40 protein-coding genes, 1 tRNA gene, 1 other RNA gene, 5 pseudogenes and 1 riboswitch (2 of these 48 running past the window's edge) are annotated in these 57,671 nt (G+C 45.6%); of the genes and pseudogenes, 23 read left to right on the top strand and 24 right to left on the bottom strand.

Features of this window, described 5'->3' with window-relative positions; translation table 11 throughout:
- Positions 1 to 681, bottom strand: part of the annotated coding region (locus ICN12_RS07215; RefSeq protein WP_216271825.1) for an AIDA repeat-containing protein (this coding region is incomplete at its 3' end). The annotated region extends 1,986 nt beyond the left edge of the window; 681 of its 2,667 annotated nt are in view.
- A 642-nt stretch (positions 682 to 1,323) separates the two neighbouring features.
- Between ICN12_RS07215 and ICN12_RS07210 the strand changes: the two genes are divergently transcribed.
- A complete protein-coding gene (locus tag ICN12_RS07210) occupies positions 1,324 to 1,479 on the top strand; it encodes a hypothetical protein (RefSeq protein WP_216271824.1) in 156 nt (51 codons plus the stop codon).
- A gap of 256 nt (positions 1,480 to 1,735) precedes the next feature.
- Positions 1,736 to 3,094, top strand: coding sequence for an autotransporter strand-loop-strand O-heptosyltransferase (locus ICN12_RS07205; protein ID WP_216271823.1), 1,359 nt, complete (start codon positions 1,736 to 1,738; stop codon positions 3,092 to 3,094).
- A 415-nt stretch (positions 3,095 to 3,509) separates the two neighbouring features.
- Here the strand turns inward: ICN12_RS07205 and ICN12_RS07200 are convergent.
- The 3 genes from ICN12_RS07200 to ICN12_RS07190 all read right to left on the bottom strand — a co-directional run bounded on the left by ICN12_RS07200 (position 3,510) and on the right by ICN12_RS07190 (position 18,866).
- A protein-coding gene (locus tag ICN12_RS07200; RefSeq protein WP_216271822.1) for an IS3 family transposase occupies positions 3,510 to 4,633 on the bottom strand; the annotation gives its coding sequence in 2 pieces (ribosomal slippage) (positions 3,510 to 4,372 and positions 4,372 to 4,633; 1,125 coding nt in all).
- Positions 4,634 to 4,770: 137 nt separating this feature from the next.
- On the bottom strand, positions 4,771 to 5,343 hold the full coding sequence (locus tag ICN12_RS07195; RefSeq protein WP_216271821.1) for a toxin-activating lysine-acyltransferase: 573 nt from the start codon (positions 5,341 to 5,343) through the stop codon (positions 4,771 to 4,773).
- A 23-nt stretch (positions 5,344 to 5,366) separates the two neighbouring features.
- A complete protein-coding gene (locus tag ICN12_RS07190) occupies positions 5,367 to 18,866 on the bottom strand; it encodes a hypothetical protein (RefSeq protein WP_216271820.1) in 13,500 nt (4,499 codons plus the stop codon).
- Positions 18,867 to 19,200: 334 nt separating this feature from the next.
- On the opposite strand from ICN12_RS07190, the gene ICN12_RS10910 reads away from it, so the two are divergent.
- Positions 19,201 to 19,332: a hypothetical protein gene (locus ICN12_RS10910; protein ID WP_255537736.1), complete on the top strand. Its 132-nt coding sequence runs from the start codon at positions 19,201 to 19,203 to the stop codon at positions 19,330 to 19,332.
- 79 nt (positions 19,333 to 19,411) lie between these two features.
- Here the strand turns inward: ICN12_RS10910 and ICN12_RS07185 are convergent, their stop codons facing one another.
- From ICN12_RS07185 to ICN12_RS07165, 5 genes are all read right to left on the bottom strand, one after another.
- The gene (locus tag ICN12_RS07185) at positions 19,412 to 20,914 is read right to left on the bottom strand and encodes a TolC family protein (RefSeq protein WP_370624976.1); all 1,503 of its coding nucleotides are present in this window, start codon (positions 20,912 to 20,914) and stop codon (positions 19,412 to 19,414) included.
- Positions 20,904 to 22,397 carry an HlyD family type I secretion periplasmic adaptor subunit gene (locus ICN12_RS07180; protein ID WP_216271818.1) on the bottom strand — a complete coding sequence of 498 codons (1,494 nt, stop codon included), beginning with the start codon at positions 22,395 to 22,397 and terminating at the stop codon, positions 20,904 to 20,906. Before ICN12_RS07180 ends, ICN12_RS07185 begins: the two co-directional genes overlap by 11 nt.
- Positions 22,397 to 24,616: a type I secretion system permease/ATPase gene (locus tag ICN12_RS07175; RefSeq protein ID WP_216271817.1), complete on the bottom strand. Its 2,220-nt coding sequence runs from the start codon at positions 24,614 to 24,616 to the stop codon at positions 22,397 to 22,399. The genes ICN12_RS07180 and ICN12_RS07175 overlap by 1 nt, the downstream gene beginning before the upstream one ends.
- A gap of 298 nt (positions 24,617 to 24,914) precedes the next feature.
- Positions 24,915 to 25,139 carry a hypothetical protein gene (locus tag ICN12_RS07170; protein WP_216271816.1) on the bottom strand — a complete coding sequence of 75 codons (225 nt, stop codon included), beginning with the start codon at positions 25,137 to 25,139 and terminating at the stop codon, positions 24,915 to 24,917.
- 2 nt (positions 25,140 to 25,141) lie between these two features.
- The gene (locus tag ICN12_RS07165; RefSeq protein WP_216271815.1) at positions 25,142 to 25,786 is read right to left on the bottom strand and encodes a class I SAM-dependent methyltransferase; all 645 of its coding nucleotides are present in this window, start codon (positions 25,784 to 25,786) and stop codon (positions 25,142 to 25,144) included.
- 115 nt (positions 25,787 to 25,901) lie between these two features.
- On the opposite strand from ICN12_RS07165, the pseudogene ICN12_RS07160 reads away from it, so the two are divergent.
- Both ICN12_RS07160 and ICN12_RS10990 read left to right on the top strand, forming a co-directional pair.
- Positions 25,902 to 26,572, top strand: a pseudogene (locus ICN12_RS07160) (IS30 family transposase); the annotation flags it as partial.
- Positions 26,573 to 26,786: 214 nt separating this feature from the next.
- A pseudogene (locus ICN12_RS10990) lies at positions 26,787 to 26,930 on the top strand (transposase family protein); the annotation flags it as partial.
- 23 nt (positions 26,931 to 26,953) lie between these two features.
- Here the strand turns inward: ICN12_RS10990 and ICN12_RS10900 are convergent.
- Positions 26,954 to 27,172 carry a hypothetical protein gene (locus tag ICN12_RS10900; protein WP_255537745.1) on the bottom strand — a complete coding sequence of 73 codons (219 nt, stop codon included), beginning with the start codon at positions 27,170 to 27,172 and terminating at the stop codon, positions 26,954 to 26,956.
- Between ICN12_RS10900 and ICN12_RS07140 the strand changes: the two are divergent.
- Positions 27,152 to 28,019, top strand: a pseudogene (locus ICN12_RS07140) (ISL3 family transposase). The gene ICN12_RS10900 and the pseudogene ICN12_RS07140 sit on opposite strands and share 21 nt — an antisense overlap.
- 298 nt (positions 28,020 to 28,317) lie before the next feature.
- Here ICN12_RS07140 and ICN12_RS07135 read toward each other — a convergent pair.
- The 6 genes from ICN12_RS07135 to ICN12_RS07110 form a co-directional block, all read right to left on the bottom strand.
- On the bottom strand, positions 28,318 to 29,250 hold the full coding sequence (locus ICN12_RS07135) for a methionyl-tRNA formyltransferase (RefSeq protein ID WP_216271809.1): 933 nt from the start codon (positions 29,248 to 29,250) through the stop codon (positions 28,318 to 28,320).
- A gap of 1 nt (position 29,251) precedes the next feature.
- Positions 29,252 to 30,499 (bottom strand): formyl-CoA transferase, encoded by a 1,248-nt coding sequence (gene frc, locus ICN12_RS07130; RefSeq protein WP_216271808.1) that lies wholly within the window; start codon positions 30,497 to 30,499, stop codon positions 29,252 to 29,254.
- A gap of 135 nt (positions 30,500 to 30,634) precedes the next feature.
- On the bottom strand, positions 30,635 to 31,057 hold the full coding sequence (locus ICN12_RS07125; RefSeq protein WP_216271807.1) for a PAS domain S-box protein: 423 nt from the start codon (positions 31,055 to 31,057) through the stop codon (positions 30,635 to 30,637).
- Positions 31,058 to 31,151: 94 nt separating this feature from the next.
- Positions 31,152 to 32,402, bottom strand: a complete 1,251-nt coding sequence (frc, locus tag ICN12_RS07120; protein ID WP_216271806.1) for a formyl-CoA transferase — start codon at positions 32,400 to 32,402, stop codon at positions 31,152 to 31,154.
- A gap of 76 nt (positions 32,403 to 32,478) precedes the next feature.
- Positions 32,479 to 34,185, bottom strand: a complete 1,707-nt coding sequence (oxc, locus tag ICN12_RS07115; RefSeq protein WP_216271805.1) for an oxalyl-CoA decarboxylase — start codon at positions 34,183 to 34,185, stop codon at positions 32,479 to 32,481.
- Positions 34,186 to 34,397: 212 nt separating this feature from the next.
- Positions 34,398 to 35,015 carry a Crp/Fnr family transcriptional regulator gene (locus ICN12_RS07110; protein ID WP_216271804.1) on the bottom strand — a complete coding sequence of 206 codons (618 nt, stop codon included), beginning with the start codon at positions 35,013 to 35,015 and terminating at the stop codon, positions 34,398 to 34,400.
- A 69-nt stretch (positions 35,016 to 35,084) separates the two neighbouring features.
- Positions 35,085 to 35,298, top strand: a riboswitch (cobalamin riboswitch).
- Positions 35,299 to 35,443: 145 nt separating this feature from the next.
- On the opposite strand from ICN12_RS07110, the gene ICN12_RS07105 reads away from it, so the two are divergent.
- The 8 genes and pseudogenes from ICN12_RS07105 (at position 35,444) to ICN12_RS07070 (ending at position 41,772) form a co-directional block, all read left to right on the top strand.
- The gene (locus tag ICN12_RS07105) at positions 35,444 to 37,441 is read left to right on the top strand and encodes a TonB-dependent receptor (protein ID WP_216271803.1); all 1,998 of its coding nucleotides are present in this window, start codon (positions 35,444 to 35,446) and stop codon (positions 37,439 to 37,441) included.
- Positions 37,442 to 37,465: 24 nt separating this feature from the next.
- Positions 37,466 to 38,359: an ABC transporter substrate-binding protein gene (locus tag ICN12_RS07100; RefSeq protein WP_216271802.1), complete on the top strand. Its 894-nt coding sequence runs from the start codon at positions 37,466 to 37,468 to the stop codon at positions 38,357 to 38,359.
- Positions 38,326 to 39,336 carry a FecCD family ABC transporter permease gene (locus ICN12_RS07095; RefSeq protein ID WP_255537735.1) on the top strand — a complete coding sequence of 337 codons (1,011 nt, stop codon included), beginning with the start codon at positions 38,326 to 38,328 and terminating at the stop codon, positions 39,334 to 39,336. Before ICN12_RS07100 ends, ICN12_RS07095 begins: the two co-directional genes overlap by 34 nt.
- The gene (locus tag ICN12_RS07090; protein ID WP_216271801.1) at positions 39,333 to 40,094 is read left to right on the top strand and encodes an ABC transporter ATP-binding protein; all 762 of its coding nucleotides are present in this window, start codon (positions 39,333 to 39,335) and stop codon (positions 40,092 to 40,094) included. Before ICN12_RS07095 ends, ICN12_RS07090 begins: the two co-directional genes overlap by 4 nt.
- Positions 40,095 to 40,145: 51 nt before the next feature.
- The gene (locus ICN12_RS07085; RefSeq protein ID WP_216271800.1) at positions 40,146 to 40,430 is read left to right on the top strand and encodes a hypothetical protein; all 285 of its coding nucleotides are present in this window, start codon (positions 40,146 to 40,148) and stop codon (positions 40,428 to 40,430) included.
- Positions 40,405 to 40,635 (top strand): annotated as a pseudogene (locus ICN12_RS10985) (cell division protein ZapA); the annotation flags it as partial. The gene ICN12_RS07085 and the pseudogene ICN12_RS10985, both read left to right, overlap by 26 nt.
- A gap of 99 nt (positions 40,636 to 40,734) precedes the next feature.
- A non-coding RNA gene (gene ssrS / locus ICN12_RS07075) (6S RNA) lies at positions 40,735 to 40,953 on the top strand.
- A complete protein-coding gene (locus ICN12_RS07070) occupies positions 40,954 to 41,772 on the top strand; it encodes a sulfite exporter TauE/SafE family protein (protein WP_216271799.1) in 819 nt (272 codons plus the stop codon).
- Positions 41,773 to 41,793: 21 nt separating this feature from the next.
- Here ICN12_RS07070 and ICN12_RS07065 read toward each other — a convergent pair whose 3' ends face one another.
- The 7 genes from ICN12_RS07065 to ICN12_RS07035 all read right to left on the bottom strand — a co-directional run bounded on the left by ICN12_RS07065 (position 41,794) and on the right by ICN12_RS07035 (position 49,755).
- Entirely contained in the window at positions 41,794 to 43,317 is a 1,524-nt protein-coding gene (locus ICN12_RS07065) for a malonate--CoA ligase (RefSeq protein WP_216271798.1), read from the bottom strand.
- A 39-nt stretch (positions 43,318 to 43,356) separates the two neighbouring features.
- On the bottom strand, positions 43,357 to 44,355 hold the full coding sequence (locus ICN12_RS07060; protein WP_216271797.1) for a Bug family tripartite tricarboxylate transporter substrate binding protein: 999 nt from the start codon (positions 44,353 to 44,355) through the stop codon (positions 43,357 to 43,359).
- A gap of 117 nt (positions 44,356 to 44,472) precedes the next feature.
- Positions 44,473 to 45,777, bottom strand: coding sequence for a malonyl-CoA decarboxylase (locus ICN12_RS07055; RefSeq protein ID WP_216271796.1), 1,305 nt, complete (start codon positions 45,775 to 45,777; stop codon positions 44,473 to 44,475).
- A 127-nt stretch (positions 45,778 to 45,904) separates the two neighbouring features.
- A complete protein-coding gene (locus ICN12_RS07050; RefSeq protein WP_216271795.1) occupies positions 45,905 to 46,819 on the bottom strand; it encodes a LysR substrate-binding domain-containing protein in 915 nt (304 codons plus the stop codon).
- 26 nt (positions 46,820 to 46,845) lie between these two features.
- Positions 46,846 to 47,634 carry a prolipoprotein diacylglyceryl transferase gene (gene lgt / locus ICN12_RS07045; protein ID WP_216271794.1) on the bottom strand — a complete coding sequence of 263 codons (789 nt, stop codon included), beginning with the start codon at positions 47,632 to 47,634 and terminating at the stop codon, positions 46,846 to 46,848.
- Positions 47,635 to 47,653: 19 nt separating this feature from the next.
- Positions 47,654 to 48,118, bottom strand: a complete 465-nt coding sequence (locus ICN12_RS07040) for a DNA polymerase III subunit chi (RefSeq protein ID WP_216271793.1) — start codon at positions 48,116 to 48,118, stop codon at positions 47,654 to 47,656.
- A 41-nt stretch (positions 48,119 to 48,159) separates the two neighbouring features.
- Positions 48,160 to 49,755, bottom strand: a complete 1,596-nt coding sequence (locus ICN12_RS07035) for a leucyl aminopeptidase (RefSeq protein ID WP_370624977.1) — start codon at positions 49,753 to 49,755, stop codon at positions 48,160 to 48,162.
- Positions 49,756 to 49,879: 124 nt separating this feature from the next.
- Here ICN12_RS07035 and lptF point away from each other — a divergent pair, with 124 nt between their 5' ends.
- From lptF to ICN12_RS07020, 3 genes are all read left to right on the top strand, one after another.
- Positions 49,880 to 50,995, top strand: a complete 1,116-nt coding sequence (gene lptF, locus ICN12_RS07030; protein WP_216271792.1) for an LPS export ABC transporter permease LptF — start codon at positions 49,880 to 49,882, stop codon at positions 50,993 to 50,995.
- A complete protein-coding gene (gene lptG, locus ICN12_RS07025) occupies positions 50,992 to 52,146 on the top strand; it encodes an LPS export ABC transporter permease LptG (RefSeq protein ID WP_216271791.1) in 1,155 nt (384 codons plus the stop codon). The genes lptF and lptG overlap by 4 nt, the downstream gene beginning before the upstream one ends.
- A 62-nt stretch (positions 52,147 to 52,208) precedes the next feature.
- Positions 52,209 to 53,150 (top strand): CysB family HTH-type transcriptional regulator, encoded by a 942-nt coding sequence (locus ICN12_RS07020; protein ID WP_216271790.1) that lies wholly within the window; start codon positions 52,209 to 52,211, stop codon positions 53,148 to 53,150.
- 42 nt (positions 53,151 to 53,192) lie between these two features.
- Here the strand turns inward: ICN12_RS07020 and ICN12_RS07015 are convergent.
- A tRNA-Leu gene (locus ICN12_RS07015) sits at positions 53,193 to 53,277 on the bottom strand.
- A gap of 141 nt (positions 53,278 to 53,418) precedes the next feature.
- Here ICN12_RS07015 and ICN12_RS07010 point away from each other — a divergent pair.
- The 6 genes and pseudogenes from ICN12_RS07010 to rlmH all read left to right on the top strand — a co-directional run.
- Entirely contained in the window at positions 53,419 to 54,138 is a 720-nt protein-coding gene (locus ICN12_RS07010; protein ID WP_216271789.1) for a YebC/PmpR family DNA-binding transcriptional regulator, read from the top strand.
- A gap of 48 nt (positions 54,139 to 54,186) precedes the next feature.
- The gene (purD, locus tag ICN12_RS07005) at positions 54,187 to 55,464 is read left to right on the top strand and encodes a phosphoribosylamine--glycine ligase (protein WP_216271788.1); all 1,278 of its coding nucleotides are present in this window, start codon (positions 54,187 to 54,189) and stop codon (positions 55,462 to 55,464) included.
- Positions 55,465 to 55,533: 69 nt separating this feature from the next.
- The gene (hemF, locus tag ICN12_RS07000; protein WP_216271832.1) at positions 55,534 to 56,445 is read left to right on the top strand and encodes an oxygen-dependent coproporphyrinogen oxidase; all 912 of its coding nucleotides are present in this window, start codon (positions 55,534 to 55,536) and stop codon (positions 56,443 to 56,445) included.
- Positions 56,408 to 57,151 carry a nicotinate-nucleotide adenylyltransferase gene (locus ICN12_RS06995; protein WP_255537733.1) on the top strand — a complete coding sequence of 248 codons (744 nt, stop codon included), beginning with the start codon at positions 56,408 to 56,410 and terminating at the stop codon, positions 57,149 to 57,151. Before hemF ends, ICN12_RS06995 begins: the two co-directional genes overlap by 38 nt.
- A gap of 55 nt (positions 57,152 to 57,206) precedes the next feature.
- Positions 57,207 to 57,593, top strand: a pseudogene (rsfS, locus tag ICN12_RS06990) (ribosome silencing factor); the annotation flags it as partial.
- A gap of 13 nt (positions 57,594 to 57,606) precedes the next feature.
- Positions 57,607 to 57,671 carry the 5' end (the start) of a 23S rRNA (pseudouridine(1915)-N(3))-methyltransferase RlmH gene (rlmH, locus tag ICN12_RS06985; protein WP_216271830.1) on the top strand. Its footprint extends 379 nt past the window's final position, so the window shows 65 of its 444 coding nt (coding positions 1-65); the start codon lies at positions 57,607 to 57,609; its stop codon lies off the right edge, out of view.

The raw sequence follows: 57,671 nt of genomic DNA, 5'->3' as shown, positions 1-57,671 counted from the left end.
GCGAGAATTGAGAATTACTCCACTGGCTGTTAAGCCGGCAATAGAGAAGTTGCCGTTTTCATTTCTACCGGTAACAAAGGATCCAGCAGGGCCAAGACCTACGATTGCCGACAGTGCGCCGCCAGCAGACTGAATGACTTCTAGAGCGCTAGCGCCAGCATTGACTCTTTCAGTTCCCCCGCTATTGATGGTGGTGCCGGTGGTAACACCGCCAGAAGAGACTGATTCAACTCCCCCGCTATTGATGGTGGTGCCGGTGGTAACGCCGCTAGTAAAGACAAGTTGAGATCCCCCGCTATTGATGGTGGTGCCAGTGGTAACACCGCCAGAAGAGACTCTTACAATGCCGCCACTATTGATAGTGGTAGCGCTGGCAATGCCGCCAGAAGCAATACTTTGCACGCCAGTTGCCATAATTGTGCCACTTATAGCAACCCCTAAATTCAAAATATTCTGCGTACCACCAGAAACAATCTGGCCCGTTACCGTCATTGAGCTTACATTTGATGTAAATTGAGCGCACACATTTTGCGCGCCCATCCCCAGAGCACACAACAACCCACAAACAATTGCCGATGCCGATTTACTACCTGATGCCTTGCCATCGGACTTTGCCAGCTCTGAAGCCACAACAAGCGCCCCATGCTTTTTGGAAAAAACCAGTCTGTATACGCGATTCATATAATCTCTACGTCTTTGTTTATGATGGCGTTGAGCATAAAGCCTAGCCCATTGTAAGGGTTGCCCAAATACCACCTTGGTAACTGAGGCCAGTCGATTGGGGCGTTTCGTAACCAGTGCATCTTGGAGAAATGGTTATCAGGGCTCCTACAGTTTTTGTTGTGCGGCCAATTTTTTGAATGGTCGCAAGTGTGTTTTTTTGCGGTTCATTTAAGACGATAAAGACGGTTCGTAGGCATGTTTGGATGCTCCGCGGCAAGCAATAAAGCCTGGCTAAGCTCTCGGGCGAGGTGCGAGAGGCAAAAGTCTGGAGCGGGGCAACAGGGTCTACACCAAAGTGACGGAGTCGGTCCGGGCTCATATCCTCATGACCCATATCGAGAACCATGCATACCCGAAAGGGCTCGACTTACTTTATCGATGCCTTTCAAGGCTATTAACAGTCGAAAAATTTTAGCAGACATCTGGTTTTTAACTTTCGCAGAAAGAATTTGTATATTTAGGCATGATTTTAACATCATGTCATGGGTTTAAGTCAATCCTGGGCCTTCTAGGGCAAGGTCTGACGTCCAAATCCTGTTCATAGGGCACCGAGTAAAAGGCTTTTATCGTATTGTTAAGTTAGGCTTCATTGAGGCTGGCATGAACGAAGAGGTTCTTAAGCGCTTGAAAATATTGGCTCATTCGCAAGAGTTTGGCCTGAAGTCTTCAATTCATGCCTTTGGAGTGGGCGCAGCACCTTATATGCTTGGCCGGTTGGTAATGCCATCCATTGATCGAGACGACGATATAGGATAATCTTGGGGGTGCGCACGAAATGGCGACGATTATTTTGAATGAGTGCATAGGCATTAATTCAACAGAAATAGTTTATTTTGTTTGAAATGGCGCCTTGCGAATAAACCGCCTAGCGATGGATTCGATGTTGAGGGATTCTCAAATTGAGCGGTGAAGCCTCGGCATGTCTTTGGCTTATTTGGTTCGGGGCTGACAAATACTTTTACACTTAAAATTTGATATTCAATTTATATAAACAACATTACTCTAATTACCCATGCCAACTACAACAGTACCCACCTCAACAGAACTCAATCAGTCAGATCTGAATTTAGCAAATCCATTTGCCGATGCTCAAGAGACTGATCAGGCTAAACCTGTCCCCGTGCAACCCAAAAATACATCATCTATATTTATTGATCCGACCTCAAGACCAACAATGGTTGGCCCTGATAAAATCCTTTACGACTTTAATTATGGCTGCCGGGTTGAGTTACCAACATTGGCCAAAGGCAAGAAATGGAAGGTGCGCTACACCGATATGGTGACTTCAAATATTATTTTTGAAGCAGAGTCAACTGGCGGCTCCTATCAGAGTACGAAGCTATATTTTGTACCGCTTAAGATTGAGGTCTGGAAGAATGATGAGAAGGTTTTTACGCATGAGCTATGCCTAAAGGATAGGCTTGTACAGGTTCAGATCCCTGTGGGGACTTTGGGCGATGTGATTGCATGGTTTCCTTATGTAGATTTATTTCAGAAAAAACATGGGTGCAAATTAGTATGCACTATCTCAGAGTTAGCAAGGCCACTATTTGAGGGGGTATATCCTAACATCGAGTTTGCCTCACAAGAAACAGCGCTGCCCATGCAAAAAGATTTTTATGCCAGCTATCGTTTGGGACTCTATTTTGATGATTGGAATTGCAGACATCAGCCAGTGGACTTTCGGTATGTTGGCTTGCATAAAACTGCCGCATATATTCTGGATGTGGAGCCGATTGAGCTCCCCCCCAAATTGGACATTGCAAATGCTGAAAGAGCGGTTAAAGAGCCTTACGTCTGCATTGCAGTTCAAAGCTCTACCCAATGCAAATATTGGAATAATCCCTACGGATGGCATGAGATTGTTAAATGGTTAAATGAGGCTGGCTACCGAGTATTGTGCATTGATAGAGAGCCCGTGTGGGGGCAGAGCTCGAGCTGGAATTACATCCCCAATGGCGCCGAGGATATGACTGGCGCCAAACCGCTTCTGGAACGGGCGGCACTGCTTAAGCACGCTGATTTTTTTATAGGCCTATCAAGCGGTTTGGCTTGGCTTGCTTGGGCGGCTGGCACACCAACAGTGATGATTAGTGGTTTTACACATCCCAATAATGAGTTTCAGACGCCCTATAGAGTTTTTAACCACCATACCTGCAATAGTTGCTGGAATGACCCAAAGCAGATATTTGATCACCTTGATTTTATGTGGTGTCCGCGTCACAAGGGGACTGATCGTCAATTCGAGTGCACTCGTTTAATCACGGTGGATCATGTGAAATCGCTGATTCGAAAAATTCCATCTTTTACAAAGAAGGTGTCAATTGAGAAGGATTCCATTATTAAGAACAGTCTCAAGCTCCAAGAGTAAACAGCTCTCTTGGCAGAATAACGCCTAGGGACTATCGAGCACAGACAGAAAACAGTACTTTAGGAATGTCGGCCTGACGGGGGATGCTACAGAAAAAAGCTCTAGCCCAACTGAACTGACCCACAAAAGTTGGACACCAAATCCAACTCAAAGGGGTCAGCTTCATGAGCAAATACAGCACGCAGTTCAAGCTAAAAGTAGTTACTGAGTATTTAAGGTCTGGGGGCTACCCCAGGGGGTAATACCCCCACCCCTTAACCTGACTTAAAAGTTGAATTTCTAAGTTGTTTGATTTAAAGGAAATTCTATGAAAACCTCCCGCTTCACCGATAGCCAAATCATGGCCATCCTCAAACAAGCCGAGGCTGGCATGCCAGCCCCAGAGTTATGCCGTTGACCTCCTCCCATAAATCAGTCAGCTCTGAGCTAGAAAATCGGGTGGTGTGGTTGAACTACAAAATGACTTTGCAAACATCGCTGGCGGGAGATCCCCTAGTGATGAATGCGGTCTAAAACAATTGTAATCTTGTCTCCAGTTTTCAAGCTTTTCTTGGGCATCCTCAAGGGACATAAACCAATGGATGTTCAAACATTCGTCCCTCAGGCTGCCATTGAATGATTCAATAAACGCATTGTCAGTAGGTTTACCTGGTCTTGAAAAATCTAAGACGACTTGGTTATCGTAAGCCCAGCGATCAAGTGCAATGGAAATAAATTCCGGCCCATTGTCCGCTTGAATCCGCAAAGGTTTGCCGCGCTGTGAAACGATATGCTCTAGCAAATGTGCTACATCATCACCTCTGATATTTTGCGCGGGATAGATCGCCAAGCACTCACGGGTGTGGTTATCCATCAAGGTTAAAGCTCGAAACTTATTGCCGTTAAATAAGGCGTCCGATACGAAGTCCATACTCCATGCTTGATTAGGCCCTGTCAGAATGGGCCTCTCCATACGACTGGCTGCTGCTTTGCGACGCCTAGGCCGCTTGCACCGAAGGTTCAAGCCTTCTTCACGATATAGGCGATACAGCCGTTTGTGATTGACCACCCAACCATCCCTACGAATCAGAATGTACATGCGCCGAAATCCATACCGAATACGAGTTCGAGCAATCTCCTGCAATCTTGCCTTCAGAGGAATGTCTAACGGTTTGCCTTTGGGCTTGTGATACCAGGTCGAGCGTGCTTGCTGGCATACGCCACAAGCACGCTGAACACTCACTCGGCATTGCTTAATGAGATGGTCGACTAGCAGCCTACGCTGCGCCGGCCTTAAAGCTTTTTTCGCAACACATCCTGCAGCATGGCCTTATCTAAACTCAGATCAGCGACCAACTGCTTGAGTTTGCGGTTCTCTTCTTCAAGCTGCTTGAGGCGTCTTAACTCAGAAACTCCTAAGCCGCTATATTTTTTCTTCCAGTTATAGAAAGTGGCTTGGCCGATACCGATCTTGCGACAGACCTCATCAACCGAAGTGCCGGTATCGACTTGATGCAATGCAAAAGCAATCTGCTCTTCTGTGAACTTTGACCTCGTCATGGCGCACCCCTCCTTAGGGATAATATCGCCGATTTTTTCTAATCTAGGGTGTCCAATTTATTGGGAGGAGGTCAATCTAGCTGACGAGCTAGGCTAGTGGCATTGAAATAGAGACATTGTTCAAACATATTGCGTCCCTATGGGTTAGTACGTGACCAGATAATTTTTTCTGCTTTAGAGGCCTCTTTTGCTGTTTCGTATAAGTACTGCAGCATTGCCTCTCTTTGGTGAGGGGTAACTTGCTTGCCCCAGTAAAAGGCTACTTTTGAAGTTTTTGAGCCTAGCTTTATCCGCAATGACCTAGCCACGACTTTTGAAAAAATGGTGCTTCGCAATCGCCGAATAATTTCATTTGTATATTTTTGGTCAAATGGTGACACTAAATCCATAAACCAGATTCTATTACCCCCATTCCACTCTTCTGCCCCTATGGAGTGGGGGTTTTCCAGGTACTTCACTTCAGCCTCAATGCTTAAGCAAGCCCAACTAATGTAAGCCAAGGGAATGCCATTGGAGCCTTCAAGAATTAAATATTGATTTAGTTCTAGTGCCGGCTGAACATATTGCCTGATTAAATGAACCGGCCAATCTTTATGTAAATTTGAGCACCCCCATAAATATGCAATTTTTCCTAAGTTAGAAAAAAATAATTTTCTTGAGTCATCAGAAGAATCTCCACAAGCCAATTCCATCAAGTCATTATCTAGCAAACTACATCTCCCATTTCTTTAAATTAATTATTTGCAGTCATGAAACTATGAACGTTAAAATTTTGTGCAACAGTAAAAATATTCATGCCTGAATCTGTGGCCTGGAAAGAAGCCTGGGCTGCCGCCAGTTGCGCCAAATTGGCGGCAGTTAAATAATTATTCAAAGGGGATGCCGTCAATGGATCAGCAATCCTAATCGACTTATACACATAAGTATCAGTGATGCTGGAATTGGTAATATCATAAAAGTTATCCAATTGCAATGTCCATCGAGAGTTCTCTGCAAAAGATTGGACAACCATATGACCAAATTGGTTAATTGCAGCATGTACTAAACCTTCAGTTAGACTGGCATTGATAGTATTTATTTCAACGCCTGCATCCATGCTCGCCCTCACAGGAGTATCGCTGATTATGTCAAGCGTAAGCGTTGTATTATAAATAGTATCATCCTTAGCAAGGGAATTTATCTTATTCCCAGAGTTATCATAATAATAAGCGCCAATATTGAAGGTATTGGTAGTTAAGCTATTTACTGCAATATCGACATTACCTTGAATATTATTGTAAACTGTGTCAACATTAGGCCCAAAAAATTGGGATATATTCTGAAAGGTGTCCGTTCCTACGATTTTTTCTGCATTCAAATATTTCTGCTTTTTAATTACCGCGCCGGCCCTGCCCCCCTCTGTAAAGTTAATGATGGCACTTTGATTCTCTACATCATTTCCGCAATAACTTAAATCAAATATAGGATTTGCATCAAAAGAGCCGCCATTTACACTGATGCTTTGATTAAATTTATTCTGCCCGCGGTATAGATTTGTTGTAATATTGTCACCTAGACTTTCTAACCCATGAAAGTTGCTAGAAAGGGAAATGGATTTCCATCCCACAACATTGTTTCGAATCATCGTGGGCATTTGGTTCGACTCCTCATAAATTCTTTTTGCAACTACCGAATTTCCACCCCCTATTTCTTTTGCAAATTTAGCGCTATTAATATAGCCGTTAGATACCGCATCTATAAGACGCGACCGCAATTCACCGCCCTGAATAACCTGCACAAAGTTGCGGGATTGTATTTTTATAATCTCATTTTCTGCATTATCTAAAAAATTATAAACCTTGATAGCCAAACGTGTTTCAGTGTTAATAATGGTTAAATCAGAATTATTAGTGCTAAGAGAGAAAATAATATTGTTTAAATTTAAAACATTACCCAGAATGATCTGATCAGGCGCCGTCAGAGGAGTTTTCAAAACGGGTGGAGAGGTATTATTATTCTCTATCTTTGGCTTTGATCCTTGGATTATATCGATTTGTGCAACTGCATTTACATTGCTACTTCTATATGTAAATTCTTTACCATTGTTATAGCCTGCACTGTTCTTATTGAAATAATATGAGCCAGCATGCCCAGCCTCTAAAGTCATTCCGCCATAACCGCTCAATATATTCCCGGATCCTTTGACGGCCAATATTTGCGTTACACAGGTATTAGCAGCTATTACGTCATAGGCATTCTCGAGCTTATCTTTATCTATGTTTTGCTTTGCCACAAGTTGAATATATTGAGCGCTAGCAGTTTCTTTTCCGTAACTACCTGATACTAGCCCCCCATTATTTTCTTGCCAATACGTAATCTTATCGGATAATTTTTTATTTACTTTCATATTTGAGGTGCCAGCTATCATAAATATACTGGAACCTTCGCTTGTTATATTGTTATAGTCAAGTGTTGCAGAACCAAAACCTGAATTATCTTTAGCATTTTCATAGGTAAAATTTGCAACACTTGCATTAATGTAATACTGGGCATTACCTAATGTCATGATGTTATTCATTGTAATCGGGGAGTTATTTTTGAAGTCCCCGGGAATATAATTTGTTAAAATATTATTGGTATCAATAACAACAGCTTGATTATTGGTTATAGCATCAGAAGCTAAATTGAATGTAGCTCCTGTAACATAATTTGATAAATACTGCACAGTTGATTGGTTTTTAGAGGTTTTTACATCAGCCTGATTTATCTGACTGCTCGCGATTGTCAGCGGACTAACAAATTCAATATGTGTAATGCATATATTGTTTTCAGATTTCACAAAACTTGTATCAATAAAAGTTGAAAGATCTACGTTTTGTTGTGCTGTACCGATGACAAAATCTTGAAATAAATTCTTCTCTACTTTTGTATTTGCATTTTCAGTCAAAACGGCTGAAAAATTATCACTACTTGCGCCACCCATCTGTGAAAATAAATTATTGCCTGAAGAATCTGTAGCCGTTATCCCTAATAAAGCCCCAACTTGACTTATTGTCGCACCACCAAACAAAGCAATTTGATTAATTGAAGGTTTGCCTTCTGCAATATTGTCTTGTCTTTTCTTAATGGCCCCATCTATAAGCGGATTTATCATAGAATCAAACTGGCCCCGTAAATCTCTTCCTGCTAGCGCCTGCCCGCTGCCTTGTTTTTTGCCCAATTCTGTTCTCTCTGCCTGTATGGCATCGTTCATGCAAGTATCATATATCACACCCGCTAGAGTGAGCGCTAAGCCGAGAAGCATTCCCGGCGGACCCCCGAGCAAAGCCAATGATCCAGCTACAGCTAATGTGGAACCGATGGAGGCCTGTGAATAGGCTATTTTCCCAACCCTCTGATAAAAAGCACTTAGAGATTTAGCTTCTCTGTAGCCGACCTTATTACCATGATCACGATAATCCTCAGCAGTTTGAGCGAGCATTTCAGCTTGATCAATATAGGACTGAGCCTGCATATAAGGAATTGGATTTGCTGCGATAATTACTCCAATTGCAACACTAATCCCCAGGGCTATCTTAGAGGACTGTGCACCCGCCTTCACTGCCGCCAGCTGGTTCTCCGCCCCGTCTACTGCAGCTAGTGCTAGTTTTAAATCTTTACTGGCTTGGGGAGCTTTTCTTGCCAACGCTAGCAGCTTCGCCATATCATCAGCACTCAGGGCGATGTTACTTGATTTTGCAGCTGCCAACGCACGACCCAAAGATTCGACTTCAGTCTTAATCGTTGCAAAATTCCGAACTGCAATAGCAAGGTCGGCAAATTTGTCTGCCACCGTAGCTTGGAGAGCGATTTGGCTTTTCTGTAGTTGAGCCACTGCTTTGGCGGTCGCAGTTACGACGAAGGCCTCGCTGCTGGCCCGATAAAGATAGACTGCTTCAGCCACCCCAGCCCCAATTGTGGCGAGGTTAAAAGATAGACCAATTATTGCTTGTTTATCCCATTGTTTTGGCGCTATTGCCATAGCTGTTATATTTCCCGCCAAACTAATAAGGGCGCCTATGCCGCTCGCAAGCGCATGAGGCGCAAGCTTAGAAAACATAGCTGAACCCCCAGCCCTCAGGATGTTTGCACAGGCTATTATCAACTGACCCGTAATGAGCTGAAGGCTAGCGGCAAAGGCCACCTTCTCGTCCTCACTGTCGAGTCCCCCACTCCTTGTTTTTTGCACCAATACGGCCACCTTCATTCCTATTTCTGCCATATCAAAAATGGCCCTAGCCGCCGAATATTGTCTATTGGCCACAGTCGCATATCCTGGCGTGCCTGACGCCAAGCTGCTAAGTGCAAAATGAGGCGACCAGCGCCATATGGTGGCTAATACCTTAACATAAGCAGATACCGAAAGTGCAATATTTACATCATGATCGAGCTGCTCGCGATTTCTTAAGGGGTTAAAAACATTACGTTGTGCATTGAGTATGGCAAAAAAATCCCCCATAAAAATGCGAACGTAGTTATTAGCAGGCTCTTTGACTGCTGCTGGCAGATTCCCGTCCCTGGTATATTGAATGTATCTAAACATAATGCTATAAATAGTTGCATTGAAAGTCGTACCTTTAACATTCGCCGGCACCTTGACCATATCCCCCATCTTGGCTGATCCACCCCCACCAAGCAATTTCAAGTCAGTATCGCCGAATGTAACTTGAGGTTGACTTTCATCGATGTAAAAAGCCGAGCTACTTAGCGCATTTGTGGGCATTAAGCCACTTTGCAGAATATCCAAATCCTCATTGCCCAAGCAAATAGCGCCCGCCATCAACGCATCAAGATCGCCCTCGGCATGCTTCTTTTTCAAGGATTCTAGAGAATTAACTGCCGATAACTGCTCCTCGCTTAAGACATTAAGAACCCGATAACCATCTACGGTAATGGAATTTTTAAGCACATCGTAATCCATATTGGCTACTGTTGCCTTGCTTATATTCTTTATTTGACTATTACTCAAGGAGGCAAGAACCTCGGTGGTTAGCTGTGCAAAATTAAGAAGTGAAATCTGAGTATTTGAAAAGAGGCTTGTCACTGAAATTACCTCGCCATCCAATGCTATGATCGAAGCCAGCTGATCGCAAGTGAGATCTTGAATTTGTGAGTCCTTAAATTCTTGAAATGCGAACGTTACTTGAGCAGTAGAAAGAGCGCCTATTTGCCATCCAGACAAACGATGGAATAGCGAATGTTCAATTATGACTTCTAGCTGTGCTTCGGATAGGCTGGCAATTATTGATGGACTCAAATGCACCAATGTCTCTGGGCGACTTAATAATGAATTCTGCGTACTTATGACTTCTGCCTGAAACTGAGCGGCGGTTACTGACCCTACTACTGCCGCGCTTAAATTAGTTAAATTCTCATTGACGAGCCAAGTTTGGACTGTAGTATCTGCGCCCTGGAACTGGGCGGCGGTTAAGCCCCCAACTTGAGTAGCACTTAATTGTTGATATAAAGGGCGAGTCGAAAATGTAAATCCCAGCTGCTCGCCTATTAAACCCCCTACTTGATGGGCGCTTAATTTTTCATATAAAGGCTGGCCATTTATCTCAGTCTGTAATTGATCTTTGGTAAGCACGCATATTACTTCCGGGCTTAAGTCGGCATAACGATTAGTTAAGAGAAGTTTCTGGGTTGCGTCACTTAGACCCTGGAACTGGGCAGCGGTTAATGAGGCTACTACATCTGGGCTTAAGTTTTGATAATTGCTATTTAAGAGCCAAGTTTGGGCTTTAGGATCTGCTTCGCTGAACTGAGCGGCGGTTAATATCCCTACTTGAGCATCACTTAATTGTTGATATAAAGGCTTGCCATCAATCGAAGTCTCTAATTGACCTTTGGTAAGCGCTCCTATTACTGCTGGGCTTAAGTAGTTGATGTATCTTTTAGTTAAGAGCTGATCTTGGGGTGTAGCACTTGCCATGACGAACTGAGCGCCGGATATGCCCCCTACTTGAACATCGCTTAATCGTTGATATAAAGGCTTGCCATCAATCGAAGTCGATGCCTCTAATTGATCATTAGTAAGTGCTCCTATCGCTGCTGCACTTAAGTCCTTATAACGATGAGTTAAGAGCCAAGTTTGGGCTGCAGTAGTTGCCATGTCGAACTGAGCGGTGGTTAATGAGGCCACTACATCTGCGCTTAAGTTGGTATAACAATTAGTTAAGAGCCATGCTTGGGCTTTAGGATCTGCTTCGCTGAACTGAGCGGCGGTTAATATCCCTACTTGAGCATCACTTAATTGTTGATATAAAGGCTTGCCATCAATCGAAGTCTCTAATTGACCTTTGGTAAGCACGCCTATTACTGCTGAGCTTAAGTCCTTATAACGATGAGTTAAGAGCCAAGTTTGGACTGCAGTACCTGCGCCCTCGAACTGAGCGGTGGTTAATGAGGCTACTACATCTGCGCTTAAGTTGGTATAACGATTAGTTAAGAGCCAAGTTTGGACTGCAGTACCTGCGTCATCGAACTGATCTGCGGTTAATGAGCTCACTACTGCTGCACTTATGTGCTTATAACGATTAGTTAAGAGCCAAGTTTGGATTGCGGGATTTTGCCTCTGGAACTGAGTGGCGGTTAACAAGCTGATTGTATAATCATCTAACCAGACATTTGCCAATAAAAATGTCTGGACTACAGGACTTGCAGTCGGGAACCACATAGCTGATGAGCCAGGTTTTTTGCTCCAAGCCTCATACTCAGCCAGGTCACTCTTGAACTGAATGGCGAGTGGAAACGTCTCGAGTATTTCGCTATCCAGCTGGGTGTACATACGTTGTAAGAGCCAATATTGGGCTGCAGTAGTTGCCATGCCGAACTGAGTGGCGGTTAATGAGCTCACTACTGCTGAGCTTAAGTCGGCATAACGATGAGTTAAGAGCCAGGTTTGGGCTGCAGTAGTTGCCATGCCGAACTGATCTATGGTTAATGAGCTCACTACTGCTGAGCTTAAGTTGGTATAACAATTAGTTAAGAGCCATGCTTGGGCTTTAGGATCTGCTTCGCTGAACTGAGCGGCGGTTAATATCCCTACTTGAGCATCACTTAATTGTTGATATAAAGGCTTGCCATCAATCGAAGTCTCTAATTGACCTTTGGTAAGCGCTCCTATTACTGCTGAGCTTAAGTCCTTATAACGATGAGTTAAGAGCCAAGTTTGGATTTCCTTACCTGCAAACCAGAACTGAGAGTAAATTAAACCCCCTGCCTGAGCAGGACTTAATTGTTGATATAAAGGCTTGCCATCAATCGAAGTTTCTAATTGACCTTTGGTAAGCCGGCCTATTACTGCTGCACTTAAGTCCTTATAACGATTAGTTAAGAGCCAAGTTTGGGCTGCAGTAGTTGCCATGCCGAACTGAGCGGTGGTTAATGAGGCCACTACATCTGCGCTTAAGTTGGTATAACGATTAGTTAAGAGCCATGCTTGGGCTTTAGGATCTGCTTCGCTGAACTGAGTGGCGGTTAATGAGGCCACTACCTCCCCACGTAAGCTGGTGTAAAGATAAATTAAGAGTTGTTTTTGGGTTGCGCCATCTTGGCCCTTGAACAGAGTGGCGGTTATTGAGGCCACTACCGCTGCGCTTAATTTGTCAGCGCAATAAGTTAAGAGAAATTTCTGGGTTCCGTGCTGGTAACTGTAGAACTGAGCGACGGTTAATGAGGCCATTACTGCTGTACTTAAGTCCTCATAACAATAAGTTAAAAGCCAAGTTTGGGCTATAGAATCTACTTCGCTGAACTGATTACCGGTTATACCCCCTACTTGATGGGCGGTTAATTGTTGGTATAAAGGCTTGCCATTTATCTCAGTCTTTAATTGATCTTTGGTAAGCACGCCTATTACTGCTCTACTTAATTCTCTATAACGATTAGTTAAGAGCCATGCTTGGGCTTTAGGATCTGCTTCGCTGAACTGAGCGGCGGTTAATATCCCTACTTGAGCATCACTTAATTGTTGATATAAAGGCTTGCCATCAATCGAAGTCTCTAATTGACCTTTGGTAAGCACGCCTATTACTGCTGAGCTTAAGTCCTTATAACGATGAGTTAAGAGCCAAGTTTGGGCTGCAACACTTACACCCATGAACTGATCAATGGTTAAGCCATCTTCTTGAGCGGCGGTTAATTGTTGGTATAAAGGCCCGCCATCATTGAGACGATAGGTCCAGTATATAGTCTCTATCTCTAATTGATCGCTAGTAAGCACTCCTATTACTTCTGGTCTTAAGGTTTCGTGTTGATATTGTATTGCATATTTTTGCTCCTCAGAACTAAACCTCTGGAAGCTATCTAAGGAGTTCACATTCCAGACAACCACAAAATGGGTATTTGATTTTTTATATAAAGGCTTGTTGCCATCAACCGAAGTCTCTAAAGGAGCTTGAGTGGGGGGCTCTAAATGAATTTGAGTGGGGGGCTCTAAATGAATTTGAGTGGGAGCCTCCGCTACTTCTACGCTTAAGCTGGCGCTACGATTAGTGAAGAACCAAGCTTGGATACTGTCATGTTGGCTCCGGAACTGATTACCGGTTATACCCCCTACTTGATGGGCGCTTAATTTTTCATATAAAGGCTGGCCATTTATCTCAGTCTGTAATTGATCTTTGGTAAGCACGCCTATTACTTCCGGGCTTAAGTCGGCATAACGATTAGTTAAGAGAAGTTTCTGGGTTGCGTCACTTAGACCCTGGAACTGATCTATGGTTAATGAGCTCACTATTGCTGCGCTGATCGCGGCATAACGATTAGTTAAGAACCAAGTTTGGGCTATAGGATCCGCGCTCTGGAACTGAGCGGTGGTTAAGCCCCCCACTTGAGAGGGATTTAATTCTTCATATAAAGGCTTGCCATCAATCGAAGTCTCTAAGTGACCCTTGGTAAGCACGCCTATTACTGCTGTACTTAAGTCCTTATAACGATGAGTTAAGAGCCAAGTTTGGGATATAGGATCTGCGCTCTGGAACTGAGCGGTGGTTAAGCCCCCCACTTGAGAGGTTTTTAATTGTTCATATAAAGGCTTGCCATTTATCTCAGTCTTTAATTGATCTTTGGTAAGCACGCCTATTACTGCTCTACTTAATTCTCCATAACGATTAGTTAAGAGGAAATCTTGGGCTATAGTACCTGCGTCATCGAACTGATCTGCGGTTAATGAGGCTACTACACCTGGACTTAAGTTTTGATATTTACTATTTATGAAATAATCTTTGGCTACAGTACCTGCGCCCTTGAACTGAGCGGCGGTTAATGAGCTCACTATTGCTGCGCTGATCGCGGCATAACGATTAGTTAAGAACCAAGTTTGGGTTGTAATTTTTACCCCCTGGAACCAATTGCAGCTTATTCCCCCTACTTGAGCAGCGCTGAATTGTTGCAGAATCCAGAATGGAATGTGAGTAAGCACGCTTATTACTGCTGGGCTTAAGTGGGCATAACGCTTAGTTAAGAGCTGTGTTTGGGTTTTTTCATTTTGACCCTGGAACTGAGCGATGGATATCGTGCCCACTACTTCTGCGCGGATCGTGGCATAATGATTAGTTAAAAGCCAAGTTTGGGCTATGGCATCCAACTTCTCGAACTGAGCGGCGGATATCAAGCTCGCTGCTGCTGATCTTATGTGCCCATAACGATTAGTTAAGAGCCAAGATTGGGCTTTAGGATCTGTGCCCTGGAACTGAGCGGTGGTTAATGAGCTCAATACTCCTAAGCTGATGTCCTTATAACGATTAGTTAAGAGCCAAGTTTGGGCTTTAGGATCTGCGCCCCGGAACTGATCTGCGGTTAACGAGCTCAATACTCCTAAGCTTAAGTCGGCATAACGATGAGTTAAGAGCTGTATTTGGGTTTTTTCATTTTGACGCTGGAACTGATCGATGAATATCGTGCCCACTACTTCTGCGCTGATAGTGGCATAATAATTAGTTAAAAACCAATCTTGGGTTTCCTTATCTACATACCAGAACTGATTACCGGTTATACCCCCTTCTTGATGGGCGCTTAATTTTTCATGTAAAGGCTGGCCATTTATCTCAGTCTGTAATTGATCTTTGGTAAGCACGCCTATTACTTCCGGGCTTAAGTCGGCATAACGATTAGTTAAGAGAAGTTTCTGGGTTGCGTCACTTAGACCCTGGAACTGGGCAGCGGTTAATGAGGCTGCCTCAGAGGCACTTAATCTACTGCAGTTATTATTTAAGAACCAAATTAGAGCTTGCTCATTCTTAAGTTCGAACGATTCCTTGAACCGTTCGTAGGATATTGAGCTCATTACTTCTGCGCTTAATGCATGGTACCTATTTTTTAAGAGCCCAGTTTGGGCTATGGCCTCCAACCCCTCGAACTGAGCGGCGGATATCAAGCTCGCTGCTGCTGCGCTGATCGTGGCATAACGATTAGTTAAAAGCCAAGTTTGGGCTATGGCATCCAACCCCTCGAACTGAGCGGCGGATATCAAGCTCGCTGCTGCTGCACTTATGTGCTTATAACGATTAATTAAGAGCCAAGTTTGGGCTGTAGTACCTGCGTCATCGAACTGATCCGCGGTTAATAAGCTCACTACTGCTGCACTTATGTGCTTATAACGATTAGTTAAGAGCCAATTTTTTTTATCCTCAGAGTCTAGCGATATGAACTGATCAGCAGTTATTGAGGCCACTACATCTGGGCTTAATTGGGCATAACGATGATTTAAGAGCCAAGTTTGGGCTGTAGTACCTGCGTCATCGAACTGATCTGCGGTTAATGAGCTCACTACTGCTGAGCCTAAGTCGGCATAACGATGAAATAAGAGACGTTCCTGGGTTGCAGTACCTGCGCCCTCGAACTGATCCGCGGTTAATGAGCTCACTACTGCTGAGCTTAAGTCGGCAGCATAACGATAAGTTAAGAGATGTTTCTGGGTTGCAGCACCTGCGTCATCGAACTGATCCGCGGTTAATAAGCTCACTACTGCTGAGCTTAAGTCGGCATAACGATGAGTTAAGAGAAGTTTCTGGGTATTATCATTTTGATGCTGGAACTGATCTATGGTTAATGAGCTCACTACTGCTGAGCTTAAGTCGGCATAACGATTAGTTAAGAGCCAAGTTTGGGCTTCCAGGTCTAACCGCTTGAAGCTAGTTTGTTCTAAAGCCCCTGCCTGAGCATCACTTAATTCTTGATATAAAAGCTTGTCATTGATCGGGGTTATTAACTGATTTTTAGTAAGGGTGAAAATTACATGTAGGTTTAAATATTTGTATCTATTTTTTAAGAGCCAGTTTTTATCCTCAGAGTCTAGCCGCCCGAACTGTTCAGCAGTTATTGAGGCTACTATATCTGAGCTTAAGTTGGTGGAATGATTGGTTAAAAGCCAATCTTGGATTGTCCGATTTACCCCTCGGAACTGTTCAGCAGTTATTGAGGCTACTACATCTTGGCTTAAGTTGGTGTAACGATTATGTAAGAGCCAATTTTTTTTATCCTCAGAGTCTAGCGATATGAACTGATCAGCAGTTATTGAGGCTACTACATCTGGGCTTAATTGGGCATAACGATGATTTAAGAGCCACTTTTTATCCTCAGAGTCTAGCGATATGAACTGATCGCTGGTTATAGCCACGGTTAAATTAAAAAAGACATTTTTGACCACCGTCATTATCTGTTCATTATTGAGTGTTGCGACTACTGCTGCGCGAATGCTCCCACAACGATGAGTTAAGAGCCAAGTTTGGGCTATAGGATCTGCGCTCTGGAACTGAGCGGCGGTTAATGAGCTCACTACTGCTGAGCTTAAGTCGGCATAACGATGAGTTAAGAGCCAAGTTTGGGCTATAGGATCTGCGCCCTTGAACTGAGTGACGGTTAATGAGTCTACCTCAGGGGCGCTTAATCTACTGTAGTTATTATCTAAGAACCAAATTAGAGCTTGCCCATTATCAAGTTCGAGCAATGCCTTGAACCTAGTGTAGGATACTGAGCTCTTCGCTTCTGCGCTTAATGCATGGTACCTATTTTTTAAGAGCCAACCTTGGACTGTACCGTTTTTCGATGCAAACTGATTGGCCCTTAAATACCCTACCTGAGCATCACTAAATTGTTTATACAAAGGCTGGCCATTTATCTCAGTCTGTAATTCATCATTATTAAGTACATTTATTACTGCTTCAGATATGTTGGCGCAGTACTTGTTTATGATCCAAAATCTCACCGTATGCAGCCGAATGAAGGTTAACGAGGCTGTTACATTTGCGATTAAGTTTTGGTAATTACTATTTATGAAATAATCTTGGGCTGTGACATCTAACTTCTCGAACTGAGCGACGGATATCAAGCTCACTACTGCTGAGCTTAAGTCGGCATAACGATTAGTTAAGAGCCAAGTTTGGGCTGTATTACCTGCGTCATCGAACTGATCCGCGGTTAATGAGGCTGCCTCAGGTGCACTTAATCTACTGTAGCTATTATCTAAGAACCAAATTAGAGCTTGCTCATTCTCAAGTTCGAACAATGCCTTGAACCTAGTGTAGGATACTGAGCCCATTGCTTCTGCGCTTAATGCATGGTACCTATTTTTTAAGAGCCAAGTTTGGGCTATAGGATCTGCGCCCTCGAACTGGGCGGCGGTTAATGAGCTCACTACCGCTGAGCCTAAGTCGGCATAACGATGAGTTAAGAGCCAAGTTTGGGCTATAGGATCTGCGCCCTCGAACTGGGCGGCGGTTAATGAGCTCAATACTCCTAAGCTGATGTCCTTATAACGATTAGTTAAGAGAAGTTCCTGGGTTGCAGTACCTGCGTCCTGGAACTGATCTGCGGTTAATGAGCTCACTACTGCTGAGCCTAAGTCGGCATAACGATTAGTTAAGAGCCAAGTTTGGGCTGTAGTACCTGCGTCATCGAACTGATCTGCGGTTAATGAGCTCACTACTGCTGAGCCTAAGTCGGCATAACGATGAAATAAGAGACGTTTCTGGGTATTATCATTTTGATGCTGGAACTGATCCATGGATATCATGCCCACTACTTCTGCGCTTAATGCATGGTACCTATTTTCTAAGAGCCAATTTTTTTTATCCTCAGAGTCTAGCGATATGAACTGATCAGCAGTTATTGAGGCCACTACATCTGGGCTTAATTGGGCATAACGATGATTTAAGAGCCAAGTTTGGGCTATAGGATCTGTGCTCTTGAACTGATCCGCGGTTAATGAGCTCACTACTGCTGAGCTTAAGTCGGCATAACGATGAGTTAAGAGAAGTTTCTGGGTTGCAGCACCTGCGTCCCGGAACTGATCTATGGTTAATGAGCTCACTACTGCTGAGCTTAAGTCGGCATAACGATTAGTTAAGAGCCAAGTTTGGGCTTTAGGATCTGCGCCCTTGAACTGAGTGGTGGTTAATATTCCTACTTGAGCAGGACTTAATTGTTCATATAAAGGCTTGCCACCAATCAGAATCCCTAATTGACCTTTGGTAAGCACTCTTATTACTGCTGAGCTTAAGTCCTTATAACGATTAGTTAAGAGCCAAGTTTGGGCTTTAGTATCTGCGCCCTTGAACTGAGTGGCGGTTAATATTCCTACTTGAGCAGGACTTAATTGTTGATATAAAGGCTTGCCACCAATCAGAATCCCTAATTGACCTTTGGTAAGCACTCTTATTACTGCTGAGCTTAAGTCCTTATAACGATTAGTTAAGAGCCAAGTTTGGGCTTTAGTATCTGCGCCCTTGAACTGAGTGGCGGTTAATATCCCTACTTGAGCAGGACTTAATTGTTGATATAAAGGCTTGCCACCAATCAGAATCCCTAATTGACCTTTGGTAAGCACTCTTATTACTGCTGAGCTTAAGTCCTTATAACGATTAGTTAAGAGCCAAGTTTGGACTGCAGTACCTGCGCCCTCGAACTGAGCGGTGGTTAATATTCCTACTTGAGCGCTACTCGAAGCATTTAAGAAATATATAAAATGGTCACTAGCACTTGGACTCTTTGCTAGCTCTGCTGCTAGCACCCTATAGTGCGCCGCATCCAGATCCTTGATCGCCTGCGCTGACAGGGATGAATTGTTGAGAATTAACGCCTTCACGAAAGAGCTGTAACTATTACTCGAGGTATAGAAACTGGGGGTAGAGAGGGCATTTATTTGCTTACCCGTTAATAGCCCACTCTTGAAAATGGCAGTTAAATTATCAACATACCCAAATGTTTTGGCCATTCCAAAAATTTTCGCAAAGTCAATGCTAGCCCGATCAATTGGATTAACCGAGGCATCGCTAAACGCTGCCGCAAACTCAGTAAAGGCATTCCCTATCCCTATACTTGCTAGCTCATAAAAATTTGATGTGCTAATTGATGTTGCAATCTTCTGCAGCCTCTGGGTAGCTGTCGCTAGTGGAGTAGTATTGACAATCGAATGTGTTTGCACAAAGACCTCTGCAATAAAAATATACTTACCTGCAGTCTATCCCTTAGTTAACGGGGGTTTTATAGGGGTTTACCATGCCCACTGGGTCAAACTAGTTATCGCGAGTTAAAGTCAAATCTTGTGTATGGGCCAATCAGTGCAAGCAGTGGAAATTTTTGTTGAAAATACAACAATTATCCAAAGCAAACTTTCACCAAAAGAACATTCCGCCACCATGAAGAATAATGCCAAAAAACCTGCCTCCGACAGTATTTGAAAGGCAGCACCAAGCGAGGCTGAGAAGTACCCAAGGCATTGGTAACGACTCAAAAACTCCTTTTGCAAGAAGTGCATTATCAATCGATCGACCTACCCAAAACTCCAGCATTAGCCAACAGCCTCAACCTAGCCGAGCGCCACTCAGCAACGCATCGGATGCGCTCTTGTTGTGCCCCAGCTAAGGCAGTTTGTGTCGTCAGCAACTCCAGAATGTCAGCAGCGCCTTTATCATAACGCTTCATCGAGGATTCTACTGCGGCAGTGGCCGCCTCCAATAATTTTTGAGAGAATTCCAAATTAGCCAAGGAAGATGCTGCATCCGCATGCGATTTAACAATATCCGTCAAAATTTGACGGATATTATCCTCTAGGTCTGCTTGCGCTTTTTCTGCCTGAGCTTGCGCCCCTCGAATTTTATAAGTTGTACCAAACCCTTCGAAGATCGGAATCGTGATCGTCGCCCCAACCGTGGTTGTGTTGGAGTTCGTAGGCTGCACCCCTTGATTTGGGTACCCGTTTTGATAAAAATTACCAATAAAATCTAGCGTAGGTAAGCCTGCTGCCCTAGCAGCGGTTACTTTTTCTTTAGCGGACTCCAATTGGGCTTTAGCAGCCTTAATGGCCGGATGCTCAAACTCCGCCTCCTCCAACCAAACATTTAGATCTCTAAAATCGCGTTTTTGAACGCGTGTGTCTGATATTTGTAGCATCAGCTTGGTATTGGCAGGCAGGCCCATGGCAAAAATTAGTGCTGCCTGAGCTTTGCGATAATCCCCGTCGGCTCGGCTGCTAGCCAATTGAGCATTAGCCAAAGCCGTTTGGGCTTGTAAAACATCACTGTTGGCTGATACTCCTTTTGCTTCTCGACGTACGGTAGCCTCCCAAGCAGACCTTGCAAAACCTGCTGCCTGCGTCTTAGCCTTGGCGGTGGCAATCGCTGTTAAGGCATCAAAATAACTCTGGATGGCAGCAGCCATCGCCTTTTGAATGCTGGCATCATGCGTGGCTAAGGCGGCTTCTAATAAATATTTGGCAGATAATCGATTGGCCGCCCTGCCTCCAAAATCAAAGAGGCGCCAAGTTAAATTAGCGTAACCCATTCTACCATTGGCAATGCTATTCGCATTGTATGGGGATTGCGGGTAATTAACCTGGGATTGTTGGCGTGGGCTATAAGTTGCACTTGCTGTTGGCAGGTAGGCGCTTCGCGCTTCGCCCAAGGCGCTCGCTTGAATTTTAATGGCTGCCCAGGCTTGTTTAATTTGAGGGTTATTACACAGCGATAAATCAATCACCTCACCCAGCCCCAGGGGCAGGTTTAAATCCACTTGGGCAGGACACCCAATAGGCGTACCATCCGGCAAAATTACCCCCAACTTTAAAATAGTGGGCTTAGTCGAAAGAGGGTCGTCAAGAACATCGGGCACTTCAATAGCAAAAATTGGGTTTGCAGGGAAAGCTCCGAGGAGTATACACGCCACCCAAATACTGAGCTTTACACTAGCAATCGGCAGACTCCGTTTGAACCGTGCCCCCGCTGCTAATCCAGCACAACTTAATAGCGAGCTACTAACGCTCACGCAAGCTCTCACGGGCATGTGTAATTAAAGGCGATAGCACATATTCGATAATGCGCCGTTCCCCAGTTTTAATTTCTACACTGCCGCTCATGCCGGGCAAGAGGGGCATTTGCCTGCCATCGACAAGGATACTGGGGTTTTGTAGCGTCACTTTAACAGCATACATTAGCCCTTTAGCTCCAGGGGTACTTTCTTTATTTGAGTCGAACTCTTTGTTAGCAAATTGCCCAGTACCATTTCCGGAAAAATCCACCGCATCATGCGAGATGTGCGTTACCACAGCAGCGATGGTGCCGTATTTGCTGTACTCATAAGCATCAATTTTGACCTGCGCAGACTGTCCTTTGCGCATAAAACCAATGTCTTTATTTTCCACGTAGCCCTCTAATTCCACAGTATGCTGGCTAGGGACAATGAACATGAGGGTTTGCGCTGCTGGAACTACGCCGCCAACGGTATGGGCTATTAATTGCTGAACTACGCCATCGACCGGAGCAATAATGCGCAATTGTTCGCTATGGGCCGACGCTTTATTGACGTCCTGTACCGCGCCAGACCAAATCCGGGTGGCCTGGTAAAGATCGTTTTGCGCAGTTTTACGCATTTCAGCGGTAAGCGCTGCCAATTGAGTCTTAGCATCATCTAGTTGACCCAATAAATCAATGCGCGTCTGCTCTTTCTCCAGATAAGAATGCTCAGAGACATCACGTTCTTTGGCAAGCTCCTTATAGTCCTTTGCTCTGCGAGCCGCCAATGGCAAAGCATCCCCAAAACGCTTAATCTGAGAGATGATGCGATTGCGTTTGGCGACATAGTCATGCCATAGGTCGCGTAGGTGTCGTGCTTCATTTTTATAGTGAGTCTCATCAACCCCAGCAATGATGGAAAGCTTTGGTTCTTGATTGTTTGCTAAAGATTCCAGCAAAGCATTGGAGCGCTCCATTTGCAATAAAGCAAGCTGACGATCGCCTTCCGCCTTATTCTGCTCGCTATCGGGACCCCTAGCATCTAACTCAATAAGAACATCCCCTTTCTTAACGCTTTGGCCCTCTTCCACATAAAGCGCGATAACCTTACCCGCCTCAACTGAGGCAACGGCTTTACTATGGCCACCGGCAATAATTTTCCCTTGACCATTAACGATAATATCCATTTTCCCAAAGACAGACCACAGGAATAGAGTAATAAATAAAACAATTAAGACACGCGCAGTCCATCGCCCCATCGGCGATATGGGGGCAGTTTGCAAAGCCAAAACGCTTGGCAAAAATTCCGCCTCATGGGTTTTTAGGTCGGGTAATTTTATTTGATCACGGCGCTCCCACCAAAAGGCAAAAACTGCTTTATATCGATTAAATAACTCCTGATGGGCTTGCCGACGATAACGCCAACTTTCAGCGCTCGACTTAGTATTGACATGAAGCAGTAACCATAGCCGTTTGCATTGATCAACAATCCATTGCCCCCTCTCCTGCCAACGCATTAATGGATTCCAGTCTGAAGGCTATCGCCCAAAGTGCTGTCATTGCCTTGTTGCAAGCGATAAAGATGGGCATAAATTCCCTGGGGATTTTGCAGCAATTGCTCGTGACTGCCCACCTCAACAATTTGCCCTTTATCCATCACCACAATTCGGTGCGCATCTCTTACGGCTGATAATCTATGTGCAATGATGAGTACAGTTCTACCCTTGCAAATATCTCGCATATTGTCTTGAATAATTTTTTCTGACTCGTAATCAAGCGCGCTAGTTGCTTCATCGAAAATCAGAACGCGGGGGTTGCTAATGAGAGCCCTAGCAATGGCAACGCGTTGACGTTGTCCGCCAGATAATCCAGTTCCATGCTCACCTACCATCGAATCGTAACCTTCAGGCAATTCGCAAATAAACTCGTGGGCGCCAGCCAATTTAGCTGCAGCGATAATATTCTCTATGGGCAAGGCTGGATTTGTCAGTGCGATATTGTCCCTGACTGAGCGGTTAAAAAGCATATTTTCTTGTAGCACTACACCGATTTGCTGACGTAATGAGGTGGTATCGATAATGGCAATGTCTTGTCCATCCACCAAGACTTTGCCGCGATCGGGCACATACAATCGTTGCACCAACTTGGTCAGGGTACTTTTACCAGATCCTGACCGACCAACAATGCCAATAACATCGCCAGGATTAATGGATAGCGTAATCTGACGTAAAACATCCGAAGCATCAGGTCGGTAACGAAATGAAACATCCTCAAAGGTAATGGCACCCTGCAATCTCGGCAAGCGTGTTTTTTGACCCTCAATTTCAGTGCGGGTATTCAGAATATCTCCTAGGCGACTCATGGAGATCCCTACCTGTTGAAAATCATTCCAAAGTTGCGCTAAACGCAAAATGGGATTGGAGACTTGACCGGCCAACATATTAAAAGCAATTAACTCACCCACAGTTAATTGCCCATCAATTACCAAGGTGGCGCCAATCCACATAATGAGCGCTGTCACCAATTTACTAATTAGCGTTACACCGCTGCTGGCAATATTAGAAATATTGGTGACTGACAGGCCGGCCAAGACGTAACTGGCTAATTGCTTATCCCATTTTTGGGTCCAGCGCGGTTCAACTGCCAAGGCTTTTACTGTATCAATTCCACTAATTGTTTCGACTAAAAAAGATTGATTTTCAGCAGTCTTATTAAATTTATCATCCAAGCGCTTGCGAATGATGGGCGTAAATACTACTGATAAGATCACGTATAGCGGAATGGAGCACACTACAATAAGAGTCAGTTGCGCGCTATACCAGAGCATTACCGCTAAAAAAATAAACGAGAAAAGAATGTCCAAAACCAATGTCATGGAATTACCCGTCAAAAACGAGCGGATGCTCTCCAGCTCCCGGATGCGCGCAACCGAGTCCCCCACTCTGCGTGACTGAAAATAGGCTATAGGCAATCCCAACAAATGACGAAATAATTTAGCGCCTAACTCAACATCAATTTTAGAACTGGTATGAGCAAACACCCAGGTACGAATCCCGGTGAGCACAGACTCAAATAGGGTTGCGCAAACTAAGCCAATCGCAATAACGTTTAATGTTTTCATCGCATGGTTGACCAATACCTTATCCATGATTACCTGAAAAAACATCGGGGTAACTAAACCAATAAGCTGGAGCACCAATGAGATGAGAAGAATTTCTCCGAGTAGCTTGCGGTATTTAACGATCACTGGAATAAACCAAGTAAAATCAAACTTGGTCATAGCGCCAGCAAAGGAGGCTTTGCTAGTAAAGAAAATTAGCTCGCCCGACCAGAGTGCTAAAAATTCTTCTATAGGAATAACGCTGGGAGGCTCCCCAGCCTTTTGAATAAGCACCCTTTTTTTAGGGGTGCCTGCATGCTCATCAATCACCCTAAGGTCAGTGGACTCAGATGGTTGTGCCGACTCAATAACCTTAGCAATAAGAAAAAAAGTGCCGTCAAGCGCTTGAGCAACTGCCGGTAACGGAGCCATAGCAAGACGGCCCAGATCTTGCGCAATCACCTTAGTACTCATTCCCAAAGATTGAGCGGCTAGGCGAATTTTTTCGGTAGTAAATGGCACTCCAAATTCATGAACCAGTTTAGCTTGATCAGCTGCAAAGCCATGTAAAGCTGCCATCATAAAGAAGGACCATAGGCCACTATCAATATTGGTATTTTCGGTGTTTGAATCCATGATTTACTTAGTTTTGTTTTTATAGCGGAAAGCTCGGTCACATGGAGTCTAAATTATGCCGATTAAATAGCCATCGAATCAAATTCAAGCCTCAATTAACTCATCAACCCATCAACCCACATGCAATTGATAATGAGCTCGGCTCACCTATTCACAGCTAACGCCACCAATTAATTTGGTGGCGTTAGCCCATTATCTTGATGCATTTGCAAAGATTGCAGCCGTCATTACTCCTGGTTCCCATGTATAACTCGTGGTCGCAAAATTCTCCACCGCCCATATCTTTGAATTTACGCTCTCATTCCATGCCCATCTCATTTGAATCCAACCAAGACTCCGTATTCTGAATTGCTGCAATCGACAAGTCACCCATTGTTTTGCCCGACAATCCAAGCATTGCATACACCCCATAATCCATCAGCATTAAATCAAGCACTACCAGCCTAACCCAACGTTTTGCGCATTTAACAGCACAGCCTATTTTGCGACTACCAAAGCTTGAATAGCCAACCCCTGAATTCAATCTTAACGATTTTTTTGAAAAAAGGCAACATAAGCGCTGCCTTGTAAACCTTTGGGGGCGCTAGGTGGATTGTAGGGATACTGCTGTATTGGCATAAAAAAGCGGCTAAGGGTTTCTTTTACGTCTCTCCCGTCATCGCACCAGCCTTGATTTGTTGGTACCGCCCGATGCCGCATATCCGCAACCCCCACAATACCGCCCTTGTTCAAGGTTTTATAAATTCGCCCTACTTCTGCGTCCAAATCAAAACAGTGCTGCAGCACCCAAATAGCAAGCACGAAGTCTGCCTTTATGCCAATACCCACCAACTGCTCCAGCGTGGCAGGCGTCATTGCCATAAAGCGCTCGCTCGCTATAAGATTGGTGGCATGTTGTCTCATGCTGCTTGAGGCATCCACCCCAATGACGGAGTATCCTTGATCAACTAAAGGGCCCGCCAATCGACCCACCCCACAGCCATAATCAACAACAAGGCCGCTAGGTTTTATGATGTGTTTTCCAATGAGATTTAACAACCAAGGCGTTTCTGTGTCCCACCGAGTTTGGGTGGAGATCCCAGACTCAGTGGTTAACACGATCTCTTTGGCGCCTTCGATACTAGCATGATCAAAGATCGAGGGATCATAATTTAATGACTTATTTTGCATAACTTACCTTTAAAGTATTAGGCGGATTCAACCACGAAGTGCAACTTTGATAAACGCCTAGTGGCTAAGGATATTTTAGTATCCAAAGCTTCTAGACCTGCAAGTCAAAGTAGCCATGACCTATCAACACCTTAGCCAAACTGAACGATATCAGATTTATATCCTCATGAAGGACGGAAAAACCCAAACCCAGATAGCAAAGCTGATGGAGCGACATAAGTCGACCATTAGCCGAGAGCTTGCTCGCAATACGGGGCTTAAGGGTTATCGTCCCAGACAAGCCTGCCTGTTAGCAGAGAAGCGCTCGCAAGGCTCTCGCAACGCTACCCAGATTACTGCTGCCGACTGGGGTAAGACAGTTAATTGCCTCTTAGAGAAGTGGAGCCCAGTTCAAATTGCAGATCAAGTGGGTATTAGCCATGAGACCATCTACCGCCATATCTATGCCGATAAAGCCGCTGGCGGGAGCCTGTATCAACAGCTGCGCTGCCAAAAGAAGCGTAAAAAGCGCTATGCCAGTGGTCGGGAACCTAGAGGCCAGATCATTGGCAGAAGACCGATTAGTGAGCGCCCAGCCCATATTGAGACTCGAGCCCAAGTCGGCCACTGGGAAGGCGATACCGTCTTGGAGTCCATCACAAGCAAGCCGTAGTGACCTTAGTAGAGCGTAAGAGTGGTTATGCCCTCATCGCCAAAGTCATCAATAAAACCTCGGATTTAATCAGTACCGCCATCATTAACAAACTAAGTCCCATGGCCCCATTAGTCAAAACCATTACTTTTGATGAGTATCCGTAATCCCTGATTGATTTAGTCAAACATTGGCTCTTAGTATTTATACCAAAAAACCGCAATTGGTGATTGACGAGTCCCCGCCTTTCTTGATAGAGTTTTGCAATCACCCCCCCCAACTTTTAGCCTACTGCCAGCCAATATCCTCAATCTTGCCGCCTATGAGGTCTGTAAGATTGATTCTGACGATCACAACTACCATATTGAGGTGGTGGCTGCTGTAACCCCAAAAACATGTCAAGCGTGCGATTCAAAATCTCTTGTTGACTTTGGGCGAAGAGAGCAGTTAATCAAAGACATCCCATCCCACGGCAAGCGAGTTGGTATCTATATTGACACCCGCCGGTTTCAGTGTCGCTCTTGCAACAAAACCTTTTATGAAGTCTTGCCAGAGTTAGACGCGCACCACTTAATGACATCTCGCCTTGTTAGCTGGATAGGCAAGCAGGCTATTAGCGCACTTTTGCCAGTATTGCAGAGGAAGTTGGCATTGCTGAAGGCAGTGTTCGCAATATCTTTCGCAACTACATTAACGAGCTCAAGCAAACCACCCGCTTTGAACCCCCCAAATGGATGGGTATTGATGAGATTCATCTGATCAAGCCGCACGGAGTCATCGCTAATATCCAAAACAATACGGTGGTTGAATTACTACCTAATCGGAATAAAGACACAATCATTAAATATCTCACAGGACTACAGGGCAAAGAAGAGATCGCTTATGTCGCTATGGATGTGGGCGCCATACCGCGATGCTGTAATGCATGTGCTTCCAGAGGCCAAAATCGTGATCGACAAATTTCATGTGGTCAAAATGGCTAATGAGGCGGTAGAGCGTACTCGCAAGAGCTTTAAGGCAGAACTATCGCCCAAGATTCGGCGCACTTTAATGCACGATCGTTACGCATTGCTTAAGCGTGAGTCTGAGCTGACTGATAAAGAAGCGCTACTTCTGCCTGGCTGGGCAAATAACTTCCCAACCTTAGCGCTAGCTTATCAACTCAAAGAAAACTTCTTTAAGATTTATGAAGCTAAAACTCGCAATGATGCTCTAGCCCTTTTTGCCAATTGGGAAATATCAGTAACCCATGAAGTTCGGGATGCCTTTAGCGATCTCATCCGGGATTGGCGCAATTGGCAGCCTTATATCCTTAATTACTTTGATTATCCAGTAAACCAACCAATAACCAATGCCTATACCGAATCCCTCAACAACCTGATAAGGGTAATGAATCGTCTAGGTAGGGGCTATAGCTTTGAGGCATTAAGAACCAAAATCCTCTTTTCGGAAGGGGCGTTAAAGAAAGAGTTGCAACGGCCCAAGTTGATCGCCCATATCGATTGCAAATTCCATAGCGAAATCAGGCATCTCTCTGCCAAATCGGGAGTTACAGTCAAATTTGCGTACAGACCAATCAGTGAATTTAACTGCCCCCAATAAACTGGTAGATCTTAAAGCTAGAGTAATGTCGTCTAGACCCGTTTTAAAAAAATAGGGAAAAACGATGAACAGATCGAAGCTTACTGAAGAGTAAGTTACCTACGTTCTGCGCCCAACCGAGTCCGGAACTGCTGTCGATGATGCTTGCCGCAGCATTGGGATATCGCGCAAGCGATCTTCTACATTTGGAAGAAAAAATATGGTAATTTAGGCGCTAGCGAAGTGTGCCGGCTCGAAGAGGAAAATCTAAGTCTCAAGCGATAGTGGCTGTGATAGCAACCATTCAAAAGTAAAGACTCTAAAGCGTGAAGATCTGGCCCACTTCCAGATTTAATTCTTTAGCTAGTTCAGCACCAGTTACTTTTCCAGCGACGCCTTTTGCTTTTAGAACCTCTATCTGCCCACCATGACAGGCAACAAAGAAAGAGTCCAAAGTAATTTTGGTGATTTCACCAGGCTTACCTTTCACTGCTGCAAAAGTAGTTGCAACATGCTTATGGCAATCGTAGATCCGAACCTTTTGTTCACCAAACTTAGCCCATGCGCCAGGCGCAGGATTGCATGCACGAATCAGATTGTAAATTTGAGAGATGTGCATAGCCCAATGGATTTGTGCAGCGTTTGCATCAAACCAACCCTCGTAATTTGCTAGTGACTCATCCTGAACGAGTTCCTGGTGTTTATCAGCAACCACAAGATCGGCAGCTTCCAGTAGAGCTTTAATACCCAATGGGAACAGCTGATCAAAGTAGACTTTGCCCAAAGTATCGTCAGGAGCAATAGTTACTTCTTTTTGCAAAATCACTGCGCCTTCATCTAAGCCATCGGATGGACGGAAAATAGTTAAACCGGTTTTCTGTTCACCCAAAGCAATCGCCCAATTAATGGCGCTAGGGCCACGGTATTTAGGCAACAAAGAGGGGTGGTATTGAATGGTGCCATGACGTGGCAACTTCACTAATTCCTGCGGAACAAACTGAAGAACGTAGGCCATGACACAAATATCAGCACCACTATTAATCATCGCTTGCGCTGCATCAGGACCCTTGAGAGAAGCAAATTGCAAAGGAGTTAAACCCCTTGCAATAGCAGCCTCTTTGAGCATCTCAGGCTTGCTAGATTTAGGATTGTCGGGCGGACAAAAAACGGCAACCACTTCATCGCCACGATCTAAAAAAGCCTCTAAGGCCGCCTTACCAAAATCCGCACTCCCAATCAGCGCAACACGCATCTTAGATCACCTTATCGTGACGAAGTGCAATCAACTCATCAGTAGAGTAGCCCAATTCGCTGAGAATCTCATCAGTATGTTCACCTAACAGTGGTGAACGGGTTACGTCAGTTGGGCTATCGGACATCTTGATTGGGTTACCAACAGTGAGGTACTTGCCACGAATTGGATGGTCTACTTCTACAACAGTTCCAGTAGCACGCAATGCAGGCTCTTCAGCGATTTCTTTCATCGATAAAATTGGGCCGCAAGGAATATCGTATTTATTCAAAATATCCATGACTTCAAACTTCGTCTTAGTCATTGTCCATTTTTCAATTTCACCGAAAATTTCCATCAGGTGTGGCAAGCGGGCCATTGGTGATGCGAAACGCACGTCCGTAATCCAATCTTCACGGCCGATGACTTTGCAAATGGCTCCCCAAACTGGGGCTTGCACAATGACGTACATGTAGGAATTTGGATCCGTTTCCCAGCCTTTGCATTTCACAATCCAACCAGGCTGGCCACCGCCAGAGGCATTGCCAGCACGGGGTACAGAGTCACCAAACTCGCCATTTGGAAACTGTGGGTACTCTTGCATCAGGCCAACACGCTCTAGGCGCTGTTGGTCGCGCAACTTCACGCGGCATAAATTCAATACTGCATCTTGCATTGCTGCCAACACCTTTTGACCGCGACCAGAGTGGGTACGTTGATACAGCGCTGTCACGACACCCAAGGCCAAATGCAAACCAGTTCCGCTATCACCAATCTGTGCACCAGTTACCATCGGAGGGCCATCATCAAAACCAGTGGTTGAAGCTGAACCACCAGCGCATTGCGCAACGTTTTCATAAACCTTGCAATCCTCATAAGGACCAGGACCAAAACCTTTAACCGATGCCATGATCATCATTGGGTTGAGCTCTTGAATGCGTTCCCAAGAAAAGCCCATGCGATCGAGCGCGCCAGGAGCGAAGTTCTCAACCAGAACATCGCACTCTTTAATCAAACGCTCAAGAATTTCTTTGCCTTTGGTGGTTTTGGTATTCACGGTAATCGAACGCTTGTTATGGTTCAACATCGTGAAATACAAACTATCGGCATCCGGGATATCGCGCAATTGACCGCGAGTAGCATCACCCTCGCCAGATTTTTCTACTTTGATTACATCGGCGCCAAACCAAGCGAGCAACTGAGTACAAGTTGGGCCCGATTGAACATGTGTGAAGTCGAGGATTTTCACCCCTTCTAATGCTTTTGCCATGATTAAAGCCCTAATAAGATTGAAATTTTGAATTGGCCCAATTTTACCAGCGACGGATTGCGGTGCAACATGGCATGCCTATTTATTGGGCATACCCAACCCGATACACCTCAAATTGACTGCATGACAGCTACTTTATCGAGCCTCAAGATCAGAGAGTCGCTTTTTAAGCGCCCTTTCTTCGGCAAAGCGTTCAGTTTCATCACGAATCACCGCAACTACGCCATTGGCCTGGTGTTTTTCATCAAAGAGCATCCCCACGGTAAATGCAATGGATAAGGTGCGACCATCTTTATGCTTGGCAGGCACTTTTAACAAAGAAGTGCCGTAACGCGTAGTGCCAGTTTCCATGGACTTGCTATAGCCCTCGTTATGCTTTTGGCGCTGACGCTCAGGAACAATTAAATCCAAGGTATTGCCTAGCGCTTCCGCTTCCGAGTAGCCAAAAATTCTAGTAGCTGCCGCATTCCAAAGAACAATCTTTTCATGGGCATCAGCAACAACGACGGCATCATCAACACGGTCAAGTAATTGCAGTAAATCTACAGTGGTTTTCATATGGTTAGTCTAATGACTTTTCTAAGCAGTGGTGAATAAAAAAGGCGCTCACCAGGAGCGCCTTTGAAGCTAAAACAAATACTACTTATTGTTATTAAACCGCTTTAGCAGCGTGCAACTTCGCAATATCATCTGCGTTATAACCAAGATCAGTCAATACTTCATCTGTGTGCTCGCCTAGAACTGGTGATGGACCAACTTCAACTTCCAAATCGGAGAACTTGATTGGGCTACCAATGGTTAAATACTTGCCGCGAACTTTGTGGTCCACTTCAACAATAGAGCCACTCTTACGCAAGTCAGGAGAGTTAGCCAATTCTTTCATTGAGAGAACTGGTGCGCAAGGAATATCGAACTTGCGGAGAATATCCACAGCTTCGTACTTCGTTTTGTCTTTGAGCCACTCTTCAATCGTTGCAAAGATGTCAAAAATCTTATCTTGACGCGCTTCAGCAGTCATATAAGCTGGATCAGTCGCCCACTCTGACTTACCAATTGCACGGGTGATTGGCTCCCAAGCGTGGCCTTGAATGGTGAAATAGATGTAGGCGTTTGGATCTGTTTCCCAACCCTTACACTTCAGCACCCAACCTGGCTGACCACCACCACCAGCGTTACCGCCGCGTGGAACTACGTCAGAGAATGTGCCGTGTGGGTACTGTGGATACTCTTCGAGGTAGCCAATTTTGTCCAAACGTTGTTGATCGCGCAACTTCACGCGGCATAAGTTCAATACGGCATCTTGCATTGAGCAAGAAACTTTTTGACCTCTCCCAGTTTTTTGACGCTGCATCAATGCAGTCAAAATACCAATAGCCAAGTGCATACCAGTATTACTGTCGCCCAAAGCAGCAGCAGAAACTGTCGGGGGACCATCCCAGAAACCCGTTGTAGAAGCGGCGCCACCAGCACACTGCGCAACGTTTTCATATACTTTCAAATCTTCGTATGAGTGACCATCGCTGAAGCCTTTTACGGAAGCCATAATCATCTTTGGATTTAATTCTTGAATACGCGCCCAGCTAAAGCCCATGCGATCTAATGCACCCGGACCGAAGTTCTCAACCATCACGTCAGATGTCTTGATCATCTTCTCTAAAACTTCTTTACCTTCTTGAGTCTTGGTATCCAAGGTCAAAGAACGCTTATTACCATTCAACATCGTGAAGTACAAAGCATCGACACCTGGAATGTCACGCAACTGGCTACGAGTCACATCGCCAGAACCTGGACGCTCAACCTTGATCACGTCAGCACCATACCAAGCCAATAGCTGGGTACATGCGGGGCCTGCTTGTACGTGTGTGAAATCGATGATGCGAATACCGTCTAATGGTTTAGTCATGCTTGTTTCTCCTTAAAGTCTTTCTTATATATTGCTAAATTTATTCTAAAAATCTTACGTGTTGATTACCTGCTAATTATTTCTTTCCAGCAGTAGACGGGTTTAAGTTGGTCAAACGCCCACTCTCTGTTCCCGCTGTCTCGTCGATGACTGCATTAATCAAAGCTGGCTTGCCTTCAGCAATAGCCTTAGTCAAGGCAGCCCCTAATTCTGCTGGAGTAGTCACGTAGTAACCTGTACCACCGAACGCTTCCATCATCCTGTCGTAACGCGCATCCTTAACGAATACCGTTGGAGCAACATCAGCACCACCAGTAGGATTTTTATCAGTACCACGATACACACCGTTGTTATTGAAAACAACGACGGTAATTGGCAAGTTATAACGGCAGATAGTCTCTAACTCCATGCCACTAAAGCCAAAGGCGCTATCGCCCTCAACTGCAACCGTTGGCAAGCCGCTAGTAACGGCTGCGCCAATGGCGTAACCCATGCCAATACCCATGATGCCCCATGTGCCGGAGTCAAAACGTTTACGTGGCTTATACATATCCACGATTGCACGGCAATAGTCGAGCGTATTTGCGCCTTCATTTACCAAGTTCACATCTGGATTTCTCTTGATCACATCACGAATCGCGCGCAATGCGCCATGAAAGTTCATCGGCGTAGATTCTTTGGCAAGCGTCTCAGCCATCTTCGCTGCGTTCTTATCTTTCTTCTCGTTGATCGCGTTAATCCAGTCAGCTGCTGGTTTTGGAACCGCCGCAATACCTTTTAAGAGTTCACCAACGCATGAACCAATATCACCAATCAATGGCGCATCGATTTGCACGTTGCTATCCACTTCGTTTGCCTGAATATCAATCTGGATAAATTTCTTAGGATCTTTGCCCCATGTCTTACCCTTGCCGTGTGCAAGCAACCAATTCAAGCGCGCGCCAACTAGCATCACTGCATCAGCCTCAGCCAATACAAATGAGCGCGCTGCAGAAGCAGATTGCGGGTGATTGTCTGGCAACAAACCTTTTGCCATCGACATTGGCAAGTAAGGGATGCCAGACTTTTCAATCAAAGCACGAATATCTGCATCCGCTTGAGCATAAGCGGCGCCTTTGCCTAAAAGGATCAATGGGCGCTTGGCACCCTTCAATACATTTAATGCGCGCTCTACAGCATCAGCTGCAGGGATTTGACGTGGAACAGGATCGATTACTTTGAAGATCGATTTCTTGGCTTCCTCAATAGGCATTGTTTGAGCCAGCAACTGCGCAGGCAAGTCCAAGTACACACCACCTGGACGGCCAGAAACTGCTGCACGAATAGCGCGTGCAAAACCAATGCCGATATCTTCGATGTGGTTAATACGATATGCAGCCTTGCAATATGGCTTAGCAGCGTTGAGCTGATCCATCTCTTCGTAATCACCCTGCTGCAAGTCAACGATTTCACGCTCACTTGAACCAGAAATCAAAATCATTGGGAAGCAGTTCACAGTTGCATTAGCAAGCGCTGTCAAACCGTTCAAGAAACCCGGTGCTGACACAGTCATGCAAATACCAGGCTTTTGAGTCATGTAACCCGCAATCGCTGCGGCGTTACCAGCATGCTGCTCGTGACGAAAGCCAATGAAGCGCAATCCTTCTGCTTGAGCTAAGCGGCACAAGTCAGTGATAGGAATACCAACGAGACCAAAAATGGTGTCTAGGTCATTTGCTTTTAAAGCATCAATGACGAGATGAAAGCCATCAGTGACTTGGGTATTTTGATTGTCTGTTGTCATAGAAATTTTTGGTTAATTACACCGCCCGAACGTAAAACATATTCAGTGCAATTTAGCTTTCGCTAACTGTCTCCAATTAAGTTATTAGTAGTGCCACGGGTAACTATAAACACCCCCGCTGAGGCTGACATGAATCTTAGGCCTAGGGGTGGGGATCATCATTGACTTCGGTCAATTTCCCCTGAAATCTAGAAATAATTGGGGGTTTCTAACTAGACAAAAAGCTCTTTATGCTTTGTTTTGAGGCGGCTCAAAGTCTCTGGAGATAGGTTGAGGTATGCAGCCAGCTCTTTTTTAGGAAGCAACTCGAATAAGTCTTCATATTTGCGCAGGAAGCGCTCTACACGGCCCGGGGCATCAAGCATATGCAGGGTAATGGTGTGCGCCATGATCTCGCTCATGAGGCGCATTACCTCAAACTCAAAACTCTCTTTGAGGGGTCTATGAGTATCTAAAAATTCAGCCCATTTCTTAAGGGGCATCCGGGCAACGCGGGCCTTTGTCACTGATGCAATGCTATATGGGGCGGCCGTCTTCAGGCGCCACGCTGCATAACTTGTTTCAATATCTTTCTCTATGGCAAAACGCAAAATCATCTCTTTTGCCTCGGCACTAGAGACAATGCGCTTCAAAATTCCGTCCAGCACGAAGTACTGCTCCATCTGGTGATCACCTTGATGGAGCAGAATTTCTGATTTTTTAAGGTCTGAGATCACTAAATGGCGCTCTAAATCGGCCATTGCTTCTGGATCCAAGCTTTTTAAAACAGAGTTTTGGCTCAGTTGTAAACGAATCAGGTTTTTTTCGGGGTGCTTGTCTAATGCTGTCATGAATCCTTAATCCTAGAGCTCATATTGTAGGCTTTTTTGGCTTTTTAAGCTGATTCGAACCCGCCTGAGATAGAATTGCGGGGTCGTGGTGCTTTATTGCAATGCAATAAAGTTAAACGGGAAACACTAAACGTGTGCTGCCCCCGCAACGGTAAGTAAATGCACCCTAACTTCCAAGTGAAGGTGTCAGGAGTCTGAGTAAGCCACTGTGCGCGTCAATTGCATGGGAAGGCCAGATTCTGAGATTTACAGCCCGGATACCGGCCAAGACAAGTGGAATTTTGCGGACGGGGACCTTCGCGCGCTAAGGAAGCATCCCAAGCACCAAAAAAGATGCCAATTGACGCCTGAACTCTCAAAAAGTGAAATTCTGTTCGGCCCAGCTTACGGGGAAGTTAGCTAGGCGATTCGAAGGCAGAAAGTTCATCATGAAACAGCAGTTCGGCAGTAAATCTTTAGTCGTCCTAGTTTGCGGCGCAGCAATATCTCTCAGCACGACAGTAATCGCTCAAAACTCCCAATCGACAGTCATTGTCTCGGGCTCACGTTTCCAAGAAAACCTCAATGAGGTTCCGGCAAATGTCAAAGTCATTACCCGCGAAGAAATTTCAAATTCAAGCTCGAATAATATTCCTGAGGTTCTCTCCCAGATTGGCGGCTTGAATGTCAAAAATTCCAGCGGCAACCCATTAAATCTTGATGCTTCCGTTGATATGGGGGGCTATGGCGCTACCGCAAATAGCAACACACTGATATTGGTCGATGGCCAGCGTTTAAATCCTATGGATTCAGGAACCATCAATTGGGAATCCATCCCGATAGAATCAATTGAACGCATCGAACTCCTACAGGGAGGAGCGAGTGTTCAGTATGGCAATGGAGCTGTGGGTGGGGTTATCAACATCATCACTAATGGTGGCGCAAAAAACCTCAACCAAGCATCAGTTACATACGGAAGCTACAACACGCTAATCGGCAACGCAATTTTGCGCAACAAAGTTAACGACACAACAACTCAACTGACGGCAAACACTTCCAACACAGATGGCTGGCGACAAAACTCTGCAGCAAACGCCTATTCATTTGATGGCAAGGTGACTCAATCTTTGGGCGGAATTGATCAAGTCTACGCCGATATATTCTTTAATCACTCCAACTCTCAAACACCAGGAGCTGTGCTTGGTCAGGCGGGCAGAGGTAACTCGCAGGCTGCTAGAGCGACATTCATAGGATCAACGATCACTACTGATAACTCCGGAATCAGGGCTGGCTTTATAAAGGCAATTAGTGATCAGCTAACGTTTGACATTGATGGAACGTACTCCAATAAAAATACCAACTCCAACATCCCCGCCTACCCTTACTATGTTCTATATCCTAACTGGCAACTTGCTGTTGCACCAAAGATCAAAACTAATTTTGGGGATTGGGGAACCACAGTTTTAGGTTATGACTTCAATCAAGCCTCTCAAAGTAGCTCTTCAGGATTAAATTTTGGCAATACAAGCCTTCAGCAAAACGTTAACATCCTTAATCAATCCGTGTATCTTGTGTCACGGATTCCTTTGAAGGCAATTAATGGACTAGAGGCTAGTGGGGGCTTTAGACATCAAGCTCAAAATGCATCGGCAAATGATCTCTCAACCGGATCAACGATTAGCGCAAGTCAAAAATATTCTGCCAACGCTGGAGATGTAGCGTTTAATTACAACTATCAAGCAGGACAAAAAGTATTTATTAAATGGGATCAGTCTTATCGATTCCCAAATACTGATGAATTCTGGGGTTTTGATCCAACAACTTACACTCCCATTTTCAATGGCATCTTAAAGCCACAAATCTCACAAACTTATTCAGCCGGTGGGGATTGGAATCTCCGTCAAACCCATCTTTCAGCGCTCGTATTTCAATCAATTACACAAAATGAAATTCGCTACGATCCATCATCTGGGAGCAACATTAATACTGCCGGAAATATTAACCGCACTGGATTCCTTTTTGACTCCTCAAGCAACATCACCCGAAATTTCACTGTCGCTGGTGGCGGAAAAATACAAAGGTCCACTTACACGACTGGATCGGTATCTGGGGTTGGAGTTGGCCTATCCCCAGACTTACTATTAAATGCTCGCGTGCAATATTTGTTTAGTAGTTCGTGGAGCGCTGGGGCCGTAGTGAATTACGTTGGCAATCAAAACTACGATGCAGATCATGCTGTCACAAATTCACTAGCAAAAATCCCTTCTTATGTGGCTGCCGATATTTACGCCAGCTTTAGAGCAAATTCTTGGGATACTAGATTTACGATTAAAAATATTGGGGGTAATTCCTACGCAACAACTGGAGGGTATAACACCTATTCAGGCTATTACTACTATCCCACTACACCAACAACTTACTTTGTAACCGCAAAATACAACTTCTAACCCCTTGTGAAAGAATTCAAAGACATGCAACCCTCAACTCGCTCCCGCTATTTAGCGATCGGGGTTGCTTTATTTATACTGGGCTTCTCCTTGGCTATTTTTGCCGCGCCCATTTCTGTCGTTGATGACCGAGGTGTTGCCGTAGTTTTTGATAAACCGCCGCAACGGATTGTTAGCCTGCTCCCCTCGCTTACCGAGTCTGTTTGTGCTTTGGGCAAGTGTGGCGCTTTGGTTGGTATTGATCGATTTTCTAATTGGCCAAAATCAATTCAGGACTTACCTAAGTTGGGTGGAATGGGCGATGTCAATATAGAGCGTATCGTCCAACTCAAGCCTGATGTTGTTTTACTGGGGAAAGCTTCGCCTGTTATCACTAGGTTAAATGGATTAGGCATCCGCACATTTGCCTTAGACATTAAATCCATGAGTGATGAGGAGCGAGCACTGCAAAAGCTTGATGTCGTATTTCGCACCTCTGAGAGCGCTCGCGTCTGGAATCAGATTCAAAAAGAGATTATGCGCGCCAACAAGCAACTGCCAACTAAGGGTGAAAGTATTCGCGTGTACTTTGAGGTAAATCCAGCACCCTTTGCTGCTGGAAGAACTTCATTCATCGGAGAAATTCTCTCGCGTCTTGATCTGATTAATATCATTCCAGAATCTTTGGGGCCATTCCCGAAAATCAATCCCGAGTTTGTAGTACAAGCAAAGCCCGATGTGATTCTGCTTACTGAATCTACCGCTGCTGATATTCAGAAACGTCCTGGATGGAACACCATTCCAGCAGTATCTAAAAATCGGATTTGCGTATTTACATCCGAACAAAATGATGTCTTAGTGCGCCCCGGCCCACGCATGGGTGAAGCAGCGCTGATTATTTCTCAATGCATCCAAGAGAAGATGTCATCATCTCGGTAATGCAAAAAAATTACTTTCTAGGCAGACTTTTTGCCCTTCTCACTCTCAGCGCGGTCTTGGTATTGCTTGGGACTTTGCTTGGAAGTATGGGTGCCAGCTGGAATACGCCAGAGCTTGATCAAACTGTTTTATTTGATATTCGCCTTCCACGATCATTGGGCGCCTATCTTGCTGGGGCTTTATTGGGACTTGCAGGTGGCATTGCACAAAGCCTGTTTCGTAATCCACTTGCTGACCCATACTTGCTAGGAAGTGCTTCAGGCGCTCTACTTGGTGTGGGCAACATTCTCTGCTTTGCTTATCTTGGTAACTCTTGGCTGGAAATCATTGGTCTCAATGGCGGTGCTTTTCTTGGGGCGCTTATTGGGGTGCTAGCCTCTCTACTATTGGCTGGCGGCTACCGTAGCTCTTTACGTCTTTTACTCTCCGGGGTTGTGATTAGCGTCATCCTTGGTGCAGCAAATTCTTTATTTACGTTTATACGCCCAGACCTGTTTCAAAGCATTCAGTCCTTTATGTTGGGTAATACGACACTTCTCAATTGGTCTGGCGTAGAGGTCATGGCAATCGCTTTAGCCTTTTGCCTGCTTGTAAGCTTAGTCATCAGCCCCACATTAGATGCTCTTTCGCTTGGTGAGAATACCGCTCGCACCTTAGGTTTGCCTTTAGATCAACTGCGCCTGATGCTGATTACCATTCTTGCCTTGGCGACTGGTTGCGCTGTTGCGCAGACCGGCTTAGTGGCTTTTGTTGGGCTGGCGGCTCCGCATTTAGTGAGAAAGATTTTTGGAGGGCGGCAACGTGTACAGCTTTTATTCTCCTGCCTTGGTGGAGGAATCCTATTACTTAGCTCAGATCTCATTGCGCGCACTCTATTCGCCCCACTTGAAATTCCGGTCGGTATTGTGACGGCCGTCTTGGGGGGCTTCTATCTACTCATCCTTCTGAGGCGCAGTTCTTTTGGTGGGCGCCCATGAAAACCCGCCAGCTCTCCATTTATCGAGGACCCTGCGCCATCCTTACTGACTTGGATTTAGATATTCCTCAGGGGCAATGGACTAGCATCATCGGACCTAATGGTGCTGGTAAGTCATCTCTTCTGCAAGCCATGGCTGGCTTACTAAAGCACACTGGGTCTCTAACGGTAAATGCGGTCGAGCTATCTGCCCTGACACGCAAAGACCTCTCTAAAAAATTAGCGTGGCTTGATCAAGGAAGCGCTAACTCAGAAGAATTTGGCGACTCCCTCAGCGTGTATGACACCGTCATGTTGGGGCGCCTACCTCATCAAGGATGGTTGCATCTACCCTCTGAAGCGGATCACATCTTGGTTGAGAAAGCTTTACAACAAACCGATGCCTGGCATTTACGCTATCGCCCATTGCAACAGCTATCTGGCGGGGAACGTCAGCGAGTACTATTGGCTCGCCTTCTCGCCGTTGACTCCGACATTTTGCTTATGGACGAACCATTGGCCAATTTAGACCCCCCTCACCAAGCTGATTTTCTGAAATGGCAGGGAAATTTACTGGCTCAGGGTAAGACCCTGGTTACCGTATTGCATGAGATTCATTTTGCCCTGAGAGCAGACCATCTCATCATGCTGAATAAAGGGAAGCTGCATTTCCAGGGATCTAACCAAGATCCCAGAACGCACGAAGCCCTGATAGCGCTATTTGATGGCCGTATTCAACTAGAAAAGCTAGGTAATGATTGGGTAGCCTTACCCAACTAAACCTGAAAACAGGAGTTTCACAAAGCTTTTTCCTGAGGCTACAATGCCTATATGACCGAGTACAACCCTCACGTCCCAAGCGACTCCACAGAATCCGATCCGATATCCGAATCATTGCAAAGGCTATCCAAAAAAATTCAGTTGGTTTCCGATGCCGTTAAGGCGCTGCATCAAGATCGCAGCCAGCTTGAGACCAAGATTGAGGATGCACAAAAGCGGATTCAGCATATCTTGAGTCGCCTGCCCGAGCAGAGTGATGGTCGTCAATTGAATTTACTTGGTGAACCCGTAGCGCCAACCAACCCAGAGGATGACAGTGAGCCAACAACGCATTGAAGTAACCCTCGCCGGGCAAAAAATTACTTTAGCCACTAGCGCTGAACATGAACCCCTACTTCGTGCGGCCTGCACATTAGTGGATGAGCAAATTCAATTAGCAATCAATGGCGGTAATCGTAGTATTGAACGTGCCAGCATGATGGCTGCACTCAAGATAGCCGGTGACCTAATTAAGTTACAAACAGCGCCCCAACAATCAACAACATCAAGCAGCTCCTCCAATAATGATCCCGATGAAATTGCTCGACTTCAGAATGAGATTCATTCTTTGGAAGATCAAGTGGATGCTTTGATGCAAAGCCTTTCCCTGCCTGGTTCGCCAAGGCCAATAGTTCCTTGAACCGATGCGCAAGCATCAGGAACGATCTTTACCTTGTGGGCGTGAGCGTTTCGAATCTTCACAGTGACAGCTTCGCGCTGTTCACTCCCTGAACTTCTTAATGCACCCGAAGCAGAGTAGCCGTTCCACCTTGAACCTTAGGGTTCAGGATGACGGCCTAGCGGCTCAGGCGGGGAATTCATGTCATTAGTTGATATTGCTATGTTGATGTTGTGTGGGAGCATATCGGGCTTCCTAGCGGGACTCCTTGGTATTGGTGGTGGGATGATCCTCGTTCCCTTCATGATTCTGGTTTTCAATCACTTGGAGTTTGGTCAAAATGTCATTGTGCATATGGCCATTGCTACCGGCATGGCAACTATCCTCTTCACCACCACTTCAGCCATCTGGGCTCATCACAAACACAATTCGATCGACTGGAAGTTGGTAGCCGCACTTACCCCCGGACTGGTCATTGGTAGCCTAGTTGGCGGCAGCGAAATCTTCGAAGCAATTAATACTACTTGGCTGTCATTGTTCTTTGCGGTGTTTATCGTCTACACCTCTATTCAGATGATCATCAATAAAAAGCCTGCCGCTGGACGAGAGCTGCCTGGCACCTTAGGCCTCTTTTCTTTCGGAGCATTTACAGGTGTCATTGCCAGCCTTGTTGGTGCCGGTGGAGCATTTATCACCGTACCTTTTATGCTTTGGTGCAATGTAAAACCGCACACCGCCATGGCCAGTTCTTCAGGCCTGGGATTTCCGATTGCGGCAGCTGCTACGATCGGCTATATGTATGGCAGCTGGGGTAATCCTAATCTGCCCGAAGGTTCATTGGGATTTGTTTATATTCCGGCAGTGCTCTGTATTGTGGTGGTCAGCATATTCACCGCACCACTGGGAGCGAAGATGGCTCGCAAATTAAATGTGGCTCAACTCAAGCGAATTTTTGGTGTCATGCTGTTTATGCTTGCGGCCTTCATGTTCAATGAAAGCCGCAAGGCATTCGGTTTCTAAGCCAATATTTTTTTACTGCTCTTAGCTGGTGTATTGCTGACGCAGAATATTCTTCTGTACTTTACCCATCGCATTGCGAGGCAAGTCGGCAACGATTTCTAAACGCTTCGGAATCTTAAAGTTCGCAATTTGGGTTTTCAAAGTGGCAATCATGGCTTGCGCATCCAACTTAGCGCCCGCTTTTGGCACCACTACCGCCATTACTGACTCACCAAAATCAGGATGCGGAACACCAATCACAGCACTTTCATCTACGCCGTCCATATCGTCGATAAAGCTTTCGATTTCTTTTGGATAGACGTTATAGCCACCAGAAATAATCAGATCCTTACTGCGACCAACGATGCAGAGATAATCCTGAGGTGCCTTGCCACCATTGGCATCCCCGCCCCAGCGACCAACGTCACCTGTCTTAAACCAGCCATCCTTAGTAAATTCTTCGGCGGTTTTTTCGGGCATGCGCCAGTAGCCCTTGAATATATTCGGGCCTTTAACTTGAATGTTGCCAATTTCCTCAACACCACAAGGCTTATTGCTTTCGTTTACCACGCGAACCTTCACTCCAGGCAATGGCAGGCCGACTGATCCGCCAACGCGATTGCCTTTGTAAGGGTTGGAAACTAGCATGACGGTTTCACTCATACCGTAACGCTCCAGAATGGGCTGGCCAATTACCTCTTTAAAGGTATTGAATGTTTCAGTAAGTAAGGGTGCAGAGCCAGAAACAAACAGGCGCATATTGCGCGTGACATTTTTATTGAAACCTTTGTCAGCAAGCAGGCGTACGTAGAACGTCGGCACACCCATCATGACAGTGGAATTTGGCATGTGGCGGATCAATTGCGCAGTATCTAAGCGCGGCAGCCAAATCATTTTGCTGCCGTTGATCAATGCACCGTGAGCAGCCACAAATAAGCCGTGGACATGGAAGATTGGAAGTGCGTGCAACAAGACATCGCCTTTTTTCCAACCCCAAAACTTCTGCAGCACTTGTGCATTGCTGCCCAAGTTCTTATGGGTCAACATTGCGCCCTTGCTACGGCCTGTTGTGCCTGAGGTATATAAGATCGCTGCTAAATCATCGTCTTTCACAGCAACCGTCTTGAACTTGTCGCTTTGAGCGCCGGCACGCTGAAGCAAGGTACCCTTGCGATCCTCATCCAAGGTAAAGACATGTTTTGTTCCTGCCTTAAAGGCTACCTTAGAAACCCAGGAGAAATTCTTACTACTGCACACTACGACTGCCGGTTCTGCATTCTCGAGAAAGTATTGAATCTCAGCAGCTTGATAAGCGGTATTCAGAGGCAGATAAACATAACCTGCCTTTACGGTAGCTAGGTAAAGAAAGAGGGCTTCTGGTGACTTTTCAACCTGAACTGCAATACGAGATCCTGCTGGCAGTTTGAGGCTCTTTAGAAGATTGGCCATCTTGGCAGTGGCACGCTCTAGATCACTCCAGGAGTAATACAGTCCATCATGCGTTTCCAATGCACACGCTTGCTTATCTTTTGGAAAACCTTTTTCCAATAAAGAATATAAATTCATTCGAGCCTCAAATCCAAACCAGTAAATTAAATCAAATTGTTAATCGAGCTTAGCGCCAGAGGCTTTAGCTACTGCAGCCCAACGCTTGATATCTGCAGAGACAAACTTGCCAAAGGCATCCCCGGTAAGAGTTGGCGTATCTGAACCGTTATTCGTCCAAATCGTTTTCAACTCAGGAGAATTAAGCGCTTTTTGCACCTCAACAATCATCTTGTCGACGATGGGCTGAGGAGTTCCTTTAGGAGCAAACAAGCCGTACCAGGTAGAAACTTCATATCCCACCAAACCAGCTTCAGCAGCAGTTGGAACATTTGGGAATGCAGTAGAACGCTTCTGCGAAGCTACAGCCAAAGCTACGATGGAACCATTTTTGATTTGTGCTGCTGATGAACCCAAACCATCAAACTCCACATCCACTTGGCCTGCGATCAGGTCTTGCATTGCAGGGCCTGCGCCGCGATAAGGGATATGGGTAATGAAAGTCTTGGTCAACATTTTGAATTGCTCACCAGCTAGGTGATGGGAAGATCCATTACCAGCACTTGCGTAGTTGAACTTACCTGGGTTCTTTTTCAAGAGCTCAATAAATTCTTTTAAGTTTTTGACTTGAACATTTTTTGGGTTCACCACAATAACTTGGGGTGGGCTTGCAATCATCGCCACAGGAATGAAACTCTTCTCAATGTCGTAATCCAAATTTGGATACATGGAAGGAGCGATTGCATGATGAGCGGCACCTACAAAAAAGCTGTACCCGTCTGGAGCTGCTTTGGCTGCAATCGATGCGCCAACTGTGCCGCCAGCACCACCGCGGTTATCAATAATGATTTGCTTGCCCAATTGCTTAGTCAGCTGGTTTGCTAATGGGCGGGCAAAAGCATCAGTCCCACCACCAGCAGGAAAGGGAACGACAAAGGTAATAGGTTTGTTTGGCCACTCTTGAGCCAGTACCGCAAGCGGCGCTGCGCAAATTAAAAACAGCGCTTTCTTTAAAGTGCTTAATGAGAATGCGGAATTTCTGTTTGTTTTAGTAAACATGTTTGTCTCCTTTATTTTTACCAGCTATTGCGCTGGTTTCATTTTTACAGCCAGTTTTCTAACCTTCATTCTAAGGGGACTTCCGCTTTTGGGCAGAAGTTAGCCTCAGCGTTAATACTAGGGCGCCATTAAGCGACCCACAGCCCTGGAATAGACAATTTCGCCATTAGCAAAGCGCTCATGGTTATCTTCCACACTTCCCAAGTCATAAAGATAGTTCACCATCAGGCCGGCAGATTGGCGCAAGCCTTTACGCGATAAATCTCCCGCCCAGTTGATCAAGTGCAACTTGGCGCCATTACCTAAATGAAACTTAGCCACTGGATTACCATCGCGCCCAGTAGAAGCGAGTCCCAAATAAATACTGGCCAAGGTCAATAAAGCCTCTTTTTCTTTTTCGGGGGCTATATCGGGATGCCAACCACCTGCCAATCGCTCACTCCAAGATTGACTCTCAAGCTTTAGCGCCGTTAAGGCCGCATCTCGCGCTATCTTTAAAGCGGGCTTTAATCTTTCGGCAGGCACTCCGTCGCCTAAATTCGCACCGGCAGCAACCCAATCCATAAACCCTGGAATCGGCGACAAAGTTACAAAGGTTTTTACACCCGGAAATTCAGCATGTAACTGCTCTGCTACCCGCTTAATTAAAAAGTTGCCCATGGATACGCCACGTAGCCCAGGCTCGCAGTTACTAATCGAATAAAAGACAGCCACTTTGTATTGAGAGGCTTGATCCACTACATCTGCTTTCTTGTCCACCAATGGGGTGATAACCGTTGGGATCTCAGGCAAAAGTGCAACCTCAACGAAGATCAATGGCTCACTCGGAAGTTGTGGATGAAAAAAAGCAAAACAGCGACGATCGGGCTGGAGACGGCGACGCAAGTCATCCCACCCATCAATAGCATGTACTGCCTCGTGCTTAATCAGCTTCTCAAGCACCTCAGCCGGAGACTTCCAGTCAACCCGATGCATTTTTAGAAAGCCTGGATTAAACCAAGAGGATAGTAGGTGGCGCAAATCAAAATCGACTGCAGCTAACTCTGGTTTTTTATCCAATAATTGCAGTAAGTCACGGCGCATTTCTACTACAGCAGCAGTGCCTTGACTTGCGCGATTTAACCGACGGAAAAATTCTTGGCGAGGAGATTCGGATACTTTTTGAAGTTGGATGTAATTACGCGCACTAGAGTCGGCAACAAAATTTTGCGCTGCCTTCAAAACAGCATCGGCTTGCGGGTTCAGTTTTTCAAAAAGAAATGTGAAAAAAGATACATACTGATCTTTGGCCAATTTGCGATAGTTATTGACCGCATCATCAGCCATGCTAAGCGCATTCGATTCGCCCCGCTCGGATATCAAGCGCTTGATCGCATTATTTGCCTTGGACAAATTTCGAGCTTTGGTTAACTTCTCCAGCATGGATTTCTTTCAAATAAATACTATGAAATTAAGATACTCGGTTCAATGTAAAGCCTCAAACCCGCAAAATCAATTAATCAAAAGAGAAATTCATTAGCTTTAGGTTAATTGTTTATAAGCAGTCTAACTACTTAACAATCATTTTGCGCTGCAACATACGGGCTTCAGCTGCTAACGCCAAAATATTGGGATTAGATTCATTAGCCTGGAGATAAATTAAGGCAATATGCTGAATCACTTTATATTTAGGCATTAAAGGCGTAAACGCAATTGCATCACCCATTAGCGCTCTTACCCTTCCCGGCAATAACGCCTTACCCAAATCCCCAGAAACCATATTCATCAATGAAAAGATATCGCCAACCTTCATGACTACGTTTGGCTTAATACCCGCTAACTTAAAGGCATCGTAAAAACCAGAAGTGGTAGCAAAGCCATCTTGCAAAGTAAGGAACTTTTCAGACTGGTATTCAGATAAATCAATACTAGCTTGATTGGGCTGATTTTTCTTGGATGAGGCAAAGAAAAGCTGATCATCAAATAAGGGGACAACTTGAACCCCTTCAGGCAATTTTCCTGAGGGTGTCGCAATCACAACCGCATCAATAACCCCCTCAGATAATTTCTTCATCAACTCCTCATTTGAGCCGAGGTGCAAATCAATATCCAAATCAGGCCTACGAATTTTGGTCCCCATAATCATTCTAGGAATGATGTTAGCCGTCAAAGAATACATTGAACCTAGGCGTATCTGACCACTCTCCATCCCAGCCTTAGATCTGGTTTTTTTAAGGATGCGCTCCATATCTCTAAGTAAGTCTGCGCCCATCTCAGCCAAGTAGATCGCTGCCGGAAGCGACTTTAGTTGTCGACCCTCTTTAACAAACAAAGGGCACCCTACCCCGCCCTCTAAAGAATGTAGCGCTTTGTGAACGCTAACCGAACTAAGGCCTAACTCCTCGCCGGTTTTGGGGAGGCTCCCCGTCCTGATAAATGCACAAAGAATTTCCAGCTTACGAAGTGTGACATCTGTATTCAACATAAGAGCTCACTCCTTTTCTATAAAACTTAAGCTGGCTTAGATTTAAAAGAGGTGAGGAGGTAAATTCCGAAAATGATCATGGGCACTGATAACCACTGCCCCATCGATAGGCCAAGGCCCAAGAGACCAAGGAAGGCATCGGGCTCGCGGGCAAATTCTGCCAAGAAACGGCAAATTCCGTAGCCCAGTAAAAATAGTCCTGATACCTGTCCCACCCGACGAGGGCTGCTGGAATAGATCCAGAGAATGATGCCCAGACATATTCCCTCGCCAAAGAGTTGATAGATCTGCGAAGGGTGACGGGGAATGGAGTCCACCATTGGGAACACCATAGCCCAAGGCAAATCAGTCGGCCTACCCCACAACTCACCATTGATGAAGTTACCCAGGCGACCAAATGCCAAACCAAACGGCACTAGTGGGGCAACTAAATCACTGACGACAAAGAATGAAACCTTGCGACGATAAGCAAACCAGAGCAAGGCCAACAAAACCCCCAAAAGGCCCCCATGAAAAGACATGCCACCTTCCCATATCTTGAGGATGTTTAGAGGATTGGCAAGGTAGTAAGCGGGCATATAGAACAAGGTGTAACCCACGCGCCCACCAAGCACTACTCCCAATACGCCAGCAAATAGCAAATCCTCAAGATCCTTATAAGACCAGCCCAAAGCCTGATATCGCGGAGCACGTATACGCAGACGACCCAATAATAAAAATTGTGCAAAAGCCAAGAGGTACATCAAGCCATACCAATGAATGGCAAATGAGCCAATACGAATTGCGGCAGGATCAAATTCTGGATGAATCAACATACTCGGAGCTTAGTAATGATCACGCTTTAGATTGATCAAAGTTATGCAACTCATGACCCAGGTCACGATACGCTTTATATCGCTCGCGACCTGCTAAGCGTTCTGCCTCATTGATAGTGATAACCTCCACAATACGAGGAAAGCGTGCGAGCAACCCTGGAACATCAGCAGGCATGCGCATCCCCAGATGAATTAAGACATCCGCATGGGGAAGTTGAGGTAAAGCGGGTGACAAGAAATCCTCTGTCAGCAAAATTGGGGTATCGATTGCAGCCTCATCATCAATAAAGCAATGCGGCAAGAAATCGGTTGCACTAAATGCCCACAAAAGTTCATCCAATTTTTTGAGATCTGCTTTTTCGCCCACCATCACGATATTGCGGACAGATTCGCCAACGGGCGTAGCACTCCAGATCTTGCGTGTTAATCGACAGGCATATTCCAGCTTATCGCTGACATTGCTATGAAAATCAATACGAGCCATGAATCCTGTCTTCCCTTTTAACTTCGCTTCTATCTATTTTCTTACTTTTGCTCTAGCAAAAAATTCACTAGCAATGGCACTGGGCGACCCGTCGAGCCTTTCGCGGCACCACTCTTCCAGGCAGTGCCGGCAATATCCAAGTGAGCCCATTTGTATTTCTCGGTAAAACGCGATAAGAAGCAGGCAGCAGTAACGCTACCGGCCGGGCGCCCACCAATATTAGCCACATCTGCAAAATTAGATTTGAGTTGCTCGTGATATGCAGCATCTAAAGGTAGACGCCATACCGTATCTAGAGATGCGTGACCCGCTTTAGTTAAATCATGAACCAAGCCCTCATCATCAGAAAACACACCGCTATGTACGTGCCCCAAAGCAATAATGCAAGCGCCAGTTAAGGTAGCGACATCAATGACCGCCTTGGGTTTGAAACGCTCAACATAAGTTAAGGCATCACACAAAATCAAGCGACCTTCAGCATCGGTATTGAGAATTTCAATGGTTTGTCCCGACATGCTTTTCACAATATCCCCGGGACGAGTAGCTTGACCTGAGGGCATATTTTCACAAGTTGGAATAACGCCGATGACATTCTTTTTCAACTTCATCAAAGCAGTGGCGTACATCGTACCAATCACAGATGCAGCGCCACACATGTCGTACTTCATCTCATCCATAGCCTCACCAGGCTTTAAAGAGATGCCGCCGGTATCAAAGGTAATGCCTTTACCCACCAACACAATCGGCGCTTCACCAGCTTTGCCACCTTGGTGACGCATCACAATAAATTGAGGCGGCGTATCAGAGCCCTTAGCTACCGATAAAAAAGAACCCATACCCAAAGCCTCAATTTGTTTACGACCCAAGACTTCAATCTTCAAACCCGTCTTCTTACTCAAACCTTGCGCGGCTTTACCTAAGTAGGTTGGCGTACAAATATTCGGAGGCAAATTACCCAAGTCTTTAGCGAGGTTCATACCCTCAACCATTGCAACGCCCTCTGGGACGGCCGCTTTCAACTCTTTAGCGCACGCATCATTACCAGCAAAGATGAGATGAGCAAAAGTATCTGCTTTATCTTTGGCCTTGAACTTCATTGTTGGCTGACGAACGCCAAAACGATAGGCTTGATCACCAGCATATTGAATAGTCAAACGCACTTCTTCAGCAATAAAGTCGGCGCGATGACCCAAAGCAAAACTCGGGATAAACCACAGAGCATTTTTGATCGACCCGCCACTCAATTGTTTTAGAGCTGCGCGGGCGATTTTTGAATAGGAACCCAAGCTGCGTGCACTAGCCGGTGCAACATCACCCAGACATACCAAGAGAACACGTTTTACTTTTATGCCAGCTGCGGCCCATGATTTTTCAGCGCGAATCACGCAGATCGATGCCTGCTGGGCATCTAGATCACCAACAAGATTTGCATGGGTAACCGAGCCGCCCAATAGGCGGTCCAACTCTAATAAAAGGCCGGATTTAGATTTTGTAGACGCCAAAGCATCTAAATCCGCTTTTGAGTAGGCCAGAACCAGGCAATCCGAGCTCTGCACCAATAAAGTGGCTAGGCTCGCCTTGATCAGCTTAGGGTTACTTGTATCAGCTTGCGAGAAAATCTTGGTACTAAATTGAATAGTCATCATGTCTTACGGTATTTTTAAGTCAATTCAAGGGAAAAAACGGATGTTTATCCATTATCCTCCGTCATGAAGGTTCACATCTTGAGTGAGCCAATAACAGTTACTTTTTTATCCATACATGATTTTTCACCAAGCCCTTCGCCGCGAACTCAGTTTTACGACTGGGGGCGTTTTTTTGGTCTTGGTAACCATCATGATTACCACCTTAGTTATCCGAATTCTCGGGTTTGCGGCTAATGGCGCAGTGAACCCAGAGGATGCCCTCGTGCTTATTGCACTGGCTACCCTAGGCTATATGGCGGTTCTTCTGACTGTCTCCCTTTTTGTGGCCGTCCTAATTGTGCTGGTGCGTTGGTACAAAGATTCTGAAATGATTGTTTGGTTTGCCAGTGGCCTGAGTATTGCCAGCCTGATTCGGCCGATCCTGCGTTTTGCAGCACCACTCATTGTCATCATTGCTTTGTTAGCCCTATTTGTGTGGCCTTGGGCGAATCGCGAATCCACCCTAATTAGCCAACGATTTCAACAGCGCAGTGATGTCTCCATGGTTGCCGCTGGTCAATTTAGAGAGTCCGCCAAAGCGGAACGTGTCTTTTTTATTGAAGAGTTAGATGTTGATAAAAGTGAAGTTAAAAATATCTTCGCCGCTGAAACTAAAAATGGACGTCTTAGTGTCGCCGTTGCCGCCACTGGGTTTATTGAAAATGCAGAAGGCGGCGGAAAATCGATTGTCCTGAACAATGGTCGACGGTATGAGGGGCTCCCCACTCAGCCTGATTTTAGGATTCTAGAGTTTTCTGAATATCTCACCAACATTCACAATAAAGAAGCTTTAGACCCGCCACCTAGAGATCGAGAAAAGACAGTCGGTGAGCTTCTAAATACAAGCGAACCTTGGTTAATAAACGCTAATCGAGCGGAACTTTTATGGCGGATTGGCTTGCCATTAATGGCCTTGGGTCTCGTGTTAATTGCCATTCCGCTTGCCTATGTCAACCCACGGCTCGGCAACTACACTGCGATGTTTTATGCAGTACTGATTTACCTCATCTACAGCAACCTCTTAAACCTCACCCAAAACTTTGTATCGCAGGGCAAAGTAAACGTTTTTATGGCGGCTTGGCCAATACATGTCTTGGCTTTAGGTATGGCCTACTTCCTTATTCGCAATCGCATCAACCCCTCGTTAAAATGGTGGCGCCGTCAACTACCTTCATTTTTGGCTAATAGATGAATTATCTATTTCCCTACATCTTTGAACGCTACTTAGCTAGGCAGATTTATGCCGCCTTCGGTTTCATCCTATGTGCACTAGTTGCGCTATTTTTGTTTTTTGACATCCTCAGCGAGCTTGGCTCAGTTAAGGGTCAATACACCCTACCACTGGCCTTGCTACATGTTTTATTGAAGGCGCCAAGTCGTATTTCCGAGATTATTCCGATTGCAGCCCTCATTGGAAGTATTTACGTCTTTGCCATGTTGGCAAGTCAATCGGAGTTCACTATTTTGCGGATTGCCGGGTTGGATACGCGCAGAGGCTTGAAGACGCTAGCCAAAATTTCTCTACCTCTAGTTGTTCTAACCCTAGTGATGAGTGAGTGGCTGGGGCCGTATACCGAAAATCTGTCAGAGCAAATTCGCATGAAGGCTTTGGGCTCGTCCTACAGCTCACAATTTAAAACTGGGGTTTGGGTAAAAGATCGCTTGCGTGATGAGGATGGCAGTGGGCCAATCAGGCCGGGAGTGCGCTACGTTAACGTTGGCAAAATTGAACAAGATAACGAAATCAAAAATATTCGGATGTATGAGTTTGATGATGCTTATCGATTACTCTCCATTCGTAGTGCAGTATCTGGTCGCTTTGATCAAACGGGCACGTGGATTCTGGATGATGTCACCGAAACTCGCTTTAAAGAAGCTAAGCAGGCGGATCCGCTAAACCCAGTCTATTCAGCACAAACTTTTACCCACCCTATCATTAGCCTGGATTCTGAGGTTACGCCACAGATTTTGAGTGTTCTTTTAGTAAGCCCTGAAAAAATGTCGATCTTTAGTTTAGGGCGCTTTATCTCCCATCTCAGAGACAACAAACAAGATGTACAGCGCCATTCGATTGCATTCTGGAAAAAAGTGATTTATCCGTTCACGATTTTTGTGATGCTGGCATTAGCCCTTCCATTTGCCTACCTCAAAGTCCGAGCTGGTAGCGTCGGCATCAAGGTATTCGGCGGAATCATGCTGGGGATGAGCTTTCAACTGTTCAACTCACTCTTCTCCAATGTCGGACTTCTTGGCGCATGGCCTGCGCTTCTTACAGCCCTGACGCCACCCTTACTGTATTTCATTTTGGCAATTGCAGGCTTGCGCTGGGTATCTAGAGCTTAATACCTTAAAATCATATAGAATTTAATTCCTATATCGCAGTTGATATAAAGAATGGACTCCATATGAATCTGCACCAATTTCGCTTTGTTCGTGAAGCGGTAAGACAAAACTTCAACCTGACTTCGGCCGCTAAAGCACTGTTCACCTCCCAACCTGGGGTCTCCAAGGCCATTATTGAGCTAGAAGATGAACTAGGTGTAGAAATATTTCGACGCCACGGTAAACGCATTCGCTCACTCACTGAGCCGGGCAAACGGATTTTGGTTTCTATTGAGCGCATTCTGGATGAGGTAGAAACTTTGAAACGTGTAGGCAAAGACTTTGCCAGCCAGGATCAAGGTAACTTTGTGATTGCCACGACCCATACTCAAGCGCGCTATGCATTACCCAAAGTCCTGACAGAATTTACCAAGCGCTTTCCTAAGGTGCGCGTCAGCATTCAACAAGGCAGTCCGGGGCAAATTGCGGAACTACTGATTCATGATCGCGCGGATATTGCGATTGCAACTGAAGGCATTGCCAACACACCAGGCGTATTGGCTTTACCAGGATACCAATGGCAACACGTCATCATGGTGCCACTCAGCCATCCGCTACTCAATCAGTCAACGATCACCTTAGAAGAAATTGCGAAGTACCCCCTCATCACCTACGACAAAGCGTTCGCGGGTCGCAGCAAGATTGATGCCGCCTTTGCGCAGCGCAATCTGAGCCCCGATATTATTTTGGAAGCGATTGATGCTGATGTGATTAAGACTTATGTGGAAACGGGCATGGGCGTAGGAATTGTTGCTGGATTAGCCTATGACGCCGATAGAGATCGCAATCTTCGAGTGATCCCTGTAGGGCATTTATTTGGCAACAACGTGACGCATCTGGGCGTAAAGCAAGGTGCTTACCTGCGCTCTTTCGTGTATACCTTTATTGAACTGTTCTCGCCGACACTCACCAAGAAAATTGTTGAGCAAGCAATGAATAACGAGTCTGAAACTTACGAGATTTAAAGTTTTGAGCATCTCTTGGCGTAGATAACGGCCTTTTTGAGATGGTGCCCCGGGGCGGACTTGAACCGCCACGCCTTGCGGCACCGGATTTTGAGTCCGGCACGTCTACCAATTCCATCACCGGGGCAGGTGTTTGCAGTGGAAAAACTGCATTGAAGCAAACTAAGAGGTGAGAGTGTAACAAAAAAATGATAGGACCCCCATTCTTGGGCTGAGAAGCCCTTAAAATGAGGTCTTCAAGCCACATTACTCAAAAGGACTTTCCCGTATGGCCGGCCATTCGAAATGGGCCAATATTCAGCACCGCAAAGGACGTCAAGACGAAAAGCGCGGCAAGATTTGGACCAAACTCATTAAAGAAATCACTGTTGCAGCCAAATTGGGTGGTGGCGATATCGCCACCAATCCTCGCTTACGCCTGGGAATCGATAAGGCTAAAGATGCCAATATGCCTAACGATAATGTGCAGCGGGCAATCCAACGCGGTACCGGCTCCTTAGAAGGAGTTAACTATGAAGAAATTCGTTACGAAGGTTACGGCCTGAATGGGGCAGCCATCATTGTGGATTGCTTAACGGATAACCGCACCCGTACCGTTGCCGAGGTTCGCCATGCATTTGCAAAAAATGGTGGAAATATGGGCGCCGAAGGTTCTGTTGCTTTCATGTTCAAGCACTGCGGTCAAATGTTATTTGCCCCAGGTACCAACGAAGATCAACTCATGGAGATCGCACTGGACGCGGGCGCAGAAGATGTCATCACCCATGATGATGGCTCACTTGAGGTACTGACTCCAGTGCCTGATTTTTCCAAAGTACAAGATGCACTCACTCAGGCCGGTCTGAAAGCAGAGCTAGCAACGGTGACGATGCGCCCTGAGACTGAAACTGAACTCGAGGGTGATCAAGCTGAAAGCATGCAGAAACTATTAGACGCACTTGAGAACTTAGATGATGTTCAAGAAGTCTTCACGAATGCATCTTTGTAATCAAGCAGTTTTATAAACTCTATTCATCAACATATCTCTTAGCTCTTTATGAAAATTCTTTTAGTTGGATCCGGTGGTCGCGAACATGCCCTTGCTTGGAAGCTAGCCCATTCCCCCCAAGTTCAAACCGTATATGTTGCCCCTGGTAACGGCGGAACAGCTACAGCAAAGTTGACGGCGGCAGGCATTCAAAATCTTCCCATCTCCGGTCTTCAAGAATTGGCAGACTTTGCAAAGCGTGAAAAGATTCATCTCACAGTAGTTGGTCCTGAAGCGCCTTTAGCAGCGGGCATCGTCGATGTATTTCGCAACAATGGCTTGCGTATTTTTGGGCCAACCCAACTGGCTGCCCAGTTAGAGTCTTCAAAAGATTTTTCTAAAGCGTTCATGAAGCGCCATGGCATTCCAACAGCTGAGTACCAAACATTTTCAAATGCACTAGAGGCGCATGCCTACATTGATGCTAAAGGCGCGCCAATCGTCATCAAGGCCGATGGTCTTGCTGCTGGTAAAGGCGTTGTTGTGGCAATGGATTTAGCAGAAGCTCATGCGGCGGTCGACATGATGCTGGCCGACAACAAGCTAGGTAACGCAGGTGCCCGCGTGGTGATTGAAGAGTTTCTGACTGGCGAAGAGGCCAGCTTTATTGTTCTCGTTGACGGTAAACATGTTTTGGCCTTGGCTACTAGCCAGGATCACAAACGTTTACTCGATGCTGACCAAGGTCCCAATACAGGCGGTATGGGTGCTTACTCCCCTGCGCCTGTGGTTACTCCAGAAATTCATGCGCGCGCCTTACGTGAGGTCATCATGCCTACTGTTAACGGCATGAAGAATGATGGCATCCCTTACACTGGCTTCCTCTATGCAGGCCTCATGATTGCGCCAGACGGCAAGATTAAGACCTTGGAATTTAACTGCCGTATGGGCGATCCAGAAACTCAACCCATCATGGCGCGCTTGCGTAGTGATCTCGTCAATGCGCTGGATCATGCGGTTGATGGCACGCTCAACGAAGTGGAATTGGATTGGGATCGTCGCACTGCTTTAGGTGTGGTGCTGGCGGCGCATAACTATCCCGATACCCCTCGCAATGGCGACGTCATCACTGGTATTCCAGCCGATACTGAAGATCAACTTACCTTCCATGCGGGCACCAAGCTGCAAGACGGAAAGCTACTCACCTCTGGTGGTCGCGTGATGTGCGTAGTGGGTCTATCGGATACGGTTCGCGGCGCTCAACAAAAAGCATATGAAGCGATTGCCCAGATTCAGTTTGATGGGATGCAATACCGCAAAGATATTGGCTATCGCGCAGTTAAATAATTCAGCCTCTTGATATAACCCAATACAAAGAAAAACCTTTCATCCTTGTCATCAACCGAACGCACCCAAATTAATATTGCAGATTTAAAAGAGTATTTCTTAGGCTTGCAAGATCGCATCACTACAGCGATGAGCGCCCTGGATGGTAAGGCATTTATGGTGGACGCCTGGGAGAAGCCGGAAGATAGCAAGCTCAAAGGTTATGGGCGCACCTGCATTTTGGATGGCGGCAATATTTTAGAAAAAGGTGGCGTGGGATTCTCACACGTTCGTGGCGATCAAATGCCCCCTTCTGCCTCCCATCACCGCCCTGAAGTCGCTGGACGTAGTTTTGAGGCCATGGGTGTTTCTTTGGTATTTCATCCAAACAATCCCAAGGTACCAACCACCCATATGAATGTGCGCTGCTTTATTGCGCAAGCTCCTGATAAAGAACCAGTCTGGTGGTTTGGCGGTGGCTTTGATCTCACCCCTTACTACGGTGTGGATGAAGATTGCAGATACTTTCATCAGACAGCCAAAGATGCATTGGATCCATTTGGTGAAGACCTCTATCCCCGCTTTAAAAAATGGTGCGATGAATACTTCTATCTCAAGCATCGGGAAGAGCCTCGTGGTATTGGTGGTATTTTTTTTGATGACTTCAATAGTCTCGGCTATGAGCAAAGCTTTGCAATGACGCGTGCTGTAGGCGATGCTTTCATTGATGCTTACCTACCGATTGTGGAGAAACGCTATAAAGATAGTTTTACTGCCGAGGAAAAAGCGTTTCAAGAATATCGTCGTGGTCGCTATGTGGAATACAACTTGATATTCGACCGTGGCACTATTTTTGGCCTGCACTCTGGTGGACGTACCGAGTCCATTCTGATGTCCATGCCGCCTGTAGTGCAATGGTGGTACAACTGGCAACCAAAGCCAGGGACACCAGAAGCCAAGCTGTATGACCACTACCTCAAGCCCCGTGACTGGCTGGCCTAACTTGACATCACTGCCCTTGGACGAACCAAAAAAAATTGGCATTCTGGGTGGAACATTTGATCCCCCTCATCTTGGCCATCTCAAGCTAGCAACTCACTTTGCAAAGGCGCTGCAGCTGGACGTACTTCTACTCATCCCCAGTGGTGAGCCCTGGCAAAAAGAATCTGATATCACCCCGGCGGAGATTCGCTTTCAGCTGACTGAAGCAGCGGGCATTGATCTTGCTAGAGTATTTCTGTATTTAAAAATACCCACTCAAATTGGCATTGATCGGATTGAGCTTGATCGAGCAGGCCCAAGCTATACCATCGATACCGCCAAGGCTCTCAGAGAGCGCTTTGGACCCCATGCCAGCTTAACTTGGCTAATGGGGGCTGATTCCCTCCTCAACCTGCCCTCCTGGAACTCGTGGGATCAATTACTCAATTATGTGAATTTTGCGGTAGCCAGCAGACCTCACCATGAACTTTCAGCGCAGATGAACCCCGAAATTGAGGCCTTACTGGCAAAGCATCAATCTATTGACGCCAATACCCTTGAAAAAAGCCCATTTGGCCTCATTTATCTAGATAACAGTCTTTCGGTAGACCTTTCATCAACCCGCCTTCGAAATCAACTCAAAAGCTCAGCTCGGGGCACTATTGCATCTGAGCACATTCCCTCTCACGCTTTAGAAATCATTACAAATCTAGGTCTGTACAAGTAATCAGGCTAAGATCACCCCTATATACAAAATACCCAAGAAAAATATTAAAGAAACTATGGACTTAACAAAATTACAACGCGTCGTGATTAATGCACTTGAAGATGTCAAAGCTCAAGATATTCGCGTTTACGACACTACCAAGCTCAGCGAGCTGTTTGACCGAGTCATTATTGCTACCGGCACCTCCAATCGCCAAACCAGATCTTTAGCTATGTCAGTTAAAGAGGCCGTCAACGCTAAAGGTGGGGAAGTCATCTCGGTCGAAGGCTTGGAGACGGGTGAATGGGTGCTCGTCGATTGCGGCGATATCGTGGTTCATATTTTGCAACCTGCATTGCGTGCGTACTACCAACTGGAAGGTATGTGGGGCGCTAAGCCAGTGCGCGTCAAATTAGCGGCTGACAAAGGGCTTGTGAAGGCCAGTGAGCCCGACGACGAAGAGTAACTCCCCAGCAATGCGTTTAACGATTGTTTCTGTTGGTCACAAAATGCCAGAATGGGTTGCAACTGCAACCCATGA

Source organism: Polynucleobacter sp. AM-25C3 (assembly GCF_018882335.1).
In the GTDB taxonomy this organism is placed as follows: Bacteria; Pseudomonadota; Gammaproteobacteria; order Burkholderiales; family Burkholderiaceae; genus Polynucleobacter.
Note: the sequence above shows the minus strand (reverse complement) of the source record. Positions and strands in the feature narration are given on the sequence as shown.

What these genes read in the sequence shown, in the direction of transcription:
- ICN12_RS07210 (WP_216271824.1), top strand. Translation starts at nt 1,324, where the DNA reads ATGAACGAAGAGGTTCTTAAGCGCTTGAAAATATTGGCTCATTCGCAA.
- ICN12_RS07205 (WP_216271823.1), top strand. Translation starts at nt 1,736, where the DNA reads ATGCCAACTACAACAGTACCCACCTCAACAGAACTCAATCAGTCAGAT.
- ICN12_RS07190 (WP_216271820.1), bottom strand. Translation starts at nt 18,866, where the DNA reads ATGGCCAAAACATTTGGGTATGTTGATAATTTAACTGCCATTTTCAAG.
- ICN12_RS10910 (WP_255537736.1), top strand. Translation starts at nt 19,201, where the DNA reads ATGGGCCAATCAGTGCAAGCAGTGGAAATTTTTGTTGAAAATACAACA.
- ICN12_RS07180 (WP_216271818.1), bottom strand. Translation starts at nt 22,397, where the DNA reads ATGCGTTGGCAGGAGAGGGGGCAATGGATTGTTGATCAATGCAAACGG.
- ICN12_RS07175 (WP_216271817.1), bottom strand. Translation starts at nt 24,616, where the DNA reads ATGGATTCAAACACCGAAAATACCAATATTGATAGTGGCCTATGGTCC.
- ICN12_RS07165 (WP_216271815.1), bottom strand. Translation starts at nt 25,786, where the DNA reads ATGCAAAATAAGTCATTAAATTATGATCCCTCGATCTTTGATCATGCT.
- ICN12_RS10900 (WP_255537745.1), bottom strand. Translation starts at nt 27,172, where the DNA reads ATGAATCTCATCAATACCCATCCATTTGGGGGGTTCAAAGCGGGTGGT.
- ICN12_RS07135 (WP_216271809.1), bottom strand. Translation starts at nt 29,250, where the DNA reads ATGCGTGTTGCGCTGATTGGGAGTGCGGATTTTGGTAAGGCGGCCTTA.
- frc (WP_216271808.1), bottom strand. Translation starts at nt 30,499, where the DNA reads ATGGCAAAAGCATTAGAAGGGGTGAAAATCCTCGACTTCACACATGTT.
- ICN12_RS07125 (WP_216271807.1), bottom strand. Translation starts at nt 31,057, where the DNA reads ATGAAAACCACTGTAGATTTACTGCAATTACTTGACCGTGTTGATGAT.
- frc (WP_216271806.1), bottom strand. Translation starts at nt 32,402, where the DNA reads ATGACTAAACCATTAGACGGTATTCGCATCATCGATTTCACACACGTA.
- oxc (WP_216271805.1), bottom strand. Translation starts at nt 34,185, where the DNA reads ATGACAACAGACAATCAAAATACCCAAGTCACTGATGGCTTTCATCTC.
- ICN12_RS07110 (WP_216271804.1), bottom strand. Translation starts at nt 35,015, where the DNA reads ATGACAGCATTAGACAAGCACCCCGAAAAAAACCTGATTCGTTTACAA.
- ICN12_RS07105 (WP_216271803.1), top strand. Translation starts at nt 35,444, where the DNA reads ATGAAACAGCAGTTCGGCAGTAAATCTTTAGTCGTCCTAGTTTGCGGC.
- ICN12_RS07100 (WP_216271802.1), top strand. Translation starts at nt 37,466, where the DNA reads ATGCAACCCTCAACTCGCTCCCGCTATTTAGCGATCGGGGTTGCTTTA.
- ICN12_RS07095 (WP_255537735.1), top strand. Translation starts at nt 38,326, where the DNA reads ATGCATCCAAGAGAAGATGTCATCATCTCGGTAATGCAAAAAAATTAC.
- ICN12_RS07090 (WP_216271801.1), top strand. Translation starts at nt 39,333, where the DNA reads ATGAAAACCCGCCAGCTCTCCATTTATCGAGGACCCTGCGCCATCCTT.
- ICN12_RS07085 (WP_216271800.1), top strand. Translation starts at nt 40,146, where the DNA reads ATGACCGAGTACAACCCTCACGTCCCAAGCGACTCCACAGAATCCGAT.
- ICN12_RS07070 (WP_216271799.1), top strand. Translation starts at nt 40,954, where the DNA reads ATGTCATTAGTTGATATTGCTATGTTGATGTTGTGTGGGAGCATATCG.
- ICN12_RS07065 (WP_216271798.1), bottom strand. Translation starts at nt 43,317, where the DNA reads ATGAATTTATATTCTTTATTGGAAAAAGGTTTTCCAAAAGATAAGCAA.
- ICN12_RS07060 (WP_216271797.1), bottom strand. Translation starts at nt 44,355, where the DNA reads ATGTTTACTAAAACAAACAGAAATTCCGCATTCTCATTAAGCACTTTA.
- ICN12_RS07055 (WP_216271796.1), bottom strand. Translation starts at nt 45,777, where the DNA reads ATGCTGGAGAAGTTAACCAAAGCTCGAAATTTGTCCAAGGCAAATAAT.
- ICN12_RS07050 (WP_216271795.1), bottom strand. Translation starts at nt 46,819, where the DNA reads ATGTTGAATACAGATGTCACACTTCGTAAGCTGGAAATTCTTTGTGCA.
- lgt (WP_216271794.1), bottom strand. Translation starts at nt 47,634, where the DNA reads ATGTTGATTCATCCAGAATTTGATCCTGCCGCAATTCGTATTGGCTCA.
- ICN12_RS07040 (WP_216271793.1), bottom strand. Translation starts at nt 48,118, where the DNA reads ATGGCTCGTATTGATTTTCATAGCAATGTCAGCGATAAGCTGGAATAT.
- lptF (WP_216271792.1), top strand. Translation starts at nt 49,880, where the DNA reads ATGATTTTTCACCAAGCCCTTCGCCGCGAACTCAGTTTTACGACTGGG.
- lptG (WP_216271791.1), top strand. Translation starts at nt 50,992, where the DNA reads ATGAATTATCTATTTCCCTACATCTTTGAACGCTACTTAGCTAGGCAG.
- ICN12_RS07020 (WP_216271790.1), top strand. Translation starts at nt 52,209, where the DNA reads ATGAATCTGCACCAATTTCGCTTTGTTCGTGAAGCGGTAAGACAAAAC.
- ICN12_RS07010 (WP_216271789.1), top strand. Translation starts at nt 53,419, where the DNA reads ATGGCCGGCCATTCGAAATGGGCCAATATTCAGCACCGCAAAGGACGT.
- purD (WP_216271788.1), top strand. Translation starts at nt 54,187, where the DNA reads ATGAAAATTCTTTTAGTTGGATCCGGTGGTCGCGAACATGCCCTTGCT.
- ICN12_RS06995 (WP_255537733.1), top strand. Translation starts at nt 56,408, where the DNA reads ATGACCACTACCTCAAGCCCCGTGACTGGCTGGCCTAACTTGACATCA.